This window comes from Dyella sp. NPDC103356 (genome assembly GCF_055584465.1).
The window spans coordinates 126,824-184,494 of the sequence record NZ_JBVJLZ010000001.1 but is presented as its reverse complement, the minus strand read 5'-3'; the positions used below and the strand labels follow the sequence as shown (position 1 = coordinate 184,494).

40 protein-coding genes and 1 pseudogene are annotated in these 57,671 nt (G+C 61.8%); 26 read left to right on the top strand and 15 right to left on the bottom strand.

The genetic code is table 11. The features are described from left to right. The first annotated feature begins 35 nt into the window (after positions 1-35). The 4 genes from ACZ6WW_RS00730 to ACZ6WW_RS00715 all read left to right on the top strand — a co-directional run bounded on the left by ACZ6WW_RS00730 (position 36) and on the right by ACZ6WW_RS00715 (position 10,314). Entirely contained in the window at positions 36-3,032 is a 2,997-nt protein-coding gene (locus ACZ6WW_RS00730) for a TonB-dependent receptor plug domain-containing protein (protein WP_465272556.1), read from the top strand. Positions 3,033-3,178: 146 nt separating this feature from the next. Next, positions 3,179-6,169 (top strand): TonB-dependent receptor, encoded by a 2,991-nt coding sequence (locus ACZ6WW_RS00725; protein WP_465272555.1) that lies wholly within the window; start codon positions 3,179-3,181, stop codon positions 6,167-6,169. Positions 6,170-6,228: 59 nt separating this feature from the next. Then, positions 6,229-8,250: an alpha-galactosidase gene (locus tag ACZ6WW_RS00720; RefSeq protein ID WP_465272554.1), complete on the top strand. Its 2,022-nt coding sequence runs from the start codon at positions 6,229-6,231 to the stop codon at positions 8,248-8,250. Positions 8,251-8,466: 216 nt separating this feature from the next. Beyond that, the gene (locus ACZ6WW_RS00715) at positions 8,467-10,314 is read left to right on the top strand and encodes a beta-galactosidase (protein WP_465272553.1); all 1,848 of its coding nucleotides are present in this window, start codon (positions 8,467-8,469) and stop codon (positions 10,312-10,314) included. A 9-nt stretch (positions 10,315-10,323) separates the two neighbouring features. Here the strand turns inward: ACZ6WW_RS00715 and ACZ6WW_RS00710 are convergent, their stop codons facing one another. From ACZ6WW_RS00710 to ACZ6WW_RS00695, 4 genes are all read right to left on the bottom strand, one after another. Then, on the bottom strand, positions 10,324-10,725 hold the full coding sequence (locus ACZ6WW_RS00710; protein WP_465272552.1) for a hypothetical protein: 402 nt from the start codon (positions 10,723-10,725) through the stop codon (positions 10,324-10,326). 100 nt (positions 10,726-10,825) lie between these two features. Further along, positions 10,826-12,655: a translational GTPase TypA gene (typA, locus tag ACZ6WW_RS00705; protein ID WP_465272551.1), complete on the bottom strand. Its 1,830-nt coding sequence runs from the start codon at positions 12,653-12,655 to the stop codon at positions 10,826-10,828. A 224-nt stretch (positions 12,656-12,879) separates the two neighbouring features. Further along, positions 12,880-13,584, bottom strand: coding sequence for an alpha/beta hydrolase family protein (locus tag ACZ6WW_RS00700; RefSeq protein ID WP_281852552.1), 705 nt, complete (start codon positions 13,582-13,584; stop codon positions 12,880-12,882). A gap of 142 nt (positions 13,585-13,726) precedes the next feature. After that, positions 13,727-15,124 (bottom strand): GntP family permease, encoded by a 1,398-nt coding sequence (locus ACZ6WW_RS00695; protein WP_465272550.1) that lies wholly within the window; start codon positions 15,122-15,124, stop codon positions 13,727-13,729. A gap of 157 nt (positions 15,125-15,281) precedes the next feature. On the opposite strand from ACZ6WW_RS00695, the gene ACZ6WW_RS00690 reads away from it, so the two are divergent. The 3 genes from ACZ6WW_RS00690 to ACZ6WW_RS00680 all read left to right on the top strand — a co-directional run bounded on the left by ACZ6WW_RS00690 (position 15,282) and on the right by ACZ6WW_RS00680 (position 22,352). After that, positions 15,282-17,501 carry a TonB-dependent receptor gene (locus ACZ6WW_RS00690; RefSeq protein WP_465272549.1) on the top strand — a complete coding sequence of 740 codons (2,220 nt, stop codon included), beginning with the start codon at positions 15,282-15,284 and terminating at the stop codon, positions 17,499-17,501. Between the two features lie 68 nt (positions 17,502-17,569). Beyond that, a complete protein-coding gene (locus ACZ6WW_RS00685) occupies positions 17,570-18,580 on the top strand; it encodes an extracellular catalytic domain type 2 short-chain-length polyhydroxyalkanoate depolymerase (RefSeq protein ID WP_465272548.1) in 1,011 nt (336 codons plus the stop codon). A 469-nt stretch (positions 18,581-19,049) separates the two neighbouring features. Beyond that, positions 19,050-22,352, top strand: a complete 3,303-nt coding sequence (locus ACZ6WW_RS00680) for a PAS-domain containing protein (protein ID WP_465272547.1) — start codon at positions 19,050-19,052, stop codon at positions 22,350-22,352. A gap of 156 nt (positions 22,353-22,508) precedes the next feature. Here the strand turns inward: ACZ6WW_RS00680 and ACZ6WW_RS00675 are convergent, their stop codons facing one another. Then, a complete protein-coding gene (locus ACZ6WW_RS00675) occupies positions 22,509-23,165 on the bottom strand; it encodes a response regulator transcription factor (protein WP_465272546.1) in 657 nt (218 codons plus the stop codon). Positions 23,166-23,357: 192 nt separating this feature from the next. Between ACZ6WW_RS00675 and ACZ6WW_RS00670 the strand changes: the two genes are divergently transcribed. The 3 genes from ACZ6WW_RS00670 to ACZ6WW_RS00660 all read left to right on the top strand — a co-directional run bounded on the left by ACZ6WW_RS00670 (position 23,358) and on the right by ACZ6WW_RS00660 (position 26,279). Next, on the top strand, positions 23,358-25,112 hold the full coding sequence (locus tag ACZ6WW_RS00670) for a 3-hydroxybutyrate oligomer hydrolase family protein (RefSeq protein WP_465272545.1): 1,755 nt from the start codon (positions 23,358-23,360) through the stop codon (positions 25,110-25,112). Positions 25,113-25,201: 89 nt separating this feature from the next. Continuing rightward, positions 25,202-25,711 (top strand): peptidylprolyl isomerase, encoded by a 510-nt coding sequence (locus ACZ6WW_RS00665; protein ID WP_465272544.1) that lies wholly within the window; start codon positions 25,202-25,204, stop codon positions 25,709-25,711. A gap of 136 nt (positions 25,712-25,847) precedes the next feature. After that, entirely contained in the window at positions 25,848-26,279 is a 432-nt protein-coding gene (locus tag ACZ6WW_RS00660) for a YidB family protein (protein ID WP_281852559.1), read from the top strand. A 69-nt stretch (positions 26,280-26,348) separates the two neighbouring features. On the opposite strand, the gene ACZ6WW_RS00655 is transcribed toward ACZ6WW_RS00660, so the two are convergent. Further along, on the bottom strand, positions 26,349-26,603 hold the full coding sequence (locus ACZ6WW_RS00655) for a GlsB/YeaQ/YmgE family stress response membrane protein (RefSeq protein ID WP_281852560.1): 255 nt from the start codon (positions 26,601-26,603) through the stop codon (positions 26,349-26,351). 156 nt (positions 26,604-26,759) lie between these two features. Beyond that, complete coding sequence (locus tag ACZ6WW_RS00650; RefSeq protein WP_465272543.1) at positions 26,760-27,020, bottom strand: GlsB/YeaQ/YmgE family stress response membrane protein; 261 nt, start codon at positions 27,018-27,020, stop codon at positions 26,760-26,762. Positions 27,021-27,182: 162 nt separating this feature from the next. Between ACZ6WW_RS00650 and ACZ6WW_RS00645 the strand changes: the two genes are divergently transcribed. The 3 genes from ACZ6WW_RS00645 (at position 27,183) to ACZ6WW_RS00635 (ending at position 30,329) form a co-directional block, all read left to right on the top strand. Then, the gene (locus ACZ6WW_RS00645) at positions 27,183-28,382 is read left to right on the top strand and encodes a pyridoxal phosphate-dependent aminotransferase (RefSeq protein WP_465272542.1); all 1,200 of its coding nucleotides are present in this window, start codon (positions 27,183-27,185) and stop codon (positions 28,380-28,382) included. A 71-nt stretch (positions 28,383-28,453) separates the two neighbouring features. Next, a complete protein-coding gene (locus tag ACZ6WW_RS00640) occupies positions 28,454-29,440 on the top strand; it encodes a malate dehydrogenase (protein WP_465272541.1) in 987 nt (328 codons plus the stop codon). A 244-nt stretch (positions 29,441-29,684) separates the two neighbouring features. Beyond that, complete coding sequence (locus ACZ6WW_RS00635) at positions 29,685-30,329, top strand: response regulator (protein WP_465272540.1); 645 nt, start codon at positions 29,685-29,687, stop codon at positions 30,327-30,329. A 170-nt stretch (positions 30,330-30,499) separates the two neighbouring features. Here ACZ6WW_RS00635 and ACZ6WW_RS00630 read toward each other — a convergent pair whose 3' ends face one another. Continuing rightward, on the bottom strand, positions 30,500-33,139 hold the full coding sequence (locus ACZ6WW_RS00630) for a hybrid sensor histidine kinase/response regulator (protein WP_465272539.1): 2,640 nt from the start codon (positions 33,137-33,139) through the stop codon (positions 30,500-30,502). 177 nt (positions 33,140-33,316) lie between these two features. On the opposite strand from ACZ6WW_RS00630, the gene ACZ6WW_RS00625 reads away from it, so the two are divergent. Genes ACZ6WW_RS00625 through ACZ6WW_RS00615 form a run of 3 tightly spaced genes read left to right on the top strand, consistent with a single transcriptional unit; the run spans position 33,317 to position 37,208 of the window. Next, a complete protein-coding gene (locus ACZ6WW_RS00625) occupies positions 33,317-34,663 on the top strand; it encodes a dicarboxylate/amino acid:cation symporter (RefSeq protein ID WP_465272538.1) in 1,347 nt (448 codons plus the stop codon). Beyond that, positions 34,660-35,673, top strand: a complete 1,014-nt coding sequence (locus ACZ6WW_RS00620; RefSeq protein WP_465272537.1) for an alpha/beta hydrolase — start codon at positions 34,660-34,662, stop codon at positions 35,671-35,673. Before ACZ6WW_RS00625 ends, ACZ6WW_RS00620 begins: the two co-directional genes overlap by 4 nt. Before the next feature lie 47 nt (positions 35,674-35,720). After that, entirely contained in the window at positions 35,721-37,208 is a 1,488-nt protein-coding gene (locus tag ACZ6WW_RS00615) for an OprO/OprP family phosphate-selective porin (RefSeq protein ID WP_465272536.1), read from the top strand. A gap of 45 nt (positions 37,209-37,253) precedes the next feature. Here the strand turns inward: ACZ6WW_RS00615 and ACZ6WW_RS00610 are convergent, their stop codons facing one another. The 3 genes from ACZ6WW_RS00610 to ACZ6WW_RS00600 all read right to left on the bottom strand — a co-directional run bounded on the left by ACZ6WW_RS00610 (position 37,254) and on the right by ACZ6WW_RS00600 (position 41,793). Next, on the bottom strand, positions 37,254-38,279 hold the full coding sequence (locus ACZ6WW_RS00610; RefSeq protein WP_465272535.1) for a MerR family transcriptional regulator: 1,026 nt from the start codon (positions 38,277-38,279) through the stop codon (positions 37,254-37,256). Between the two features lie 88 nt (positions 38,280-38,367). Beyond that, positions 38,368-40,038, bottom strand: a complete 1,671-nt coding sequence (locus tag ACZ6WW_RS00605; protein WP_465272534.1) for a ShlB/FhaC/HecB family hemolysin secretion/activation protein — start codon at positions 40,036-40,038, stop codon at positions 38,368-38,370. 111 nt (positions 40,039-40,149) lie between these two features. Then, the gene (locus ACZ6WW_RS00600; RefSeq protein ID WP_465272533.1) at positions 40,150-41,793 is read right to left on the bottom strand and encodes a collagen-like triple helix repeat-containing protein; all 1,644 of its coding nucleotides are present in this window, start codon (positions 41,791-41,793) and stop codon (positions 40,150-40,152) included. 476 nt (positions 41,794-42,269) lie between these two features. On the opposite strand from ACZ6WW_RS00600, the gene prpE reads away from it, so the two are divergent. After that, the gene (gene prpE, locus ACZ6WW_RS00595; protein WP_465272532.1) at positions 42,270-44,195 is read left to right on the top strand and encodes a propionate--CoA ligase; all 1,926 of its coding nucleotides are present in this window, start codon (positions 42,270-42,272) and stop codon (positions 44,193-44,195) included. Between the two features lie 82 nt (positions 44,196-44,277). Here the strand turns inward: prpE and ahpF are convergent, their stop codons facing one another. From ahpF to ACZ6WW_RS00580, 3 genes are all read right to left on the bottom strand, one after another. Further along, positions 44,278-45,858: an alkyl hydroperoxide reductase subunit F gene (gene ahpF / locus ACZ6WW_RS00590; protein WP_465272531.1), complete on the bottom strand. Its 1,581-nt coding sequence runs from the start codon at positions 45,856-45,858 to the stop codon at positions 44,278-44,280. Between the two features lie 186 nt (positions 45,859-46,044). Next, positions 46,045-46,608, bottom strand: coding sequence for an alkyl hydroperoxide reductase subunit C (ahpC, locus tag ACZ6WW_RS00585; protein WP_281852573.1), 564 nt, complete (start codon positions 46,606-46,608; stop codon positions 46,045-46,047). 124 nt (positions 46,609-46,732) lie between these two features. Next, complete coding sequence (locus ACZ6WW_RS00580; protein WP_465272530.1) at positions 46,733-48,052, bottom strand: dicarboxylate/amino acid:cation symporter; 1,320 nt, start codon at positions 48,050-48,052, stop codon at positions 46,733-46,735. A 152-nt stretch (positions 48,053-48,204) separates the two neighbouring features. Here ACZ6WW_RS00580 and prpB point away from each other — a divergent pair, with 152 nt between their 5' ends. From prpB to ACZ6WW_RS00545, 7 genes are all read left to right on the top strand, one after another. Further along, complete coding sequence (gene prpB / locus ACZ6WW_RS00575; protein ID WP_465272529.1) at positions 48,205-49,092, top strand: methylisocitrate lyase; 888 nt, start codon at positions 48,205-48,207, stop codon at positions 49,090-49,092. Positions 49,093-49,160: 68 nt separating this feature from the next. After that, positions 49,161-50,306 (top strand): bifunctional 2-methylcitrate synthase/citrate synthase, encoded by a 1,146-nt coding sequence (gene prpC, locus ACZ6WW_RS00570; RefSeq protein ID WP_281852576.1) that lies wholly within the window; start codon positions 49,161-49,163, stop codon positions 50,304-50,306. A 631-nt stretch (positions 50,307-50,937) separates the two neighbouring features. Then, positions 50,938-51,831 (top strand): hypothetical protein, encoded by an 894-nt coding sequence (locus ACZ6WW_RS00565; RefSeq protein WP_465272528.1) that lies wholly within the window; start codon positions 50,938-50,940, stop codon positions 51,829-51,831. 69 nt (positions 51,832-51,900) lie between these two features. Beyond that, complete coding sequence (locus ACZ6WW_RS00560) at positions 51,901-52,248, top strand: hypothetical protein (RefSeq protein ID WP_465272527.1); 348 nt, start codon at positions 51,901-51,903, stop codon at positions 52,246-52,248. Further along, entirely contained in the window at positions 52,248-52,928 is a 681-nt protein-coding gene (locus ACZ6WW_RS00555) for a C39 family peptidase (RefSeq protein ID WP_465272993.1), read from the top strand. Before ACZ6WW_RS00560 ends, ACZ6WW_RS00555 begins: the two co-directional genes overlap by 1 nt. Before the next feature lie 11 nt (positions 52,929-52,939). Then, complete coding sequence (locus ACZ6WW_RS00550; protein ID WP_465272526.1) at positions 52,940-53,434, top strand: hypothetical protein; 495 nt, start codon at positions 52,940-52,942, stop codon at positions 53,432-53,434. Positions 53,435-53,458: 24 nt separating this feature from the next. Continuing rightward, positions 53,459-54,832, top strand: a complete 1,374-nt coding sequence (locus tag ACZ6WW_RS00545; protein ID WP_465272525.1) for an acetate kinase — start codon at positions 53,459-53,461, stop codon at positions 54,830-54,832. 20 nt (positions 54,833-54,852) lie between these two features. Here ACZ6WW_RS00545 and ACZ6WW_RS00540 read toward each other — a convergent pair whose 3' ends face one another. Then, positions 54,853-55,533: a TerC family protein gene (locus ACZ6WW_RS00540; RefSeq protein ID WP_465272524.1), complete on the bottom strand. Its 681-nt coding sequence runs from the start codon at positions 55,531-55,533 to the stop codon at positions 54,853-54,855. 310 nt (positions 55,534-55,843) lie between these two features. On the opposite strand from ACZ6WW_RS00540, the gene ACZ6WW_RS00535 reads away from it, so the two are divergent. Both ACZ6WW_RS00535 and ACZ6WW_RS00530 read left to right on the top strand, forming a co-directional pair. Further along, positions 55,844-57,295: a bifunctional 2-methylcitrate dehydratase/aconitate hydratase gene (locus ACZ6WW_RS00535; RefSeq protein ID WP_465272523.1), complete on the top strand. Its 1,452-nt coding sequence runs from the start codon at positions 55,844-55,846 to the stop codon at positions 57,293-57,295. A 181-nt stretch (positions 57,296-57,476) separates the two neighbouring features. Then, a pseudogene (locus ACZ6WW_RS00530) lies at positions 57,477-57,671 on the top strand (OmpA family protein); the annotation flags it as partial.

Sequence of the window (57,671 nt, the reverse complement as noted above, 5' to 3'; positions counted from 1 at the left end):
TCAGGACATCGGGCAACACCGGGAGGAGAGTTGTAATGCGTTTTAACCAACAGAAGTGCGCTCGCGCAGGCGTGCGCTTGTCCCCATTCGCAGCTTGTCTGGCGCTGGCCCTGGGCGGCCTTGCGTTTGCCCATGATGCCGTTGCGCAGGACGCGAATGCGCCAGCCTCGACGGCGCCGGACAAGGCGAAGAACCTGCAGCAGATCACGGTGACCGGCTCGAACATCCGCAGCGTGGATGTCGCCGACGCACAGCCGCTGATCACCATCAGTGCCGCCGATATTCAACGCCAGGGTTTTGCCACCGTCGGCCAGATTCTGCAGAACGTTTCCGCGGCGGCAACGCCCGATCTCAGTACCTCCGCGCCGGGCGATCTGGGCCCCAACCAGGGTGGCCAGTTCATCAACTTGCGTGGGCTCGGCGCGCCGCGCACGCTGGTCTTGCTCAATGGGCAACGTATCGGCGCAGCGCACGGTGGCTACACCAATATCAATGTGATTCCCGCGTCGGTGATCGACCGCATCGAAGTGTTGGCTACCGGCGCATCGGCGGTCTATGGTTCGGACGCGATCGCCGGGGTGGTGAACATCATCACGCGCAAGGATTTCAACGGCGTCGAAATCGACACCTATAACGGCATGTATGCCCCGCACAGCGACGGCAAGCAGAACCAGTACAGCGTGACGGCCGGCAAGAGCGGGGAGCGCGGCGGCATCGTGATCAGTGCGTCGTATCAGAAGCAGGACCCGGTCTGGGCGGGCGATCGCAGTTTTTCGAGCTATCCGTGGACCGACCGGCATCCGTATTACGGCTTGAGCTATACCAAGCCGAATGGCTTGATCACCAATGCACCAGGCGGGCGCGTGGTGCTCAATCCCGGTGCCGATTCACGGAATATCGCCGACTACAGCCCATTCATTCCGCAGAAATTCAATGGTGCCGGCGATATCGGCAGCCTCGCCGATGCCGGCTCGTATACGTATAACAACAACAGCGGCAAGCAGTCGATGCTGCGTACCGCCGACACCACCAAGAACCTGTACATCGATGCGCATCTGAACCTCACGTCCAACCTGACGGCGAAGTTCAACTACGGATACAACATCGACCGTGAGTATGCGCAGTCGGGCTATTCCACGCTTTACAGCGGCATGGGCAGCAACCTGGCCTATCCGTCGACGCTCGACCCCAACAGTTACTACAACCCACTGCCGGGGCAGGCGACCAAGTTCTATCGCCGCATGGCGGATCTGCAGTACGCCAACCAGAGCTACAACAACCCGACCAACTATCGCTACAGCCTGGGGCTGGAAGGCAACTTCACTATCGGTGACGATCACACCTTCAATTGGGATGTCTATCACTACGACAGCAAGATCAAGGGCATCAACACCCGCCCCGGGTACTTCGATCTGGTCAAGGTGCAGCAGGGCCTGGGTCCCTCGTTCATGGGTGGCGATGGTGTCGTGCATTGCGGCACGCCCGGCAATGTGATCGCCGGCTGCGTACCGATCAATCCGCTGGCCGGGCCGGGTGGCTTCACCAAGCAGATGCTCGACTACCTAGCGATCAGCAGCGTCGAGCGTTACGGCAGTCGCGAGCAGGCTACAGCGGCCGATATCACCGGCAACCTGTTTCCGTTGCCGGGTGGCGATCTGACCTTCGCGACCGGCATCCAGCATCGCCGTGTTTCCGGTTACGACGATCCGGACGCCTATGCGCAGCAAGGACTATCCAGCGATGGTGGCGTGCTGTCCAACAGCGGCGAGTACAGCCTCAACGAAGCCTATGTGGAGTTGAACGCGCCGCTGCTTAAAGACTTGCCGGGCGCACAGAGCCTGAGCCTGGACGTGGCGCGCCGTCATTCCGACTACAGCAACTTCGGCATCACCAACAACAATGCGTTCAAGCTGACGTGGCAGCCGATCGAGGATTTGCTGGTACGTGCAAGTTACGGCACCGGTTTTCGCGCGCCCACGGTCAACGATCTCTATCAAGGCCGTTATCCGGCCGGTACGTTCACCGACCCCTGCGATGCGGTGTATGGCCCTGGCGCTTACGGCAACAACGCCACGGTTGCTCAGCGATGTCTGAGCGGCTACGGCGGTATCGCTGGCGTGCCGGCCGATTTCCGCCAGGTCGACGTGAGCGGCCAGCCGATCACGACCGCCAGCGGCAGTGGCGCGGTGCCCACCACCAATTTCACCGGTGGCAACGTCAATCTGAAGCCGGAGACTTCGTACAACTCGCAATTCGGGTTCGTCTACAGCCCAGGCTGGCTGCAAGGCTTCAACCTGAGCGTCGACTACTGGCGCTACAACATCCGCAACCTGATCACCGGCATCGGCAACGATCAGGTGCTGGCCAATTGCTATCAGTACGGCATGGTCGACGCGTGCAACCAGTTCCAGCGTCAGCCGGGCACCGGTCAGATCTACAACCTGCTGAACCTGGAAACCAACGCGGGCTGGCAGAAGACCAGCGGCTACGATTTCTCGGTGGCCTATGCGCTGCCTGAGTACGCGTTCGGCCGCATCAAAGCGAACCTGAGCGGTACCTATGTCAGCCGCTTCGATACGTTGCCGACGATCGGTTCCGCCGTGGTCAACGGCGCCGGTATCTCGTCGAATATCACGGCGACTTCGGTGTGGCGCCTGCGCGGCAACCTGACCTTGAACTGGGAATGGCGCGACTTCGGAGCGAGCTGGACCATGCGCTATTTCTCGCCGCTAAAGGCGCCATGCGCATTCACCGACGGACGCAGCGCCTTCCCATGCAGCCTGCCTGATTACTACGCCGCGGGTGTCGGCACGCAGCCGATGACGCAGATCGGCTCGGTCACGTTTCACGATCTGCAGCTGTACTGGAACGCACCGTGGAAGGGCACGATCTCGGTCGGTGCCAACAACCTCTTCAATCGCGTCGGGCCGTACGTGTACGGCGGTTATGCCGGCAGCGACACGCCCTACAACTACAACGCCTCGTACGACATCGGTCGCTACGTCTACGTGCGTTACCAACAGCGCTTCTGATGCATCAGTTCGCGGCGACGACCTGGGGAGGTCCGCCGCGAACGCATTGAACGTCTCAGGCCGCGGGGAGGAACTCGTGGCGTATTCGCAGAGGGATGTCGCAGGGGATCTGGCGACGCTTTCTAAATCCACCAACGAGGCATGGCATGAACAACGTAAGGGGAAGGCGCGGGTGTTGTAGCAAGACCGTGTTGGCGATGGGGTTGTTGATGGCCTTGGGTGCCGGGGTGACGCAGGCACAATCGATTACCGGTGGCCTTTATGGCAAGGAGCCCGGCGGTGCCGATGTCACCGTCGCGGTCGACAGTGCGGCCACGGGCTATCACAAGGAGCTGCATCCGGATGCGGATGGGCGTTATACGCTGGCTGGATTGAACCCGGGACGTTATACGGTAACGATCTCGCAAGGCGGCCAGGAGGTCGGTAAGCGGGATGTGGTGGTGACACCGAACGTCCAGACGCCGGTGGCAGCGCTGTCGACAGCGGCTGTGACAGCGGGCTCGCCCAAGGCTTCGACGCTGTCAGGCATCAATGTGAGTGCGAACACGATCAATTCGGACATTGTTCCCATTGATGTGAGCACGCCACAGCTTGCAAGCAACTACAACATGGCGTTGGTCAACCAGCTGCCGACCGGTCGTAGCTTCGAAAGCATCGCTCTGCTCAAGTCCAATGTACGCTACGACAACCAGACCACGCAGCTGGTGCAGATCGGCGGTGCGAGTCCGGCAGAAAACCGTTATTACTACAACGAATTCGATACCACCTATGACTATAACGGTCTGGGTACGACCAAGCTGCCGGACGAAGCGGTGAGCTCGGTTCAGGTCATTTCGAGTAACGGCACGACCACCTGGACAAGTTCTACCGGCGGTATTCTTGCCGGTACGGTGCGCCAGGGAACGAATCATTTCCAGGCCGGCTACTCGCTGTACTTCACGCCGCCGACCTCGCGCCTGCTCAATCCGCGCCAACGCGATTCGTTCGATTCCCAGGGAAACTACTACAACTACGACAGTGCCAATACGCACGCGGCGAATGTGGCCAGTCAGTACCTGTGGGCATCGGGTGCGTTGATCAAAGACCGACTGTTCTTCTTCGCGTTATTGGGTAACTCGCCGAACAATCAAAGCACCACCAATAGCCAGACGTTCCATACGAATGCGACAAGTCGGAACAAGAACGGTCTGCTGAATCTGACCTGGAACATCAACAACGATCAAAGCCTGAATATTGTTGGCAATCGTAGCTGGAAGGACACCTTCAACAACCAGTACTCCCTGAGCCGTGATTACGATCCGAGTTCGGCAGGCAAGTATTTCGGTTGGAATGCCACCCATGTCAAAGATCAGTTCCTGATCGGGAACTACAACTGGCAGATCAACGACACGATGAGCCTGCGTCTGATGGGCGGCTATTTGAGCGAGTCATCGCTCAGTCCAACGTCGACCAGCGGTAGCGGTCTGCCCTATGTGACCGAAGTGGATCCGGTTACCCAGAAGTCGCGCAACATCGGCCTGACCACCGAAGCCAATCAGCTATTCCCGTTCGAGTACTGGCGCCGCGGCTTCAAGGGGGACTTCACCTGGAACCTGGGCGATCACAAGGTCACTATCGGTGCCGAGCATTACAAGCACTACATCAATAACACCATCGCAACCAGTCAAGGTGGTGATTGGACCTACCATACACAGCCCGGCGCGGTACTGCCCAATGGCTCGGTCGTGCCTGGCGACGGGCGCTATGTGGATCAGTTCTTCGAAAGCACGGGCGGTGCCTTCTATACCGTCAACAAGGCGTTCTACGCGGACGATTATTGGCAGGTCGCCGATCGCTGGGTCATTTACGGCGGTATGCGCTTCGATACCTTCATCAACAAGAACGTCAATGGCCAGAACATCTGGCATATGCCCATTACTTCGCCACGTTTGGGTGTTTCCTGGGACGTCCACGGCGACAGCAGCATGAAGCTGGGCGCCAATCTTGGAAAGTACGCGCTATCGATACCTTCGAGCGTCAATAACGGTGCGGCGGGTGCCGTGTACGAGTGGCATCGTTACTTTACGTATACCGGTCGCGATCCTTCGACTCAGGCGCCGACGGGTCTGACTCAGATAGGGCCGCAGTCAACCCTGATCGACGGTCTTGCGCCCAGCGCGAATAACGTGGCCACCTCAAATATCAAGGCGCCGTACCAGTACGAGTTCCAGGTCTATATGCAGAACACGATCGGGGCGAGCTGGACCACCCTGACGGAACTGGGCTTCAGTTCGCTCAAGCGGATCATCGACGACACCTGTTACAACCAGGGTATTACCGACTATGCACGGGCCCACGGCTATCCCGATTACACCGACGCCAGCGGCTGTCCGATGTTCAACCCGGGCATTGCACAGGTATTTACACGCGACTACCGTGGTGACGGGAAGCTGGAGTCGCTGACGATTCCTGGAAACGTGTTTGGCCCCGCACCCGCGCGAAAGTATGCACACGTGACGTTGGAAGCGACCCACGTGCGCAACTCCGAGGAGCCCTGGTTCCTCGACGTGAGCTATACCTGGGCGCACCTCTACGGTAACGACGATGGTCTGCTTAATCTGGGCACGCGCACCGGCGGTGGTCCCGGCGAGCAGATCTATTGGGATTTCCCTGGCCTGATGGAGCACGACAACGGTCCGTTGGCCGGCGACATCCGCCATGCGCTTAATATCAACGGCGTCTACTACTTCAATACCGGCTTGCGCATCGGCAGCACGTTGACGATGCATACGGGTACTCCGCTGAGTTGCCTGGGAACCTATCCGGATGTAAACAACCCCGCGTCGCTCTACGGTGCAGCCAGCCACTATTGCAACAACGTGCCGTCGCCACTGGGTAGTGCGGGTCGCCTACCATTCTTTTGGCAATGGAATCTTGGCGTGGGCTACGATTGGGATATCGATCCGATCAATCACCTGAGTCTCGATGTGCAGGTACAGAACGTGACGAATCGTCAGGGGCGCATCGATTCGAATCAGCTCTACGACATCGGCACCTTCCAGCCAAATGGTTCACCCAATCTCAATCCGAGCTACGGCGCTGCCACCTGGCAAGTGCCGCGCACCACGCAGCTGGTGCTGCGCTATACCTTTCAGTAAGTCACCTGAGGCGGTGATCATGTGATCGCCGCCTCAACATGCAAATGAGGTTTGAAAGCATGCATCATTCCAAAGCAAAGCGCTTCGTGGGGCATCGTCGTCTGCTGGCGGCAATGCTCGCGGCTAGCCTGGTCAGCGTCATCAGTGCCAGGACTGACGATCAGACGGTAGCATTCACGAGGCAGGGCGATCAGCAGCAATTCGGCAACGCGAGCGTCAATGCGCGCTGGACGTTGAAAGACCATGTATTGACTGACATGACAGTGACCGATGCCATCAATCAGCAGGTCTTGAAGGTCGCGACGCCGTTTGCGCTGGAGCTGGGCGATGGCAGCAAGCTCGCCACAGCCGATTTCCGTTTGCTGTCCGAGCCCAAGGTGATAAAGCTCAAGGCGGAGCCGAAAGCGCCGCGCCTGGCCGAGCGTATTCCAGGCAAGGCCATTGCCGCGAGCTTTGGCGATGCCGACGGGCGTTTTCGCATCGACTGGCAATGGGTACAGCGCGAAGGCTCGGACTATCTGCGCGAGCAGGTGACGATTACCGCGCTCAAGGCCGATGAGAACATCAAGAAGGTCGATCTGCTGCAGACCCAGGCGACAGGAGCGGAGGTGATCGGCACGGTCAATGGCTCGCCGATCGTTACGGGACAGGATTACCTGGGCTTCGAGCATCCGCTGTCCGAAAGCGCGGTGCGCGGCAAGAATCTCAATCTCTGGATCGAGCGCGGCCTGCCGCTGGTCAAGGGGCAGTCGATCACGTATTCAGCGGTGATCGGTGCGACCCACAAGGGACAGCTTCGGCGCGACTTCCTGACCTACGTCGAACGCGAACGCGCCCACCCCTATCGTCCGTTTCTGCATTACAACTCCTGGTACGACATCGGCTACTTCACGCCGTATACGCAGCAGCAGGCGGTCGATCGGATCAACACCTTTGGGGAGGAGCTGAGCGTCAAGCGTGGTGTGAAACTCGATTCCTTTCTGTTCGATGACGGCTGGGACGATCGCAGCGGCAGCTGGAATTTCAGCAAGGATTTCCCGCAGGGCTTTGTGCCGGTCAAGCAGGCGGCGGCCAAATACGGCGCAGCGCCGGGCATCTGGCTGTCGCCTTGGGGCGGTTACTCCAAGCCCAAGGATATCCGTGTCGAGAACGGCAAGGCGCAGGGTTACGAGATCATCGATGGTGGCTTTGCGCTGTCCGGGCCAAAGTATTACCAGCGCTTCCACGATGTGGTGATGAAGCTGCTGAAGGACGACGGCATCAATCAGTTCAAGTTCGACGGTACCGGTAACGCCGACAAGGTCTTTCCGGGCAGCCGTTTCCCGAGTGACTTCGATGCGGCGGTGGCGTTGATCGACGATATCCGCGAGGCGAAGCCGGGGACTTTCATCAATCTCACCACTGGCACGTTGCCATCGCCGTTTTGGCTGCGCTATGCCGATTCGATCTGGCGCGATGGCGAAGACGATGACCTTACCGGTGTCGGTACGAATCGTGAGAAGTGGATCACCTATCGGGATACGCAGACTTATCGCAACATCGTGCTGAAAGGGCCGCTGTATCCGCTCAATTCGCTGATGCTCCACGGCATCATCTATGCGCAGGAAAACCATCGTCTCAACACCGATCCCGGGCATGATTTTGCCAACGAAGTGCATTCGTACTTCGGCACCGGTACGCAGTTGCAGGAGATGTACATCACGCCGTCGCTGCTGAGTGCGTCGGACTGGGATACCTTGGCCGAATCGGCTCGTTGGTCGCGTGAGAACGCCGATGTATTGCGCGATACGCATTGGATCGGTGGCGATCCGGGGCGGCTGGATGTTTACGGATGGGCATCATGGACGCCGAAGAAGGCGATCGTTACGCTGCGCAATCCGGACGCGCAGGCGCAGAGCATGGTGATCGATTTGCGGCGTCAGTTGGAGCTGCCTGAGGGGGCGGCTACGCATTTCAGTGGGCATAGTCCGTGGAAGGCCGATAGCGGCAAGCTGTCGGTGACGTTCGATGCGGACAAGCCCACGACGATTGAGTTGCAGCCGTTTGAGGTGGTGACGTTGGAGTTGGTACCTTCGGCGTAACGTTTGGCTTTTCTAAAAATCCTTCCTACTCGTCATCCCGGCGCAGGCCGGGATCTACTCCTCAGCGTGGATGCTTGCCAAACGTTGTCTGACAAGCGGAAATAGAGGAATGGATCCCGGCCTGCGCCGGGATGACGATTGCTGTGAGGTTGTCGAGGTACCTCTCAGTCGTGATCAAAGTCGCTCCTGCAACGAAGTTGAAGACTGGGAAACGAGATGCAACGACGGGAATTCCTGAAGATTTCGCTGCTGGCACCACTCGCCGGGCTTGCGCTGCCTGAGCTGGCGTCTGGCAAGGAGGCGAGCGGCGCCGAACCCATCGCCGACGGGCACCCTCATCGCTTCACCTTATCCAGGCAAAGCTTCCTGCTCGACGGCAAACCCTTCCAGATCCGCAGCGGCGAGATGCACCCGATCCGCATCCCCGCCGAATACTGGCTGCACCGCATCCGCATGGCCAAAGCGATGGGGCTCAACACCATCGCGGTCTACATCATGTGGAATGCATTCGAGCAGGAACCGGGCGTATTCGATCTGAAGACCGGCAGTCGGGACTTCGCGCATTTCATCCGGTTGTGCCAGCAGGAAGGCATGTGGGTCTACCTGCGTCCAGGGCCGTACGTCTGCGCCGAATGGGACTTCGGCGGCTTGCCGCCTTATCTGCTGCGCGATCCAAATAGCCATGTGCGCCACAAGGACGATGCGGGCTACATGGCCGGCGTGCGTCGCTACCTCGATGCGGTCGCCCCGGTGATCAAGCCGTTGATGGCCAGCGCGGGTGGGCCGATCCTGATGGTGCAGGTGGAGAACGAATACGCCTCGTTCGGCAACGATCTCGACTACCTCAAACTGCTGCACGCGATGTGGAAGGAACGTGGCATCGACGGCCCGTTCTCGATTTCCGACGGACTTGGGCCGCTTCAGAAACAGCGTACGTACCTACCGGGTACGGCACTCGGACTCGACGGCGATACGGATTTCGCCTCAGCGCAGGCCGTCGCCGGCGACGCGCCGGTATGGGTAGGGGAGGGCTATCCCGGTTGGCTGACGCATTGGGGCGATCCCAAGCTGCAAAGCGCCGACTATGCCAATACCTTGAACGAGCTGCTGCAGCAGAAGCGCTCCTTCAATCTCTATGTCGTGCACGGTGGCAGCAACTTCGGCTTTGGTGCCGGTGCCAACGCCAACAAGGACTACTCCAATTTCGAGCCGGTGATCACCAGCTACGACTACGGTGCGCCGATCAACGAGCGCGGCGAAGCGACCGCGGACTTTCATCGCTTTCGCGAACTGATCGCCAGGCATGTAGCGCACAAGATTCCCGATATCCCCGCGCCGCCGCCGGCGATCACCTTCGATGCGGCAACACCGGTGCCGCATGCATCGATCTGGGACAACCTTGGCACACCGCGCCAGGTATCGCATCCACAACCGAACGAGATTCTGTTGGCTCAAGACCATGGGATGGTGCTCTATCGCAAGCGCCTGTCAACCGGCGGTACGCTGCATATCGATGATGTGCGCGACTACGCAACGATATTCAGCGATGGACGCTATCTCGACGCGATATCGCGCGTGCGCAAGTCGGGTGTGCGCGATGTATCGCAGATAGATGTGCCCGCTGGCGAGCTCGACGTCCTGATCGACAGCTTCGGTCACATCGGTTACGGCCAGGCGATGGCCGATCGCAAGGGCATTGTCGGCGAGGTCAGGCTCGGCGAGCTTCCGCTCGTGGATTGGTCCGTCTACGGCTTGCCGTTGAACGATGCCTTTATCGCCTCATTGAAGCCGCTGGCAGGGCCGTCACGTCGTCCGGGGCTGTTCTTCAAGTTGAATGTGTCGCTCAAGACACCTGGCGATACCTATATCGACATGAGCGGCTGGGACAAGGGGTATGTCTGGGTGAACGGGCAACTGCTGGGGCGCTACTGGCACATCGGTCCGCAGCAGCGCCTGTATTGTCCGGCGCCGTGGTTGAAGGCAGGGGCGAACGAGATCCTGGTGTTCGACATGCATCGCGTGGATGCCGCGCCAGTGCGCGGGGTAACGCGCCTGGCGGGCTGAGCGTGGGCTTTACTTGAAGGTACAACCGGTCAACAGCACCTGACCCTTCATCAACTCCTCGAGTTTGGTGCAGTGTGCCGTCACCGTCTGGCCCTTGGTCAATCCGGCCGGTACTACGCTGTCGTCGTTGTTGCGGGGATTGAACTGCACCTTCGAGCCGATGATCACATCTTCGCCCGCCATGCCTTGCATCAGCACGGCCTTGTGCGCCTGGCCGACCATGGCGCCGTAGCTGTCGTAATCGAGGAAGCTGCCGACCACGGTGATGTCGTGCTTGCCGGCGTACTTCTTGTCGATGGTGCCCGGATGGGTGGCCGCGTCGCGCGCCACATCGGCGGCCTTGAGCGTGATCGGCGACGCAGCGAAGGCAGGGGTCGCGGCCAGCAGCAGGATAAGTACAGCGTATTTCATTGCATCAGCTCCATGTCGATGAGAAACAACCGCGCCATGGTAGCGCGCCACAAAAAAAGCCGCCCGGAGGCGGCTTTTTGTTTTGCATCTTGCTGACCGATCAGGACGAGCGCGAAGCCTTCTTGCGATCGTTTTCGGTCAGGTGCTTCTTGCGCAGGCGGATTTCCTTCGGCGTGATCTCGACCAGCTCGTCGTCGTCGATGAAGTCCAGCGCCTGCTCCAGCGAGAACTTGATCGCCGGGCTGAGCTGGATCGCGTCGTCCTTGCCCGAGGCGCGCATATTGGTCAGCGGCTTGGGCTTGATCGCGTTGACGGTGAGGTCGTTGTCCTTGGAGTGAATGCCGACCAGCTGGCCTTCATACACCGAGTCGCCTTCGGCGGCGAACAGCTTGCCGCGGTCCTGCAACGGCCCCAGCGAGTAGGCGGGGGTGGTGCCGGCAGCGTTGGCGATCATCACGCCGTTGAGGCGCTTGGCGATCTGGCCTTCTTCCTTCGCACCGTAGTGATCGAACACGTGGAACAGCAGGCCCGAACCCTGGGTGAGGGTCTTGAACTGGTTCTGGAAGCCGATCAGGCCGCGCGCCGGGATCATGTACTCCAGACGCACGCGACCCTTGCCGTCCGGCTCCATGTTCTTGAGCTGGCCCTTGCGGGTGCCCAGGCGCTCCATGACCGGACCCTGGTGAATTTCTTCGACGTCGACCACCAACTGCTCGATCGGCTCCATCTTCTGGCCGTCGATTTCCTTGATGATCACTTCCGGACGCGACACGGCCAGCTCGTAGCCTTCGCGACGCATGTTTTCGATCAGCACCGACAGATGCAGTTCGCCACGGCCCGAGACCAGGAACTTGTCGGCGTCGGAGCCTTGCTCGACCTTCAGTGCCACGTTGTGCACCTGCTCGCGGTCCAGGCGGTCCTTCAACTGACGGCTGGTCAGGAACTTGCCGCCGGAAAGGTCCTTGTTACCGGCGAACGGCGAGTTGTTGACCTGGAAGGTCATGCTGATGGTCGGCTCGTCGACGGTCAGTGCCGGCAGCGCTTCGGGGGTGTCGAGCGCGCAGATGGTGTCGGAGATGGTCAGTTCCGCGATGCCCGAGATGGCGATGATGTCGCCGGCTTCGGCAGTGTCCTGCTCGATGCGCTCCAGGCCGAGGAAGCCGAGCACCTGCAGCACCTTGCCCTGGCGCTTCTTGCCTTCGCGGTTGATCACGGCGACCGGCATGTTCTTCTTCAGCGTGCCGCGCTGGATGCGACCAATGCCGATGACGCCGACGAAGTTGTTGTAGTCCAGCTGGCTGATGCGCATCTGGAACGGACCTTCCGGGTCGACCTCCGGCTTGGGCGTGTGATCCATGATCGCCTGATACAGCGGGGTCATGTCGCCTTCGCGCACGGAGTCGTCGAGGCTGGCGTAGCCGTTCAGCGCCGAGGCGTAGACGATCGGGAAATCCATCTGCTCGGCGGTGGCGCCCAGGCGATCGAACAGGTCCCACACCTGGTCCACGACCCACTGCGGGCGGGCGCCGGGGCGGTCGATCTTGTTGATCACCACGATCGGCTTGAAGCCCATCGCGAACGCCTTCTGGGTCACGAAGCGCGTCTGCGGCATCGGGCCGTCCATCGCGTCGACCAGGATCAGCACCGTATCGACCATCGACAGCACGCGCTCCACTTCGCCGCCGAAGTCGGCGTGTCCGGGGGTGTCGACGATGTTGATGCGGTTGCCCTGCCAGGTGATGGCAGTGTTCTTGGCCAGGATGGTGATGCCACGTTCCTTTTCCTGGTCGTTGGAGTCCATCACGCGCTCGGCCAGCACGGTACGCTCCGAGAGCGTGCCCGACTGCTTCAAGAGCTGATCGACCAGCGTGGTTTTGCCGTGATCGACGTGAGCGACGATGGCGATATTGCGCAGATTTTCGATGGACATGAGTGGACTCGGGCGGCTTTGGACCGTCGCGGCAGGTTTCAAGAAGGCGAATCGGACGATTATACGCGGTTATGTGACAACTTGCCTGGGGGGCGGGGAGTTGTTCAGGATTTGGGCGTTCAGGCAGGTTTCGCCGGCCTTCGGCAATAAAAAAGAGCCGGTTCCCCGGCTCTTTCGGCCCTCGCAGAGGGCAACCTCACTGCTGACCCCTCACTCCTGCCCCACTACTGCTGGATCAAACTCAACTGATCCGCCGCCGTCGCATACAACAACTGATAGTGCTCATACGGATAGGCATAGCTGGCCGTTTCCCCGTCAATGGTCGAGGTGTGAACGCCATAGACCAGACACGTGCCGGTGGCGCAGTTGATCTCGTCGACCCAGGAAATGAAGGTGTACTCCTTCTGCCCGAAATGCTTGCCGTCCAGGCCGTTGAGCAGGGGGCTGCTGATCGACAGGCCGTACTGGCCGCAGGTCAGCGTGGCGACGTTGAACGGATAGATGCCGCAGGTGTACAGGCCATGGAACGCACCGGCGATGCCCAGGAATACGTCGACCTTCGACGAAACATTGAGCTTGGTGATTTCCAGCGCCGCCAGGGTGGCGCCCATCGAATGGCCGATCACATCGATATGGCCGGTGCAGGAGCTGGCGATCGCGCTGGTGATCGCATTGCGCACCGGTGTTTCTTCGGTGCCGTTGTGGTCGTTGCAGGCGGCGCACAGCGAGTTGCCCCAGGAGGGCGCGAAAATTTGCGAACTGGTGTAGCCGTTTTGCAGCAGCAGGTCGACGGTGTTCTGGAAATCGACCGGGCTGCCGGTGTTGCCATGCACGAGCACGACGTTGTCGACACAGGTGGCATGCAGAGCCAATACGGGACTTAACAACAACAGGGCCAATAGCCCCAGCACGCGTTGCTTGATGGACATCGCTTGTTGCTCCCTACGCTTTCACTGGAATGCCCCGGATGGGGCGGGAAGTGCGGAGGTGCTCGGTTGTTGTCGAAGTACGAAAAGCCCCCCTCACCCTAACCCTCTCCCCCGGCAGAGCCAGGGGAGAGGGGACAAAGCGCTAAACCAGGCCGGTCAGGTAGAACGTGGCGATCACCACGAAGACGGCGAGCGTCTTGATCACGGTGATCGCGAAGATGTCGCGATACGACTGCCGATGCGTCAGCCCGGTCACGGCCAGCAAGGTGATCACCGCGCCGTTGTGCGGCAGCGTGTCCATGCCCCCGGAAGCCATCGCTGCGACGCGGTGCAGGACTTCCATCGGAATGCCGGCCGCCTGTGCGTTGTGGATGAACGTCTGCGCCATTGCCGCCAGCGCGATGCTCATGCCGCCGGAGGCCGAGCCGGTGATGCCGGCCAGTGCGGTCACAGTGACCGCTTCGTTGACCAGCGGATTGGGAATGGCGTGCAGACCATCGGCCACCAGTTTGAAACCGGGCAAGGCGGCGATCACTGCGCCAAAGCCATACTCGGAAGCGGTGTTCATCGATGCCAGCAACGCGCCTGCGACCGCCGCCTTGCTGCCTTCGGCAAAACGCCGCGTTACCGGTCGCCACGCAAAGGCCAGCACGCAGACGACGCCCAACAGCAGCGCGCCTTCCACCGCCCAGATCGCGGCAATCTTGGCCACGTCCTGCACCACCGGTTCAGCCTTGCCGACCACGGCCGGCACGAACGATTGCGTCGGGCCATAGAGTTTCGGAATCGCATCGGTCAGCAGCTTGTTGGCAACGCCGACCAAGACGAGCGGCAGCAATGCGACCAACGGATGCGCCAACTTGCTGTCTTCGAACGGCGCGGGTTCGTTGACGAGGTTGTCGCCATAGCCTTCGCCCGCTGCCGCCGCGCGGCGCCGGCGCGATTCCAGATAAAGCAGGCCAACCACCAGGATGAATACCGATCCCAGCGTACCCAGCCATGGTGCGGCCCAGCCATTGGTGCCGAAGAAGGCGGACGGAATGATGTTCTGGATCTGTGGCGTACCGGGCAGCGAATCCATGGTGAAGGTGAACGCGCCCAGCGCGATGGTGCCGGGAATCAGGCGCTTGGGGATCTGCGACTGGCGAAACAGCTCCGCAGCGAACGGATACACCGCGAACACCACCACGAACAGCGACACGCCGCCGTAGGTAAGCAGGGCACAGACCAGCACGATCGACAGCATCGCGCGGCTGCGTCCGACCAGGCCGATGGTGCCAGCGACGATGGATTTGGAAAAACCCGATAGCTCGATCAGCTTGCCGAACACCGCCCCGAGCATGAACACCGGAAAGTACAGCTTCAAGAAGCCGACCATCTTGTCCATGAACAGGCCGGTGAAGATCGGCGCGACCAGCGCCGGGTCGGTCAGCAGGACCGCGCCTAACGCGGCGATCGGCGCGAACAGGATCACGCTGTAGCCGCGGTATGCCGCATACATCAGAAAACACAGTGCGGCCAGCACGATCAGAAAGGCCATGCCCGAAGTTCCTCCATGGACGTTGGGCGGCGAGTATCCGCAAGCCATGGCGCGGGCGGCACTGTACCAAGGTACAAGTGTGGCCCCGTTCGCACCTGCCTAATCTGCCGGGCATCGGCATCCGGGGGAGTGGATGCGTTCATTGACGAGGGGTGACATGAAACGCACGCATTTGAGTCTTGCGGTTGGGCTGGTGTTTGGCCTGCTCGGTAGCACATCGCTTTACGCGCAACAGGCCGGCGATACCGGCACGGCTGCCAAGACCAGCGACGCCAAGCAATTGGGCGAGATCAAAGTCACCGCGCGCAAACGCGAAGAAACGCTGCAGGACGTGCCGATCGCCGTCAGCGCCTTCACCGCCGATTCGCTCTACAAGCAGAACGTGCAGAACATCGGCGATCTGCAGGGCAAGGTGCCGTCGCTGCAGGTCTATGCAGCGCGCGGCTCCAACACCACCTTGACCGCCTATATCCGCGGCGTCGGCCAGGCCGATCCGACCTGGGGCTTCGATCCGGGCGTCGGTATCTATCTGGACGACGTGTATCTGGCACGCCCCCAGGGCACCTTGCTGGACGTGTTCGACGTCAACCGCATCGAAGTGCTGCGCGGCCCGCAAGGCAGCCTGTACGGCAAGAACACCATCGGTGGCGCGATCAAATACGTATCCAACCCATTGCCGACGAAGACCACGGGTTCCGTGGAAGCCACCGTAGGCACCTATGGCGAGAAGGACATCAAGGCCAATGTCGGCGGTGCCACCTCCGATGGCGTGTGGCGCGGGCGTATTGCGGTAGCCAGCGAGCACAACGACGGCTACGGCACGGACCTGCTCACCAATAGCCGTAACGGCAACAAGAACACCAATGCGGCGCGTGCCAGCATCGGCTTTTTCCCGTCCAGCGAATTCAATGCGCAGCTGTCGGTGGATGGCATGCGTGACAATTCCAATCCGCGCGGCGCCAAGCTGCTGACGGTCAACGCGTTGGATCCGACCTACCAGCCGTTGAACAGCAACTACAACACGCGCAGCGGCATGGCCCAGCTCAACAACACCGAGATGAGCGGCGCCGCGCTGACCCTGAACTGGATCGCCAGCCAGGACTGGTCGTTCAAATCGATCACGGCATACCGCGAATCGTCGACCGACACCAATATCGACTTCGATACGCTGCCGGAAAAGATCGCCGACGTCGGCGCCGTCTACACCGATCATCAGTTCACCCAGGAGTTACAGGCGAACTACGATTCGGGCGGCTCGCTGCATGGCGTGTTCGGCCTGTTCTACTTCAAAGGTTCGGCGGCCGGGCAGATCGACAACATCTTCCTGGGTTCGCCGCCCTATAGCCTGCTGGGGCTGGCGCAATACGGCAGTACCGGTGGACGCGTAGGTACCAAGAGCTATGCGGGCTATGGCGACTTCACCTGGGATATCAGCCCGCAGTGGAGCCTGGATGTGGGCGTACGCCTGAGTCGCGAAACCAAGAGCGCGGTCATCCAGAACTATGGCTATGCCGATGCGAGCTTCAGCAACCCTATAGCTACGCTGGCCGATTTCAGCGGCTCGCACACCACCAACAACGCCTCGCCCAAGGTGTCGCTGAACTGGGCGGCCAGCGATCACATCAATCTTTACGCCAGCTATAGCGAAGGCTTCCATTCGGGCGGCTACAACATTCGCGCCAACTGCGTGGCGATTCCCAGCTCGTGCCGTCCAATCCAGGACGAGAAGGTGCAGTCGTACGAGTTGGGCAGCAAGATGACGTTCTTCGACGATCGCCTGATGGCCAACACGGCGGTCTTCCACAACGTGTACTCGAACATCCAGCTGTCGGTGTTTACCTCGTACACCTTGCCCAACGGCAGCCAGGGTTTCTTCGGCGACTTCACCAATGCCGGCAAGGGCCATATCGACGGCCTGGAAGAAGAATTCGCCTGGAAGCCAACGGAAAACTGGACCTTCAGCGGCAACGTGGCGTACCTGCATACCAAGTACACGCAGTTCCTGAGCGGCGGCGTGAATATCGCCGACACGCAGCGCTTTACCAATGCGCCGAAATGGTCGGGCGGCTTGTCGCTGGAGAACACCTATCCGCTGGCCAATGGCGGCAGCATTACCGGTCGCATCAACTACACCTACCAGACGTCGGTCTATCCCGAGACGACCTTGTCGCCGCTGATCCTGCAGCCGTCCTATGGTCTGTGGAATGCGGGTGTGATCTGGCAGATCAACGATCCATGGACGCTGAGCCTGCAGGGCAGCAACCTGGCCAACAAGGCGTATCGCACCACCGGCTACAACATTGCCGCGCTGGGCATCGTGACGGGCTATTACGGGGCGCCGCGTGTGGTTACGCTCAGCGCGCGCTATAAGTTCTAAAGTGTAACTCCCCGCCCTCTCCCGACGGCTGGAGCCTGAGGGGGAGGGTACTTTTTTTGGAGAATGCCATGCGTTGGATCGGTGCTTTATGCCTTGGCCTGCTCGCTGTGGGCGCGCACGCGGACCCGTTGCCGAAACTCAAGCTCGATCCGCACCGCGTAGCGGTGGCCGGGTTGTCTTCCGGTGCTTATATGGCGACGCAGATGCAGCTCGCCTATCCGGATGTGTTTCCTTACGCGGCGATCGTGGCGGGTGGGCCGTATGCCTGTGCGGGCGGCAAGCTGGATGTGGCGCTGAGCAGTTGCATGAAGGGTACGCCGGCGGCGGATGTTTCTGCGCTGGTGACCAAGGCCACTCAGCGTGCGCAGTCCGGCGATAACGGCGCGCTGAAAAATCTTGCGCATGGCAAGGCGTATCTGTTGCATGGCAAGGATGATGCGTTGGTTGCGCCGTCGGTGGCCGAGGCTGGCGCGCAGTTCTATCAGCGCCTGCGCGACACGGTGCCGGGCTTGAAGGGTTTGCAGGTGGTCGATGACGGCAACCGTGCCTTTGCGCACAACCTGCCGATTGCGGCGACCGGCGATGATTGCGACAAGTCGGTTTCGCCGTATCTGGGGCATTGCGGCTTTGATGCTGCGGGCGAGATCTTTGCGCAGCTCTATGGCAAGCCGTTGCATGCGGTGGGTGATGCCAAGGGGCAGTTGCAGACGTTCAGCCAGAACGCCTATCGGGTCGACAATGTCGATCCCTTGTTGGCCGACGATGGCTATCTTTACGTGCCGCCGTCGTGTGCGGCTGGAAAGCCCTGTGGTCTGCTGGTGGCGTTTCATGGGTGCAAGCAGAATGCGGCGGCGGTGGGCGAGGCCTTTGTGAAGGACGCCGGGTTCAATCGTTGGGCGGACGCCTATGATGTGGCGGTGCTGTATCCTCAGACGCGCGCGAGCATGGCGCCGTTGAATCCGCAGGCGTGTTGGGATTGGTGGGGGTATTCGGGTGGGGATTACGATACTCGGCGTGGGGTGCAGCCGCGGTGGGTGATTCATGTGGTGGAGCAGTTGGGGATTGCTGCGCCGCGTTGATGTTGCGCGCGTCTTCTCGCCTCAGCCCTACATCCTCGTCATCCCGGCGCAGGCCGGGATCCAGTGACTTCGGTGTTGATTTGTCGCTTTGGTTTTGCTCTCAGGCTAGAAAGTCGCCTGCGGCGTGTTTCGCCGACCTGCCGGTCGCCGAGTTACTTTCTTTGCTTGTCCAAAGAAAGATAACCAAAGAAAGGACACCCCTAGTACGCCGTCGCTGCGCGACCGGGAGGTCTGGCCGGGCTTTTCGACAGGACGTCCCTGTCCTGTCGAAAAGGACTCGGCATCCCTGCCGAGTCCCCCTTCGGGGCCTTATCGTCCAAACCTCCCTCGGCTCCCGAGGGGCCCCAGAGAGCTGTAGGCTCGCTTCGCCTCGCCTCCAGTTTTCAAGCTCGCGACAATCTGCCCCCTCTCCCCTGGCTCCGCCGGGGGAGAGGGTTGGGGTGAGGGGGCGCTTTGGCGTTGGTGGCGCATGCTGAACTCCACCGTCATCGCCGCCGCCGCACTCGTCTGGCTCGGCCTGCTTTTCGGCGTAGCGCTCATCGGCGAGCGCCGCCCGCATCTTTTCGAAAAACGCTGGGCGATCGTTTACGCACTGTCGCTGGCCATCCACTGCACGTCGTGGACGTTCTACGGCACGGTAACGCAGGCGAGCCGTTCGGGGTGGTGGTTGCCGCCGACGTTTATCGGCGCGATCTTGATGTATCTGCTTGCCGTTACCGTGCTGCGCCGATTGGTGCAGCTGGCGCGCGATTACAACGCGGGCTCATTGGCTGATTTGATCGCGGTGCGCCTCGGCCGTCATTCCGGCCTGGCGGCGATGGTTACCGCGGTGGTGGTGATCGGTATCGTTCCGTATATCGCGCTGCAGCTCAAGGCGGTGGCGATGAGCTACGCGATGCTCAGCCATGGGCAGATCACCGAGTCCGAACCATGGCAGGACAGTGCGCTGTATGTCGCCTTGCTGATGGCGCTGTTCGCGATGCTGTTCGGCACGCGGCGCGCCTCGGCGATGGCGCATAACCGTGGACTCGTGCTGGCGATGGCGTTCGAATCGCTGTTCAAGCTGAGCGCGATGTTGGCCTTGGGTTCGCTGTTGTTTGCGCCGTTGCCTGCCAATCTCGTGCATGCCGCACCACCGCCGCACGACAGTTCGGGCTTTCCTGCGCTGATCCTGCTCGGTGCACTGGCGATGTTTACCTTGCCGCACCAGTTTCATGCTGGCGTGGTGGAGTGTCGCGATGCGTCGCATCTGCGTACGGCACGCTGGCTCTTTCCGCTGTACATGTTGCTTATCTCGTTGCCGATTCTTCCGTTGGCGCGCCTGGGCGATGCGTGGCTGGGCCCAAGCGGCGTGCCTTCGGATCTGTATGTGCTTGCCTTGCCGATGGCGCGCGAACAGCACGGCCTCGCGCTGGTGGCATTTCTTGGCGGCTTGAGTGCGGCGACCAGCATGGTAGTGGTGGCGACGCTTGCGTTGAGTCTGATGATCGTCAATCACTTCATCGCCCCCTTGCGCGTGCGCGCGGGTTGGGGGCGCGACGAGCGCGGCGATCTGCGTGGCGAGGTGATCAACCAGCGTCGCGTGGCGATCCTGGTGGTGATCCTGCTCGCCTGGGGGTATAGCCGCGCACTGGCGCGCAACGATGCCTTAGCCGATATCGGCGCGATCTCGTTTTCCGCCCTGGCAGGTCTCGCGCCTGCGCTATTGGCTGCCGTGTATCGCCCGCAATGGGGGCCGCGTGCTGTCGCTATGGGCTTGGCAGCGGGAACGTTGGCCTGGTTGTATATCCTGCTGCCGGCGATCATGACCGACGCGGTCTGGATGCACACTGGCCCGTTTGGCATCCGTTGGTTGTCGCCGGATGGTTTGCTCGGACTGGACGACTGGAGTCGCCTGGGCCGTGCGGTGGTGTTGAGTCTGGCGGTGAATATCGCCGTGACGATGGTGTTGGCCGGCTCGCGGTTCGGGCAGGTGGTGCGGCCGGTCAGTGTCGGCGATATCGATGTCTCCCAATTGCACGCGCTGGCGGTGCGTTTCCTGCCGACCGAACGGGTCGAGCATCTATTCGATAACGCGCCGGCACATGGTCTGGCCGGTGGCCATCGTGTGGCCTTGGTCGAACACGAACTGGCGGCGGTGATCGGTGCGGCATCCGCGCGACTCTTGTTGGAAGTGGTGCGTCAGCAGCGCGGCGGCGAAATCGACACCGTGGCGGCCATCGTTGGCGAGGCGGCGCAGGATCTGCGTTTCAATCAGCGGGTACTTGAGGCCGCGCTGGAAAACATGAGTCAGGGCATCTGCGTGGTCGATGCCGAGCTGCGCCTGGTGGCGTGGAACCGTCGCTACGCCAGCCTGTTCGATTACCCATCCGAACTGCTACAGGTCGGACGTCCGGTGGCCGAGCTGACGCGCTATAACATCGATCGCGGCATGATCGGCGAGGGCGAGCTTGAAGACCGCGTACAGCGTCGGTTGACGCATATGCGCGCGGGCACGCGGCATCTATCCGAGCGTCGCTTCCCCGACGGCACGGTGGTGGAGATCCGCGGCAACCCGATGCCCGGTGGTGGGTTCGTCGCGACGTTTACCGACGTCACCGCGTTTCGGCAGGCGGAAGATGCCTTGCTGCGTTCGAACGAGACGCTCGAATGGCGTGTGGGCGAGCGCACGCGCGAATTGGCTGCGGCGAGTGCCGAGGCGCAGCGTGCGAACGAAGCGAAGAGCCGTTTTCTTGCGGCGGTCAGCCATGACCTGATGCAACCCTTGCATGCGGCGCAGCTGTTCGCGCACGCCTTGGCAGAGCGTGGCGGTGAAGTCACTACGGTGCGTCATCTCAACGGCGCGTTGGCAGCAACGGAGGGTTTGCTGGCGGGTCTGCTCGATATCGCACGCCTGGAAGCAGGACGGCTGCATCCACAACCACGCGGTTTTGCGTTGGCCGAAGTGCTCGATCCGCTGGCGGCTGAATTTCGGGTGCTTGCCGAAGAACGCGGCATTCGCCTGGATGTCGTCGGTAGCCGGGCCTGGGTGCATACCGATCCGCAATTGCTGCGTCGTGTACTGCAGAATTTTCTGTCCAACGCATTGCGCTATGCCGAACGCGGTCGCGTGCTGCTTGGCGTGCGGCGTCGTGGCGATCGTTTGCGCCTGGAGGTGTGGGATACCGGGCCGGGTATCGCACCGGAAGAGCAGCGCGTGATCTTCGACGAATTCCGTCGCGGCAGTACGGCAGGTGGGCAGGGGCTTGGATTGGGGTTGTCGATTGCGCAGCGCATGGCGGGCTTGTTGGGAACGCCGTTGCATCTGCGCTCGTGGCCGGGACGCGGTAGCGTGTTCGATCTGGAAGTGTTGCGCGTGGCGCCGTCGCTGCAACCTGCAGCCACAACGGTCGTCACGCAGCCTTTGCCCAACGGACGTGCGCTAGTCGTGGATAACGAACCGGCGGCGCTTTCCGCGCTGTCGGCCTTGCTGTCCAGTTGGGGCTGGCAGGTGCATGCGGCGCGTACGATCGAACAGGCGCGCGCCGCGCCGTGGCCTGCCGACCTGCATATCTTCGATTACCACCTCGATGGTGGTTGCACGGGGATCGATGTGTGGCATGCAATGGGCGAGGCGGCGAGCGGTACGCCGACGATCATTCTTACCGCCGATCGTGATGGCGAACTGCGGCAGCGTCTGTTGGAGCGTGGCGTGGGCGTGTTGTACAAGCCGCTCAAGCCGTTGGCGTTGCGGCAGGTGTTGCAGCGGGTGGCAACCGCGCAGCAGGCCTGAAAGTATTCTCGAAAACCAACCCTATCCGTCATTCCGGCGAAGGCCGGAATCCAACCCTCAGCATTGCCGCTTGCCGGAAGTTATCTAACAAGCGACGACTGAGGAATGGATTCCGGCCTTCGCCGGAATGACGATGAGGAGAGTATTTCGCCAGCCCTAAATACGCGCCGGATCATTCAACGTCAGCGACTGCAACAACACCCCCGCCTGCGTGCGATTACGCACGCCGAGCTTCTCGAAGATCGCAGTGACATGCGCCTTGACGGTGCGCTCCTGGATCGACAGCCGATCGGCGATCTGCTTGTTGAGCAAGCCCTCGCCAAGCAGGACCAGTACGCGATATTGCTGTTCGGTCAATCGGGCCAGGCGCGCGGCCAGATCGGTATCGGCCGGGTCCGATGGCAGCGATTCGATCGTCTGCGCCCATGCCGGTGGCAGCCAGCTGCCGCAGTCGAGCACGGTGCGAATGGCCTCGCCGATCTCGGCGGGGCTCGCGCTCTTGGGAATAAAACCCGCCGCGCCATGATTGAGCACACGACGCACGATGCGTGGATCGTCGTGGCCGGACACCACCAACACCGCGACGCCGGGATATTGCCCGCGCAACGCTGCGAGTCCGGAAAGTCCCTGGCTGCCGGGCATATGCAGGTCGAGCAGCACAAGGTCGATGTCGGGCTCCGCACCCAGCACGCTTAGCGCACTATCGAGATCGAATGCTTCGAGCACCTTGCAATCGGGCACGCTTTCGCTCGCTGCCTGGCGCAGCGCAGCACGAAACAACGGATGGTCGTCGGCAATCAGCAAGCGTGTCATGGGCGCCGACGGTAGCCGGATGCGGCGTCGCCGTCGAGTTCGAAACGTCATGCTGGACTTTAGTACGATGGCGCATGCGGATTGGCTTGCTATCGTGCCGGGATGAAAAAACGATCCCGCGCCTGGCTGGTCCTTCTGATCGCAGCGGCCGTGTCCGGCTGCGCGTCATCTCCCCGAACGACGGAGCGTTCCATGAAAGCGGCCGACTTTGTGCGTGGCGATATCAGTGCGACCGATCACCGCAACGGCGACGATCTGCTTAGTGCGGGCCTGGGCCTCAAGGGGCTTGCCGGCGCGCCTGCGCCATTCGCCGATCCGCAACATCCCACGCCGGTCGAACTTCGCCGTCGCGCGATTCAAGCCAGTTGGAAAGGCATTGCCGATCTCGGTCCGTTGGGGGGTTATGGAAGCGTCTATGGCGGCGTGCCCGATGTGCCGGGTCATGAGTACCAGGCCTTCGCATGGATTCCCGGTGCCAGGCAACCGCATCGCGTGTTGCTGCAGGTGCCGGACAACTTCGATACGCAGCGACGCTGCCTCATCGTCACCGCATCGTCCGGGTCGCGTGGCATTTATGGCGCGATCTCGCTGGCCGGCGCCTGGGGACTGCCGCACGGTTGCGCTGTTGCCTATACCGACAAAGGCACCGGCGCAGGTTATTTCGACTATGCCGACGATAGCGGTGTCGCACTCGACGGCACGCGTGCGCAGCGTGGCAGCAAACCGCTGGAATTCGAGCCGCCCGCCATAGCCGGTTCGTCGGCGATCGCCATCAAGCATTTGCACTCCGGCGATAACCCCGAAGCGGATTGGGGACGTCATGTCCTGCAGGCGGCGAAGTTCGGTCTGGCCATGCTCGATCGCGCCTATCCGAACCAGGCGCCGTTCACTGCGCAGAACACGCGCATCATCGCTACGGGCCTCTCCAATGGTGGCGGTGCGGTATTGCAGGCGGCCGGCTTGGACGACGAGCACCTGTTGTCCGGTGTGGTTTCGCTCGAACCGAATATCCACGCCGAAGGGCAGGGCCGGGCGTTGTACGACTACGCGACGGAGGCATCGATCTGGTTGCCTTGCGCGCTGAGCGACGAGCGTTTTGCGCATGTGCCTTTCGCGCGTACGCCGCACGGCGACGTGCCGCCGGCATGGACGGCGCGCTGTGCGAGTCTGCACGCGCAAGGCAAGCTCGCCGGCGACACGCCCGCGAAACAGGCGGCGCAAGCGTACGAGCATTTGCGCGCGGCCGGTTGGGCCGATGGTGCGATGGAAGTTTCCGCCAGCGTGACCGCGTTCGATCTGTGGCGTGCCATTACGGCCGGTTATGCGTCGTCGTATATGCGTAGCGGCGCCGCATCGATGCCATGCGGTTTCAGCTACGCCGCGCTGGGCGCGGATGGAAAGCCGGCAACGGCAAGCGCGGCGGTGCGTGCCGCGTGGTGGTCCGACGGCGCGGGTATTCCGCCTGGCAACGGCATCGGCCTTTTCGGCGGCATGGACGCGCCGAGCGACCCGAGTCTGGCCGGTGCCGATTGCCTGCGTGCGCTTTGGGAGGGTCAAAGCGCCGATGCGAAAACCTTGCACGCTTCCGTGGCTGCGACGGCAGGGCGTTTGCCACGTGCCGATTTGCCGATATGGATCGTGCATGGTGCGGACGACGGCCTGCTGCCGACCGCTTTCAGCTCCGAGCCCTATGTCGACTGGTTGCGTGCGCAAGGGCGCCGACCCTTGTATTGGAAGGTGCCGCACGCGCAGCACTTCGACGCCTTTCTTGCGCTGCCGGGCTTCGGCGAACGGCATTTGCCCCTGATGCCCTACGGCTACTGGGCGCTGGATCGCCTTTGGTCGCACCTGTTCGAGGCGGCCGCCTGGCCGACGGACGCGCCCACGCCGCAGGGCAAGCCGCGCGGCAAGGCTGCGCTGGAGCGCGAGGCATTGGGGTTGCCTTGAGGTGATAGGGCACGAGCCCCTGGCTGGGGTATCCTTGTCGGTCTAAAGCCGTCCCCAGAAGACGGCCCCACCCACATCAGGAAGCCTCGATGACCATTAACGTTACCCTCGATACCAACCGCGGCCCGATCCATCTGCGTCTGCATGACGACAAGACCCCCGTCACCGTTGCCAGCTTCGTCAATCTGGCGCGCCGTGGCTATTACGACGGCCTGTCGTTTCATCGCGTGATCGCCGATTTCATGATCCAGGGCGGCTGCCCGGAAGGTAGCGGCCGTGGCGGCCCGGGGTATCGTTTCGAGGACGAATTCGACGCCTCGCTGCGTCACGACAAGCCGGGCATCCTGTCAATGGCCAATGCCGGCCCGCGTACCAATGGCAGCCAGTTCTTCATCACCCATGGCGCCACCCCGTGGCTGGACGGCAAGCACAGCGTGTTCGGCGAAATCCTCGGCGCCGACGACCAGAAGGTGATCGATGCCATCCGCCAGGGCGACACGATCGAGAAAGTGACCGTGGAAGGCGACGTCGACGCATTGCTCGCCGCGCAGGCCGATCGCGTGAAGGAATGGAACGCGGTGCTCGACGAGCGCGCCTGATCGCATCGTCAGTAATACCCAAAGCCGCCTGGGTAACCCGGCGGCTTTTTCACGCCTTCGTCACCACAGTGAAGGACACGTGGGTTTACTATCGCCAAGCTACAACGGACCCTCTTTCTGCGTCAGGAGAACGGCTATGTCATTGCTCAACGATTTGCTCGGTGGCGGTCAAGGAAACGAGGCAGGGGGCGGCTCGCTGGTCTCCATGGCCGGCGAACTGATCAACAAGGCCGGTGGCCTGCAGGGTCTGATCGGCATGCTTCAACAGCATGGCCTGGGCGATGCGGTGCAGTCCTGGGTCGGCACCGGCAGCAATCAGCAGGTATCAGGCGCCGAGCTCGGTCAGGCGCTGAACAACGGTGGCCTCGGTGCCACGGTCGAAGGGATGGCAGCCAAGCTGGGCGTGGATCCGGGCCAACTGCTGGGCCAGCTTTCGCAGGTGTTGCCGCATGCTGTCGACCACCTGACGCCCGATGGCCAGGTGCCGCAGGGCCAGCCGGCGGGTGGTGGTTTCGATCTGGGCGCCTTGGCCGGCCTGGCCGGCAAGCTGATGGGCAACCGCGCCTGATACAGGCTTTTGCCGACGACACTGGCGGGGCGAGCGCCTCGCCAGTGCCGAACGGTTGGAGATCGATCTTCAGGTAGCGCTGCGGCGCTTGAACATGCCGTAGATCACCAGCAGGATCACCGCGCCGACGATCGAGCCGATAAAATGCACCAGGCCGGTTTCTCCCCAAAGTCCTAATTTTTCGCCCACGAACGTGGAAATGATCGAACCGGCGATACCGAGCAGGACGGTGATGATGAAGCCGCCAGGATCCTTGCCCGGCGTAAACGCCTTGGCCAGCAGGCCAACGACCAAGCCGACGATGATTACCCAAAGCCAATGCATATCCGTGTCCTTCTAAGCGGGTTGATTGGGATCCCCTTGAGACTGCTCTGCGCCACGCATCCCGCGGGCGGGCCGCCAGTGCCCTGAACAGGCCGGTTGGCGGCGACGCCATGATGTCATGGCCGCAGGCGCTCTGCAGCTTCCCAATGTCCTGCGTTACAGCCGCCGTGGCCGCGCGAAGATGGCGTTGTAGATCAGCAGCAATATGACGGCGCCGCCGACCGAACCGGCGAAGTGCTTCCAGCCGGTCAGGGGCAGCAGGCCCCAGCGTTCGCTCACATAGGTGGCGATCAGCGACCCGGCGATGCCGAGCAGGGCGGTGACGATGATGCCGCCGCTATCGGGGCCTGGTACCAGCAGCTTGGCCAGGACACCGATGATCAAGCCGATAATGAAAACGATGATCCAATGCATCATGGTTCATTTCCTTACGGGTTGGGGGACCTTGCCCGGATTGGCGGGCGCATGGTGTCACGGCCAACCTTAATTCCAGCCGATGGCCAGGTGGCAGGGGCGATGCGGCAGCGCCGCATGCTAAAATCATCGAGTTTGCTGCTCCCCATTTCCCCAGAGGAAGCCATGCCCCAGCTTGCCCAGCGTGTCGGCCGTGCCCAGCCCAGTGCGATCATGGTGATCGCCGAAAAGGCGAAACAGCTGAAGATGGCCGGTCGCGACATCATCAGCTTTTCGATCGGCGTTCCGAACTTTCTGCCCGGCGAGCACGTTTATGCCGCCGCCCGCGAGGCGCTTGCGCATGACAGCGGGCAGTACGGCAGCAACCGCGGTGCCGAAAGCCTGCTCGACGCGTTCCTGAAACACATCGAAGCGCTGGGTTTTCACGGCTATGGCCGGCAAAATCTTTCGATCGGCATCGGTGCCAAGCAGGTGCTGTACAACCTGGCCGAAGCACTGATGAACGAAGGCGACGAAATCTGCTTCGCCGCGCCTTACTGGACGACGTATCACGATATCGCGCAGATCGTCGGCGCGAAGATCAACGTGCTGCATTGCGGCCCGGAGCAGAACTACAAGCTCACCGTCGAACAGCTCGACGCGGCGCTGGCACGCAAGCCGAAAGTGTTCCTGTTCAACAACCCGTCCAATCCCACCGGCATGGTCTATATGCGCGAGGAAATCGCTGCGCTGGCCGAGGTGTTGGCGAAGTATCCCGATACCTGGATCGTCACCGACGATATCTACAACTCGATGGTGTTCGACGGCATCGGCTATCACAACTTCGTGTTCGCCAAGCCGGAATTGCGCGAACGCCTGATCTTCGTCGATTCGATCTCCAAGACCTATGGCATGCCCGGTTGGCGCGTCGGCATGATCGCGGCGCCCGAATCGGTGGCGCGCGCGGTGACGACGCTCAATTCGAATCACATCACCAGCGTGCCGGAAGTGATCACCGCTGCCGCGGTGGCTGCGTTCTCCGGTCCGCAGGATATCCCGCAGCAGAAGTGCGCCGAGTTCGCGCTCAAGCGTGACATCGTCGTCAATGCGCTGCGCGCGATTCCCGGTGTGGTGTGTCCGCGTCCGCAAGGTGCGTTCTACGCGTTCCCGGATATCTCGGTAGCGTTCGGCAAGCGCCACAATGGCACGCTGATCGAAAACGACGTGCAGTTCTGCGCCGCATTGCTCGAAGCCAAGGGCGTGGCCTGCGTGCCGGGATCCGCGTTCGGCGAGCCGCGCGCGCTGCGTATTTCCTACACCTGTCCCACCGCTCAGCTTGAGCCCGGCCTTGTGCGTATCGCCGAGTTTTTTGCCGAGTTGATCTGATCCACGACCAGGCCCGCGTCGCGAAGAATGCGGGCTTTGTTTTAAGCAAAGTACCCTTAGGAGTTGCCACGATGAAAGCCCCCGTCCGAGTTGCCGTCACCGGTGCCGCTGGCCAGATCGGTTACGCCCTGTTGTTCCGCATCGCCGCCGGCGACATGCTCGGTAAAGACCAGCCGGTGATCCTGCACCTGCTGGAAATCACGCCGGCGCTGCCCGCCCTGCAGGGCGTGGTGATGGAACTCAACGACTGCGCGTTCCCGACGTTGGCTGGCATCGTCGCCACCGACGACGTCAACGTCGCTTTCAAGGACGTCGACTACGCCCTGCTGGTCGGCGCGCGTCCGCGCGGCCCGGGCATGGAGCGCAAGGATCTGCTCGAAGCCAACGGCGCCATCTTCGGCCCGCAGGGCAAGGCGCTGAACGATCACGCCAAGCGCGACGTGCGCGTGCTGGTCGTGGGCAACCCGGCCAACACAAATGCGCTGATCGCCCAGCAGAACGCTCCGGACCTGGATCCGAAGTGCTTCACGGCGATGGTCCGCCTCGACCACAACCGCGCACTGTCGCAACTGGCCGAGAAGACCGGTGCGCACACCACCGACCTCAAGAAGGTCACCATCTGGGGCAACCACAGCTCCACCCAGTACCCGGACCTGCACCAGACCACGGTCAAGGGCAAGGCTGCGCTCGAGCTGGTCGACCAGGCCTGGTACGAAAGCGACTTCATCCCGACCGTGCAGCAGCGCGGTGCAGCGATCATCAAGGCACGTGGCCAGTCGTCGGCCGCCTCGGCTGCGTCGGCGGCGATCGACCATATGCACGATTGGGCACACGGCACGCAGGATGGTGACTGGGTCTCGATGGGTATCCCGTCGGATGGTTCGTACGGCATCGAGCCGGGCGTGATCTACGGCTACCCGGTGACGATCAAGAACGGCAAGTACGAAATCGTGCAGGGCCTGTCGGTGAACGACTTCTCGCGCGCCCGCATGGACGCCACCAACAAGGAACTGCGCGAAGAGCGCGCCGCTGTCGAGCATCTGTTTGCCAAGAAGTAATCGGGTTTGCGGTTAGCGTGATATCTCATGGCCGCCGCGAGGCGGCCATGATGTTTTTGGGATACAGCGAGACGCCAACCAACTCGTCATTCCGGCGAAGGCCGGAATCCAGTGGCGGTCACATAGGGTTTTCGCGACGCACTGAGGCGACAACCCTGCGCAATGCCACTGGATTCCGGCCTGCGCCGGAATGACGAGTGGGGGGTGCGTAGATTCCACAGTGTCCTTCTGCTCTGATACGCACATGACCGAATCGATCACCCTCGTCGTTGCCGACGATCATCCGATGTTCCGCGCTGCGGTGTCGCAGGCGTTGCGCAGCGTGGTCGAGGGTGCGCGCGTGGTCGAAGCGGCCAGTCAGAGTTCGCTGGAAACTGTTTTGGCGGCCGAAACCACGGTCGATCTGGTGCTGCTCGATCTGACCATGCCTGGCGCGATGGGCTTTTCTTCGCTGATTTGGTTGCGTGGTGAATATCCCGATTTGCCGGTGATCGTGATTTCGTCCAACGATCATCCGCGTACGGTACGACGCGCACAGCAATTCGGTGCCGCAGGTTTTGTCTCCAAGGCGGCGCCCGCTGATGTGCTGGGGCAGGCGGTCGCCGAAGTGCTGGCGGGCGGCCACTGGTTTGACGCGGCGCGGGCCGAGCGCAGCGAACAGGATGCGGCACTGGCCGCGCGGTTGGCGCAGCTGACGCCGCAGCAGTTTCGTGTGCTGATGCTGATTGCCGATGGGTTGCTCAACAAGCAGATCGCGGCGTCCATGGGGTTGGCGGAGAACACGGTGAAGATTCATGTCACCGCCGTGTTGTCGAAGCTCGAGTGTCGGTCGCGTACGCAGGCGGCGGTGTTGGTGAAGTCGCTTGATGTGGATGATGCTGGGGAATGACTAAAGCTCCCCCTCACCCCAGCCCTCTCCCCCGGCAAAGCCAGGGGAGAGGGAGCTGACTGAGGCAAGTATCAACTTCACGTGCTCTTGCTCCCTCTCCCCTGGCTTTGCCGGGGGAGAGGGTTGGGGTGAGGGGGCACAAGAGGCGATGCGAAGCGAGCCTGCAGCTCTCAGGAATTCAGCGAAGCCGCCAACAACAATCGACTCATCAACGCACGCAAGCGCGATGGCGCCACGGGCTTGGCCATGAAATGCAGGCCAGCCTCGGCGATGCGCACACGCGTATCGTCATCACGCAGCGCAGTTACAACAATAACGGGCGGTTCGCACTGCCATAGCTGGCGCAGCTCCGGCAGCAATGCCGGACCGATCTGATCGCCCAGCTGATAATCGAGAAGCACCAGGTCGGGGGCATCGCCACGCTCGGCCAATGCACGCGCTTCGATCGCATCGCCTGCCAGCGAAACAACACAGCCCCAACTACGCAATAGCATCGCGGTAGCTTCGCGCGCTTGCCGATCATCGTCGATACACCAGATATGCCTGCCGACGAGGGGCGAATCATCGTTTTCCTGGAGGATCACGATCGGCTCGGCCTTCTGCGCTGCCAGCGGCACCGTCACTGAAAACACACTGCCATGCCCCGGCCAGGAGCGCAGCTGCACGGGATGCTCCAGCAGGCTGGCGATGCGTTCGACAATCGACAGGCCCAGCCCCGCGCTACGCTCATCGCCGTCCATGCCGCTATCGAGCCGACGAAACTCTTCAAAAATAGTCTGCCGCTTGTTTTCAGCGATACCGATGCCGGTATCCCAGACTTCGATACGTATGGCATCGCCTTGCCGCCGGCAGCCCAGCAGGATGCGCCCTTGCGGCGTGTAGTGCACCGCATTGGAGAGAAAATTCTGCAGGACGCGGCGCAATAGCAGGGCGTCCGTGCGGACCCATGCCTTGGTATCGATCAGACGCAACGACAACGAGCGTGCCTGCGCCACGATACCGAATTGACGTGCCAGGCTCTGCAGCAGCGGCGACAAGGCAAACGCGGCGATCGTCGGCTTGAGTGCGCCCGCTTCCAGGCGCGAGATATCCAGCATGCTGGTGAGCAGGCCGTCCTGCGCATGCAACGCCTGCTCGACGCGATCGAGCAGGTCACGTTCGGCCGCATCTTGTAGGCGTTGATGCAAGGCACCGGCAAAGAGCCTGGCCGCATTCAAGGGTTGCAGCAGGTCATGTACCGCCGCCGCGACGAAGCGTGTCTTGTAGCGATTGGCACGTTCGGCCTCGGCCTTGGCCGCGCGCAGATCATGCGTGCTTTCTTCGATGCGTTTTTCCAGCGTCGCTGTGAGCGTGCGCAGATCGCGTGCGGCACTCTTGTAGGCAGTGATATCCGCATAGCTGGTAACAAAGCCGCCATCGGGCAGGGGATTGCCGCGAATTTCCAGCACGCTGCCATCGGGATATTCACGCTCGTACATATGCGGGCCGCCGCTGCGCAGGTAATCGAGGCGTCGTTGAATCGCGTCTTCGATATTGCCCGGTCCCAGCAAACCGCGCCGTGCGTTGTAGCGGAACAGGTCCTCGATCGGACGACCGGCCTGCAGCAGCTCCGGCGGAAAGCCGAAGATCTGCGCATAGCGTTTGTTCCAGGCCAGCAGGCGCAGATCGGCGTCGACGACACTCACGCCCTGCGGCAGATGCTCCAGGCTGCTGTGCTGGCCCTGGGCGGCCTGGTGCGCGGCATCGACCAGGCTGTCTTCGGCCGAGCGCAACGCGGTGGTGTAGTGCGTGACCATGCGCTCCAGCTCGTCGCGGCTCTGCTGGCGAAGGCGGGCAAGCCGCAGACGCTGTTGCAGAAACAGCCCAAGCAGGACCAACGGCAGCCAACCGCCTAGGGTCACCAGCATGGCGTTGCGGCGCGCCGTCAGCACCGGCTGCATGCTGCTCAACGAATGCAGGGTCCAGTTTTGCGCGGGCAACGGCAAGGAGCGCCAGAGCAGGGGATGCGTTATGGGCGGATCGTCGAGTGTCACTTCCTCGCTGCCGTCGGCCAGAGTTTGCGCAACGCGGAAACGTACGGGAGAGAGATCCTGATTACCGTATTGCCGTGTCGACGCGAGTCGCGCGATCGTCGCCTGATCGAGCGGATGCAGCGCGCGATAGGCCAGCCTGGGTCGATTGGTGAGGAACACCACGCCATGGGCGTCGCTCAGAAGCAGGGCATCGTCGCTGCGCGCCCACTCGCTTTCCAGCGCGTCGAGCGTGATTTTCACGACGATCACGCCGATTCTTGCGCCATGTTCGTCGTGCAGGGCGCGAGCAATGAAATAGCCGGCGACATTGGTCGACACGCCGACGGCGTAGAACGTGCCCTGGTCCTGCGCCATGGCGAGCTGGAAATAAGGCCGAAAAGCGTAATCGAGCCCCACGTTACTGGAGGGCTCGCGCCAGTTGTTGGCGGCGACCGCCACGCCATGGCGGTCAATCAGGGTCAGGGTCGAGGTATGCGTTGCGCCGTTGGCCTGCTCCAGCTTGCGGTCCAGCGCCTCGGAATCGATATTGGCGGAAGGGCCGGAAAGCGCCTGGCGCAGCTCCGGGTCCAAGGCCAATACGTCCGGCAGCACACGGTAGCGGTCCACCAGCCGTTGCAGGGCCTGTGCGCGTAGCTGCAGTTGTTCGTCCGCTTGCAGAGACAGCTCGTCCAGCGCCCGATGGTAGGCCCACCAGTCGGCAAGGCCCACGCTGGCGACGACCGCGATCAGCAGCAGGCTCAGCTGAACCAGACGCAGGCGGCGGCGATCGCGGATCATCGTAAAAACCTGGGCTCCATGGGCATCCGGCGGCCGGCCGGGCAGGGCTATGCTCGCACAACGCCCTGCCGACTAACCCTAATGTGTTATTCGGAATGACGCCCCGCTGAGCTACAAAGCCTGCCAGCATCCAGGCCCGTCGCATGTCGCGCGGGTCGCGGCCATGCGAGGGTAGTCATGCAGATTCCGACCAGCGCGCCCAGTCTTACGGAGCGCCGTCCGTTCTATCGCCACCTCTACGTGCAGGTACTGGCCGCGATCGCGCTCGGTGCCTTGCTCGGTCATTTCATGCCCGACCTGGGCAAGAACCTCAAGCCGCTGGGCGATGCGTTCATTCGTCTGGTCAGCATGGTGATCGCCCCGGTGATCTTTCTCACCGTGGTCAACGGCATCGCGGGGATGACCCATGTCGGTGCGGTCGGCCGCGTGGTGCTGAAGGCGATGGTGTATTTCCTGTTCTTCTCCACCCTAGCGCTGATTCTCGGCTTGGTGGTGGCGCATCTGGTGCATCCGGGCGCGGGTCTGAAGGTCGATCCGGCCAGCCTCAATACGGCCGAAGTGAAGAACTACGCCAGCCATGTCGGCGACATGTCGGTGACGGGTTTCCTGATGGAGATCATTCCGCACACGGTGATGGGTGCTTTCGTTTCAGGCAACGTCCTGCAGGTGCTGTTCTTCGCCGTGTTGTTCGGCATCGCGCTGGCCACCTGCGGTGAGCGTGCGCGTCCGGTGACGGCGTTCTTCGAAGCGCTGACGGCGCCGGTATTCAAGCTGGTGCATATCGTGATGAAGGCCGCGCCGATCGGCGCGTTCGGCGCGATTGCCTTCACCATCGGCCGTTATGGCATTGGCTCCCTGGTCGACTTGGCGTGGCTGGTGCTTACCTTCTATGGCACCTCGCTGTTCTTCGTGCTGGTGGTGCTGGGCGCGGTGGCGCGAATGGCCGGCTTCTCGATTTTCGCGCTGATCCGTTACCTGAAAGACGAACTGCTGTTGGTGCTCGGCACATCGTCTTCCGAGGCGGCGATGCCTTCGTTGATGGAGAAGCTGGAACGTGCCGGTTGCGGCAAGTCGGTGGTGGGCCTGGTGGTGCCGACGGGTTATTCGTTCAACCTCGACGGTACCAATATCTACATGACGCTGGCGGTGATGTTTATCGCGCAGGCCACCCATATCGAGCTTTCGCTCAGCGAGCAGCTCACGGTGCTCGCCGTGGCGATGCTCAGCTCCAAGGGCGCGGCCGGTGTCACCGGCGCGGGCTTTATTACCCTGGCCGCGACGCTGGCGATGGTGCCATCGGTACCGGTGGCCGGCATGGCGCTGATTCTGGGTGTCGACCGCTTTATGAGCGAGTGCCGTTCGCTCACCAATTTTATCGGCAATGCGGTAGCGACCGTGGTGGTCGCGCGCTGGGAAGGCGCGTTCGACAACACGCGCTGGCAGCAAACTTTGAGTGGCGATGTCAGGGCCGACATCGATGACCGCGACACGGCTGTCCTCGTCCATACCGGAGATCGTTCATGAAGTTCCTACGCGCAGTAGCGGTCGTGCTTGCGACCGGACTGGCTTGCAGCACCACGGCATTCGCACAGCAGGCTGCGGCCGGCGTGTCGATGCAGTCGCTGGATCTATGGCCGGGGCAGCCACCCGGCGACAGTCGCGCACACGGTCCCGAACGCGTCGGCCAGACCGGCACGGGCGTTGGCGCGGTGTCCAATGTGTCGCGGCCACGCATCGAGATTTATCGTCCGCAGCATCCGAACGGAACGGCGATACTGCTTATCGGCGGCGGTGGCTATTTCCGCATCGGCATCGGTCACGAGGTGATGCCGACCGCACAGTGGCTGGCCGCGATCGGCGTGACGCCGGTGGTGCTCTACTACCGGTTGCCGGCCGATGGCTGGAAGCCGGTGGCGCCGTTTCAGGACGCGCAGCGTGCGATGCGCGTGCTGCGTGCACATGCAGGCGAATATGGGGTCGATCCGAAACATATCGGCGTTGTCGGTTTCTCCGCCGGCGGCAATCTCGCGGGTATTACGGCGACGCGGTTTGCCGATACGTTTTATACCCCGGTCGATGCTGCCGACCAGCAGTCGTCGCGGCCCGATTTCGCCGGCCTGATCTATCCGGTGATTTCGCTCAAGAGCCCTTACGACACGACACGCTCGTTCCGTGAGCTCTCAGTGCAGCCTGACGCCGTACAGGCTTACTCGGTCGAACTGCATGTGATGCATGACACGCCGCCGACCTTCCTGGCGCAGGCCCAGGATGATCCGATCGCCAACATCGGCAACAGTCTGGTGATGTTCGATGCCTTGCGCACGCAGAACGTGCCGTCGGAACTGCATGTGTTCGAGAACGGTGGACATGGCTGGGGCCTGGGTACGCCCGGCACGCTGGTAGCGGCATGGCCGCGGCTGTTTGCCGACTGGATCCGCTCGCACGGTTGGTTGCCATCCAACGGCGAGCCCGCGGTGGTCGCACCCAACAAGCCGAAACCGGCCAAGCGGGCCTTGCCCGAAGGCGACGACTGAGTCCCACGCATTGCGCACTTTTCTTTAGGGGTTGGGGGTATTTCCATATGAAACACGTCTCTCGCCGCCTGCTGATGGCAGGCTCCGCGTCGGTTCTGCTGGGCGCCTTGGCGCCGCTGCATGCCGAGCAGGTAAGCAATAACGATCTGCTGAAGCTGGTCAAGCAGCAGGCCGCCGAAATCAACGATCTGAAGAAGCGCCTGGCCGCCGTCGAAGCGCACGAGCATGACGCGCCGCAGGTGGTCACGACACCGCCCGCAAATGCTGCAACGCAGCCGGTGGCTACGCAGGCACAGGTGCAGGCGGCAATTGCCGAATCCCGCGCCAGCGAGCTGGCGCTGGTGCAGGCGCAGGGCGGCAATGGCGGCGGTTCCGGTGGCGGCAATGCCAGTTGGGGCAAGGGCGGCGAAGCCGGGCCGGTGTTCAGCAGCGACGATGGCTTCTTTACTTTCAAACCCGATGGTCGCCTGTTGGTGGACTTCACCAGCACGCGTGGTTCGTCGTACGACACGCGCAATATCAACGGCTCGCAGATCAGTCAGACGCGCTTGGGTGGCGAAGGCACGATCGGTCCGTTGGGTTATCACGTCGAAGCCGATTTCGCCGGCAACAAGGTCTCGTTGCGCCAGGCCTACATGAGCTATGAAACACAGCTTTGGAGTCTGCGCAGCAAATTCTACGTCGGTAACTTCCTCAAGGATCTGGGCACAGAAGGTTCGAGCGAACAGGCGCGTACGCCGTTCATGCTGCGTAATGCCGCGGTGACGGTAGGCGAGCCGGTCAATAGCTTCTTTGGCCTGGGCGCGCAGATGAAAGTGTATGGCGACAATTGGCACTACAGCTTGTCGGTCACCGGCAACTCGCCGTCGAGTTCGACCACCGGCACCAGTTCCGATTCGGTGGCGTATCTGACGCGCGCGCACTGGAATCCGATCAAGGGCAGCGATGGCTTTGTGCATGTCGGCGCGTGGTACTGGTACGAGAGCATCAGCAGTGGTGTCGCCAGTATCAACAACACGCCGGCGATCGCGCTCGACTACAACGCCAACCTCGCCGTATCGGCCAGCTCGATCGCCAACCCGTCGCAGGACCACGGTTCGGGTTACGAACTGGGTGGTGTCTATCGCGGCTTCTGGGCGATCGGCGAATACGGCAAGCGCACCATCGATTCGCATACCGCCGATTCGGTGTCGCGCCACGGCTCATCGTTTGCCGCCGGCTGGATGATCACTGGCGAGAAACCCGGGTTCACCAGCCGCTCGGGAAGCTGGGGTGCGGTGAAGGTCAACGATCCGGTGACATCCGGCGGTTGGGGTGCATGGGAGCTTGCTGCACGCGTCGATCACTACGACTACACCGATGCACCGCGCGGTGGCCTGGGCCAGGGTTACACCCTTGGCGTCAACTGGTATCTCAACGACTGGTCGCGCCTGATGTTCAATTACATCCGCTGGCACACCGACAACAAGGTGGGCAGCTTCCAGGGGCCGGACTGGGGCAATTCGTTCGGCATTCGTACGCAGGTGGTGTTCTAGTCGATCGCAAGGCGGCCCGTATGACGGGCCGCCTTATCGAATCGGTCAAGCCTTGGCATGAAGCGTCGCGAACGCCTTGTGCAGGTACTGGAGCAGCTCGGCATCGACAAACGAGCCGGCCATCAGTTCGGGTTCGTTGTCATGCGCCTTGCGAAAACGCAGATGTGTCTGCGGATCATCGCCTGCATAACTACGAAAAAGTTCCATCCAGCGTTTGGCGAGCGCCTGCACCGTGGGGGACTCCGGCGCGGTGCCCATGGCGATCTCCTTGCGCAGGGCGGCGACCAGTGCCGGCCAATCGTCCATATACGTGGGATAGTGTTCGCGCATGAAGGCCAGCTCATGCGGCTCCAGATACCGTGCGTAGATCGCCATGCGGCCCTCCATCACGGCCAGGCGAACAAAATGTTGAACCTCGGGCGTGATGCGGCTCGCTGCCTGCAACGCGGGTTCGCTTGCATGCATCTTGTCCAGGCGATCGAGGAAATCGGCGTTGTTGCCGGTATCGCGTTGCAGCGTTCGCATCCAGCGCAGGCCAAGGATCTGCGCCTCATGCGCGTCCGGCGGGATACGCCGATCGATCATGCCTTGCACCATGTCGACCATCGCCGACCATTCGGCCTGGGCGTCGGCATCGTTCAGCATGGGAAAGCGTTCCAGTTCTTCGGGTGAGAAGTAGTTTTCGTACATCGTCATCAGCTCCAGCGTGTCCAGCCATTGGGCCAGGTCGGGGGCCTGTCCTGCCGCCAGTTGCGTGCGCAACTCGATGAGCTGCCGCTTGAGCCGAAGTGCCTGCGCCAGTTCACGCTCGATCTGCGCGAGCTGGCGGTCGATCACCTCGGTCAATGGCACCTGCGGCCCGGACAGGGCGTTGCCGATGTCGGTCAAGCTAAGACCCAACCGACGCAACGCCTGGATACGGTGCAGGCGTTCGATGTTCGCGCGGTCGTAAAGCCGGTAGCCGGCATCGGAGCGCGACGAAGGAACCAGCAGGCCGATGCTGTCGTAATGATGAAGCGTGCGGACCGTCAGCCCGCTCCGCTTGGCAAGTTCACCGACGCTCAACAACATGCCGCTTCCTCCGTCGTGGCTGGAGCGGCAACTTAAGCCCTCACGTTGCGTGAGGGTCAAGCGTTATTTGCGGGGTGTGGCTGGTTGGTCACTCCAGCTGATAGGAAAAACTCAGCCCATAGCGCGGATAGCTTTCGCCGGGCACATGATCGCCGATGGCCTGCGCGGCGGAGACATCGACGTTGTAGTGCTTGCCGTCGCTCAGGCGCAGGCCGATGGCGAACGTCCTGAGCGTATCGAGCGGCAACTCGGTACCGTGCAGATAAACACGCGCGACCTGGGCCACCGCATAGGGCGTCAACGACTTGAACCATTTGTACGACGACACAAAGGGGCGGTTGAGCTCGAACGCCGCGCCCCAGCCGCTGTCGCCCGACACGCTGCCCGGGTCGTAGGCAAGCCCGAAGCGCGGGCCGCCGAAACTGATCTGCTCACCCGAGGGCAGGTGGTTGTGGCTGTACTGGCCGGCGAAGCTCACAACCGTACCCCAGTGTTTGCCCCAGCTGTCGCTCTGCGATGCGTTCACGTCGTAACGGGTGAATTTGGTGTCGGTCAATTCACCCGGAATGATCGCGACATTGCTGAGGATGTCGCTCTGCGCACCCAGCGCGTTCAAACCCTGGCCGATGCTCACGCTCACCTTGCGCACGCGTTTGTTGCTCGCCTGGACGAAGTCGAGATCCAGATGCAGGACCCGCACACGCGTACGCAACTGCAGCGACACGCCGGTCAGCTGGTTGAAATACATGTCGTCCTGGTTCGAACCGTACAGGCCTGCTCCGGCGATCAGACTGCGTGTCGGTCCAAGCAGCAGGGGATAGGTGAAGGCCAGCCCCAGATGGTCCTGGCGCAGGCGATGGCGCAGATAGGGCGGCAGCGCGTTGTCGTCGATATCCGGGTCGCCGAAGAAATACGAGCCGTCCAGCTTGCTCATGAAGCCATCGGAGCCGAGCATCTGCGAATAACCGGCGGCATAGAATTCCTGTTGCCCGCGGCCATGGGGAAACATTACCGATGCACTGACTTGCTCGGCCATCGGTGTCAGGCCATTTACAAGGCCGTTGACCAGCCCTTGTACGCCGGGATGGTTGAAGTCGATGCCACTGGTGGCGTTGTAGCGTTTGCGCTGAACTTGCAGTTGTAAACGTGTCGCGCCATCGGTCGTCGTGGGAGCGGGAACGTTGGCGGCAATCTTGGCGCCCGGCAACATGCCCAGGATCTGGATGTAACGCTCGAACGTCGCCCGTTTCAACGGGCGGTCGGCCGTAATGTGACGTGCGATCGCACGAATCTTGTGCTCCATATTGCCTGCGTCGCCGGTGATATCCACCGCTGCGACATAACCTTCGACAGCAACGACTTTGACTACGCCCTGCTCGAAGGTCTGTCCCGGCACGTAGCAGAACGACAAGGCATAGCCGTGTTGTTGATAAAGCTTGGTGCACGCGTCGGCAGCGGCAAGCAGATCGGACACACGGACGTTCTTTCCGGTCAGTGGCTTGAACAAGGCCGCAACATCGTCGAAGGGAATCGAGTGCACGCCGGCAATATCGACGCGCGAGGGCGTCAGCGTGCTGGCGAGCAGTGCCGCCAGTTGCGGATTCTGCTGTTGCTGCACATTGAGCGTGACGCTTGGTTGCGCGGCGGGCGTATCGACGCGCGGTAATGTCTGCAACGGATTGGCAACCGGTGGTCTGGCTTGCCCCCAGGCGCCGGTCGCCATGGTGGCGGCCAGCGTCGCACCCAGCCATTTCCTCATTTGACGCGCTCCTTGAATCCCACGGGGTATGACCGCGCATGCTCAATGCGCATAGCGAGGGTCGACGGGCATAAGAAGAGGCGGCCATCCGGCCGCCTCTTCGAGTCGCGGTTACTTCTTGTGGCCGCCTAAACCGCCCAGGATCCCGCCAAGGCCAAGTAGACCGCCCTGGTTCTTGTCGCCTGTATCGCCGGCCACGCCACCGAGGCCGCTGGTTAGTCCGCCGGTCAATCCACTCAAGCCCGTCGGTCCCGTCGTGGCATTGGCCAGGCCGTTGACGACAGTGTTGAGCGTTTGCGTCACCGGCTGTAACGGGCCACTGTTGACCGCGGTCGTTACGCCTGTGCCGACGTTCGACACCGTGCCGCCGACCGTGCCTACGACATTGCCGACCACCGAGGTGACCGGGTTGAGTGGCGCCAACTGGCCGCTTCCGATGCTGGCCACCGTGGCGCCAATACCGGTTACAGCCTGACCGGCTCCGGTGACGCCATTACCCGTACCTGCCAAGGTCACGCCGACCGGATTGGCGATGCTGCCCGACTGCCCGAGGCCTGCGGTGACACCGCCGCCGATCGTGCTGACTGCGCCGCCCAACGTCTGCACGCTGCCACCGAGCAATTGCCCGGTCTGACCGGTGCCGCCGGGTAACGGTGCCGATGCGATCCCTGCACCGATGCCGCTGACCAGGCCGCCAACGCCGCTGGTTGCACCACCGCCGGCCTGAGATACCGCCGCGACCAGGTTGGTCGGGCCCGTACTGCCGCTGCCGTTGGTCTGGCCCAGCGTCAGCACAGGCGTGACGACATTGCTGAGGCCTTGGGTCAACTGACTGGCCGGACCTGAGCCAAGCAGATGGTCGAGCGCCCCACCGCCTTGATTCACGCCCACGCCCAGCGTGGATACGGTCGTACCGACCAGCGAGGTAATCGGTGCGATCGGCGATCCCTGGAAATCGCCCACGGCCTTGACGGTCTGGCCGAGATCGTTGACCGCCGTTCCCGTGGAGCCGACGACACCGCCCAGGCTACCGACGGTCACACCAACGGGATTGGCGATATTGCCGGTCTGGCCCAGGCCATCGACGACGCCATTGCCGAGCGTGGTGACCGCGCCGCCGACATTGCCAACAACGCCACCAAGTCCTTGTGTGACGCCATTGCTACCGCCGAGCAAGGTCTGTTGGGGAATCTGCGCACCGATACCGGAAATGGTGCCGCCCGCGTTGCCCACGATCGTGCCGACGCCGGTCACGATGGTGCTGATGACGCCATCCGGAGGAGGCGTGCCGCCACCACCCGTGCCGCCACCTGTTCCACCGCCGCCGGTGCCACCACCTCCACCTGTGCCTCCACCACCCGTACCGCCACCACCCGTACCGCCACCACCCGTACCGCCACCACCCGTACCGCCACCACCTGTTCCGCCACCGCCTGTACCACCACCGCCACCTGTGCCACCACCACCGGTGCCGCCTCCATTTCCGCCGCCGGAGCCGCCACCACCAGAACCGCCACCATTATCTCCACCACCGCCGCCACCGCCGGAACCACCGCCGCCGGAGCCGCCACCACCATTATCTCCACCACCGCCTGAGCCACCGCCACCCGCGCCGCCGGGGTTTATCACGCCGCCGCCGCTGGAAGATTTATAAGAGCCGGATCCGGAGCAAGCGGACATCGAGACGGCGGCCGCAATAATGCAGCTCGCTAGCAGGGTCTGCTTTAGCACCGTACTGATACGCGTTTTGTCCATGACCATTCTCCACAAGTGTCCACCGTGTGGCTCAGGCGCGCCTTCAGCTAGTGGGCGAATGGCTCATTAGTTAGAGGTCCCCTGAAGATTAGCCACCCCTTAATCCGAACTAATGGTGGGAGGGCGATAACCGATTAACTGATATTGGCAGTTCAGTTATCCTCAGCATCTCATCCGGATGGAGTGATTATTTAGACTTGGCGTGTGAATAAGCAAAACAAAATCCGTTTAAATTTCGTTAAAAGTTATTTATATCGTCGTTTATTTTGTGAAGGAGGTTTTGATTTGAAAACATTTATATCCGAAACGTGACTTGGTTTTATTGCTTGCGCTTGGATGGCAGGATTCTTGAATGGTGTATAGGCTAATTCGATTAATTGTATGCAATCGTTTTTTAAAGTCCGACAAATAGACTGTTAATGCCGGATATTTTTCGACCAACGTCTAGTGCGCGCCGCCCGGCCGGTGGTTCAGTCTTGCATGCAAGATCATCCGCACAGGTCGTGGCCATGGGTTATGAGGAGTTCTACCGCCGATCGGTCGAGGAGCCCGAGGCGTTCTGGGCCGAACAGGCGCAATCGATCCACTGGCAGACCCCACCCCGGCAGATTCTGGACGCCTCGCAGCTGCCTTTTCGCCGCTGGTTCGTCGGTGGCATGACCAACCTTTGCTACAACGCGCTCGACCGCCACCTGGCCGAGCGTGGCGACCAGCTTGCGCTGGTCGCGATCTCCGCGGAAACCGATATCACGCGGGAGCTGACCTATCGTGAGCTTCACCGCGAAGTGAATACGTTCGCCGCTGTGCTTGTCTCGCTGGGCGTGGGCAAGGGTGATCGTGTCGTCATCTATATGCCCAATATCGCCGAAGCGGTATTTGCGATGCTTGCCTGCGCAAGGCTGGGCGCGATCCATTCGGTCGTCTTTGGCGGCTTTGCGGCGCATAACCTGGCCCTGCGTATCGACGACGCGAAACCCAGGCTGCTGATTGCCGCCGACGCCGGCATGCGTGGCGGCAAGGTCATTCCGTACAAGCCGCTGATCGACGCCGCACTGGAGGAAGCACAGTTCGCGCCTGCGCATGTGCTTATCGTGGACCGAAAGCTTGATGCGCAGATGACGCGTATCGCCGGTCGCGATCTCGATTACGGTGAGTTGCGGCGCGACTTCGAAAACAGCGACGTACCGGTCACCTGGCTGGAATCCAACGAGCCGAGCTATCTGCTCTATACCTCCGGCACCACCGGCAAGCCAAAAGGGATTCAGCGTGATGTCGGCGGCTACGCGGTAGCCATGGCGATGTCGATCCGTTGGATCTTCGATATCGCCCCTGGGCAGGTGATCTTTTCCACCTCGGACGTCGGCTGGGCGGTAGGCCACTCTTATAATGTGTATGGCCCGTTGATCGGTGGCGCGACCTCGCTGCTTTACGAAGGCCTGCCGATCCGTCCCGATGCAGGTGTGTGGTGGCGGCTGTGCGAGCGCTATCGTGTCCGCACGATGTTCTCGTCGCCCACCGGTATCCGCATACTGAAAAAGCAGGACGCGGCCTGGCTGAAAAAGTACGACCTGTCGCAGCTGAAATGGCTCTTCGTTGCCGGCGAGCCCTTGGACGAGCCTACCGCACACTGGATTACCGAAGGTCTGGGTGTGCCGGTGATCGACAACTACTGGCAGACCGAAACCGGCTGGCCGGCAATTACCTTGATGCCCGGGCTGGAATTGAAGCCGATAAAGTTCGGCTCGCCCGGTTTGCCCGCACCGGGCTATCGCATGAAAGTGATCGACGAAAGCACGGGCCAGGAAGCAGCGGCGGGGCAGAAGGGCGTACTGGTGTTCGAGCCGCCTTTGCCGCCCGGTTGCCTCACCACCGTCTGGGGTGACGACGAGCGTTATTGCCAAAGCTATTTCAGTCACTTCGCCGAGCTGCTTTACAGCTCGCTGGACTGGGCCATTCGCGACGACCAGGGCTACACCACCATTCTTGGGCGCACCGACGATGTGATCAACGTGGCTGGGCATCGCCTGGGGACACGGGAAATCGAAGAGTCGGTATCCACGCACCCAGCGGTCGCCGAAGCTGCCGTGATCGGCATGCACGATGAATTGAAAGGGCAGGTGCCCGTGGTATTCGCCACCTTGAAACAGGACACCGGCACGGCGACGGATATCGCCAAGGGGATGCAGCAGCGTGTGGTCGATCTGCTGGGCAGCATCGCCAGGCCGGCGCGCGTGTATGTGGTCGGCGCCTTGCCCAAGACGCGTTCGGGGAAACTGCTGCGGCGCTCCTTGCTGGCGTTGGCGGAGGATCGCGATCCGGGCGACTTGTCGACGCTGGACGATCCCAACGCGCTGGAGGAAATTCGCAAGGCGCTGGAGCGTGGGCCGGATCAGGGCGGTTGAGCGTTAACAAACCCTGGGCCCTGAAAACAAAACCCCGGCACAAGGCCGGGGCTCTGCCAACACTCGCCCTGCGAGGCGATGCTTAAGCTGCAATCTCTTCTTTTACTTCCACCGGCATGCGGATCAGGTGATCGAACGCGCTGAGCGACGCCTTGGCGCCTTCGCCCATGGCGATGATGATCTGCTTGAACGGCGTCGTCGTGACGTCGCCCGCGGCAAACACACCGGCTACGGAAGTACGACCATGCGCGTCGACTTCGATCTCACCACGCGGCGACAGCTTGACCGAACCCTTCAGCCATTCGGTGTTCGGCAGCAAGCCGATCTGCACGAAGATGCCTTCCAGCTCGACCTTGCGGCTTTCGCCGTTGCTGCGGTTGGTATAGACCAGGCCTTGTACCTTCTGGCCGTCGCCGATCACTTCGGTGGTCTGCGCACTGACGATGATGTCGACGTTGGACAGGCTGCGCAGCTTGCGCTGCAGAACGTCGTCCGCACGCAGCTGGCCGTCGAATTCAAGCAGGGTGACATGGCCCACGATGCCGGCCAGGTCGATCGCCGCTTCGACGCCCGAGTTGCCGCCGCCGATCACCGCCACGCGCTTGCCCTTGAACAGCGGGCCGTCGCAATGCGGGCAATAGGTCACGCCCTTGTTGCGGTATTCCTGCTCGCCCGGCACACCCATGTTGCGCCAGCGGGCGCCGGTGGAAAGGATCACCGACTTGGCCTTCAGTGACGCGCCGTTGGCCAGCTTGATCTCGATCAGACCGTTGGCGTCTTTGGGTGCGATCAGCTGTTCGGCGCGCTGCGAATTCATGACGTCGACGTCGTACTCGTGCACATGCTGTTCGAGGGCGGCGGCCATCTTCGGGCCTTCCGTATACGGCACAGAAATGAAGTTCTCGATCGACATGGTGTCGAGCACCTGGCCGCCGAAGCGTTCGGCTGCGACACCGGTACGGATGCCTTTGCGCGCGGCATAAATCGCCGCCGCGGCGCCGGCCGGGCCACCACCGACGACGAGCACGTCGAACGGCTTCTTGGCCTTCATCTTCTCCGCATCGCGCTTGGCGGCGCCGGCGTCGATACGGGTGACGATCTGCTCGACCGACATGCGACCGGTATCGAACAGTTCGCCGTTCAAGAAGACGGTCGGCACCGACATCACCTGGCGCGCGTCGACCTCGTCCTGGAACAGCGCGCCATCGACCGCGACATGCTTGATATTTGGATTGAGCACGCTGATCAGGTTCAGCGCCTGCACGGTATCGGGGCAGCTATGGCACGAGAGCGACATGAAGGTCTCGAAGACGAACTCGCCTTCGATGTTCTGGATCTGCTCGATCAGTTCGGGTGCGGCCTTGGATGGATGGCCGCCCACCTGCAGCAGGGCCAGCACCAGCGAGGTGAACTCGTGGCCCATCGGGATACCGGCAAAGCTCACGCTGACATCGGTGCCCAGGCGATCGATCGAGAACGAGGGCTTGCGCGCACCGTCGGCGCGGCGCAGCGAGATTCGCGGCGACATCGACTCGATGTCTTGCAGCAGGGCGAGGAGTTCCTGCGACTTTTCGCTGTCATCGACAGAGGCCACCAGTTCGATCGGGTGCACGACCTTTTCGAGGTAAGCCTGCAATTGGGTCTTCAGATCGGCGTCCAACATGAGGTGTACTCCAGCGACTCTAATCAGGGGAAAGGGTGTTTGTTTCGGGCCGAGCACCGCCAAAGCTGTGGCTCAATAGCCCAGCATTTGATGGTCGATACGAAGTTCGTGGTGCGGACCCGGCGAGCGTGCCGGGTCCGCTGCAAGCCCGTAGGGATCGGGCTGCGGGTCACAAGAAGCGCTGGCTTAGATCTTGCCAACCAGGTTGAGCGACGGCTTGAGGGTCTTCTCGCCTTCCTTCCACTTGGCCGGGCACACTTCGCCCGGATGGGCGGCGACGTACTGAGCGGCCTTGACCTTGCGCAGCAGCTCGCTGGCATCACGGCCGATACCGTTGTCGTGGATTTCGCACAGCTTGATCTGGCCTTCCGGATTGATCACGAAGGTGCCGCGCAGGGCCAGGCCTTCTTCTTCGATCATCACGTCGAAGTTGCGGGTGATCGTGCCGGTCGGGTCGGCGAGCATCGTGTAGTTGACCTTGCCGATCGCCTCGGAGGTGTCGTGCCAGGCCTTGTGGGAGAAGTGCGTGTCGGTCGAAACCGAGTAGATCTCAACGCCCAGCTTCTGGAACTCGGCGTAATGGTCTGCGAGGTCTTCCAGTTCGGTCGGGCAGACGAAGGTGAAGTCGGCCGGGTAGAACACCACGACGGACCACTTACCCTTCAGCGAGGCATCCGTGACTTCGACGAACTGGCCGTTCTTGTAAGCCTGTGCCTTGAACGGTTTGATTTCGGTGTTGATCAACGACATCGTTATTTCTCGCGTGGTTGGTTGGAAACCACGTATTTTACGCAAGTGCAGCAATAAATCTAATTGATAGTTGGGATTGGGTTGATTGGCTGTGGCTATCGATATGGTGGAAGTGCTTGATCTGTCAGGGTGGTGCTCCTTCGCTGCGGCGCAATCGCGCATCGACCACCGTGGCGGTGACGATGTCGCTGCCGACATTTACCGTGGTGCGCAGCATGTCCAGGATCCGGTCCACCCCCAGCACGATGCCGATGCCCTCGGCCGGCACCTCGAAGGTGACCAGCAGGCCGGCGATCAGCGGCAGCGAACCGCCAGGTATCCCGGCCACCGCCACCGCGCTCAACACGGCCAGCAACATCAACACGGCCTGCTGAGCCAGCGATAGTTCGACGCCAAAGGCCTGCGCCACGAACAGCACCACGCAGCCCTCGAACAAGGCCGTGCCGCTCATGTTCATGGTCGCGCCCAGTGGCAGTACGAACCCGGCTGTCGTCGGCGACAGTTTCAATTCGTCACGCGCAATGGCGAGCGAGGCGGGCAGGGAGGCGCTGCTGGAACTGGTCGAGAATGCCGTGATCAGCAGTGGGCGAATCTGTTTGAAGTAAGCCAGCGGCCGCCGCCCGGTGAACAGGCGCAACCATAGCGACAGTGTGCCGAACAGATGCAGCAGCAAGGCCGCCGAGCAGCTCACCACGAAGACGGACAGGGTCAGCAGGATATCCACGCCGACTTTCACGATGACGCTGTAGATCATCGCCGGCACGGCATAGGGCGCGAGCTTGAGTGCAAAGCCGACGATACCGGTCATGACTTCACTGATCAGGTCCAGGCCGGCTTGAAAGCGGGCGCGTTTTTCTTCGCCCAGTTGCGTCGCCGCGGCGCCGACCAGAAGGGCGAACAGAATCAATGGGAGCACATCGCCCAACGCACCACGATTCTGGCCGATAAAGGCCCCGAATAGATTGCGTGGCATGAACATGTCCACCAGCACCGCCAGGCTCATCGAAGGTTGCCCGCGCCCGACGTCCACCGCCTTCTGCGCACTGCCGCCGTACTCGCTCATGAGCAACTGCTGTGAACCTATAGCCAGATGATGGCCGGGCTGCAGCAGGTTCATCATGATCAGGCCGATCGTCACCGCGATGGCCATATTGGCGAAGAACAGGACGAAAGTGCGGCCGGCGAGTGGGCCGAGGCGATCAAGCCGGCCCAGCTGCGTGATGCCCGAGGCCAACGAAGCGAAGACCAGTGGGATCACCACGAAGAACAGCAAGCGCAGAAAAATCTGGCCAAATGGGTCAAGCACGGTAATGGCTACGGAGCGTGCGCCTGTCAACACGTCCGGATAAAACTGGCCGATGCCCAGTGTGGTCACGCCAGCGACCACGCCGATCGCCAAGCCCCAAAGAATGCGTGTTGCCAGGGATTTAGGTGTTGTACTCATGAACTTCAATGTACGTGGCTGGGGAGATCGCGTCATGTCGGCGCTTGTCCCTGCTCTCATCCGTGATTGACCTACAATGTTGCTGTGCAATAACGACAGGCGAACGAGGTTTTCGCCAGTGCGCTAAAATAGCATTTTTATCCGGAGGCGATATGGCCCAGCTTGCATCTCCCGGCGCGCGATTCCGCGACGCCCTGGCCGCCGAACAACCCTTGCAGGTGATTGGTGCGATCAATGCCAATCACGCCTTGTTGGCCAAACGTGCAGGCTACCGTGCGATCTATCTTTCGGGCGGCGGTGTTGCGGCCGGCTCGCTGGGTTTGCCTGACCTGGGCATCAACACGCTCGAAGACGTATTGATCGATGTGCGCCGCATCACCGACGTGTGTGACACGCCGCTGATGGTGGACATCGATACGGGGTTCGGCCCGAGCGCGTTCAATATTGCGCGTACGGTCAAGAGCCTGATCAAGGCTGGTGCCGCTGCTTGCCATATCGAGGATCAGGTGGGCGCCAAGCGTTGCGGTCATCGCCCAGGCAAGGAAATTGTCTCCGCCAGCGAAATGGCCGACCGCGTCAAGGCCGCTGCCGATGCCAAGACCGACCCGGGCTTCTTTCTGATTGCCCGCACCGACGCCATCGCGGTCGACGGTGTGGATGCGGCCATCGAACGCGCCATCGCCTGCGTCGAAGCCGGTGCCGACGGCATTTTCGCCGAGGCCGCCTATGACTTGCCGACGTACCGTCGTTTCGTCGATGCGGTGAAGGTGCCGGTGCTTGCCAATATCACCGAGTTCGGCCAGACGCCGCTGTTCAGCGTCGACGAGCTGCGTACAGCCGGAGTGAGCATCGTGCTGTATCCGCTCTCCGCCTTCCGTGCGATGAACAAGGCCGCGGAGAACGTGTACACCACGATTCGCCGTGATGGCCATCAGCGCAACGTGATCGACAGCATGCAGACGCGCGAAGAGCTCTACGACCGTATCGGCTACCACGACTTCGAAAAGCGCCTGGACGCGCTGTTCGCAAAGCAAAGCTGAAACCCCATTCCCAGCAAGGGCGCATGCCGCCCTTGTGTTGCTTTAAGGCATCTCCAGGAGAGTCACTGATGAGTGAGCAAACCCTTCCCAAGGCCAAGAAATCCGTCGCTCTTTCCGGCGTGGCTGCGGGTAACACCGCATTGTGTACCGTCGGCCGCAGCGGCAACGACCTGCACTATCGCGGTTACGACATTCACGATCTGGCGGCCAAGGGCTGCTTCGAGGAAGTCGCTTACCTTCTGGTGCACGGCGTGTTGCCGAACTGGTCCGAGCTCAACGCCTATCGCGCCAAGTTGAAGCGCCTGCGTGGCCTGCCGGCACCGGTCAAGAGTGCGCTGGAACTGTTGCCCGCTGCCACCCATCCGATGGACGTCATGCGTACGGGTTGTTCGGCGCTCGGTACGGTGCTGCCGGAGAAGGACGACCATAACGTCACCGGCGCCCGTGACATTGCCGATCGCCTGATGGCCTGCTTCGGTTCGATCCTGCTGTACTGGTACCACTTCAGCCATAACGGCAAGCGCATCGAGACGGTGACCGAGGACGAGTCGATCGCTGCCCATTTCCTGCACCTGTTACATGGCAAGAAGCCCAGCGAGCTGCATGCGCAGGCCTTGGACAAGTCGCTGGTGCTGTACGCCGAGCATGAGTTCAACGCTTCGACCTTTACCGCACGCGTCATCGCCGGTACCGGCTCGGACATCTATTCTGCAATCACCGGTGCGATCGGTGCGCTGCGCGGCCCCAAGCACGGCGGTGCCAACGAAGTAGCGATGGAAATCATCGCGCGCTATCGCAATGCGGCCGATGCAGAGGCGGATATCCGCGCCCGTGTGGAGCGCAAGGAAATCATCATCGGCTTCGGTCATCCGGTTTACACCGTGTCCGATCCGCGCAATGAAATCATCAAGGAAATCTCGCGCAAGCTGTGCACCGACGGTGGCAACCCCACTCTGTTCGACGTGTCCGAGCGCATCGAGAAGCTGATGTGGGACCTCAAGAAGATGTTCCCGAACCTCGACTGGTACTCGGCCAGCGCGTATCACATGATGGGCGTGCCCACCGCGATGTTCACCCCGCTGTTCGTTATTGCCCGCACGTCCGGTTGGAGTGCGCATGTGATCGAACAGCGCGAGGACGGCAAGATCATTCGTCCGAGCGCGAACTACACGGGCCCGGATGATCTGGCTTACGTGCCGATCGAAAAGCGCTGAGCTTGAGGTGATGTGTTGACAGGGCAGGGGCTTTGCCGCCCCTGCCTTTTCTTTTGTCATGGCTGGCCGCGACTCAAGAAAACTTTAAACAATCCTCCCTATCCGTCATCCCGGCGCAGGCCGGGATCCAGTGACGTTGTGGTCGGTTATCGCAGGAGCATCAAAAATCTGCTCTATCGCGAAAGTCGGAAACCGAAGCCGCTGGATCCCGGCCTGCGCCGGGATGACGATAGGAAAAACCTGGGGTATCCGAGGTACTGGCGATGCCCCAAAACCCAAGCTGAAGAAACGACCGGACAGGTGTAACACGCGCGATACACGCGCCCTGAGTTTGCGCGCTCGTGTCGAGTAGTGCGTTCCAAGTGCATGAAATCCATCGCGACATGACATGCACTGCAACCTGAATACCCCGTCGATCAAGCATACCTATGTAACAGCCGCGTATCACTCGGCCGTCCAAACGGCTGAACGAGATGCCGTTGAATGGCTTGGATATGATTCAATTAATTGATTTATATTGATTATTTGTAGAGTCGCGCCGTCCCTGCGACATGGCACACAAGCTGCAAGACGTGAGCGCTGCAACGAAAGACAAACAGGGGGTTACCGCATCGTTCACGGAGACCCAATCATGCGCAAGACTCTACTTGTAACAGCCGTATGCCTCGGACTGGGATTTGCACTTCCGGCCTTGGCGGATGATACGCAGACCGGCGGAGCCGGACCCAGCGCACAGCGCCATTCAAGCGTGACTGCCGACGCGTATGCCAATGGACTGGGCAGCGCAGCGGCCAATAACGGAGGAACCTCTACCTCGTCGGTCGCCAGCTCGTTCAATACCAGTAACGCCATTGCGACCAGCACGCTCGACGGTACCGTTACCGATATTCGCATTCACGATATCGGCAACGTAGCCCGCAACACGGGTGACGCCAGTGGTGGTAACGGCGGCGCAGGCGGTCGTGGCTACGGCGGCGACGGCACCGGTGGCCGTGGTGGTTCAGGTGGCGATGGCGGTAACGCGCGTTCGCACAGCGGCGCGGTAGGCGATGCCGATAGTGCCAGCGGCGATACCGGCGCACTCAGTGCGGCATCCGGTGGAAACAGCAACGGTGACAGCGGCAACGCACGCAACCATCAGCGTGGTGCCGGCAACGGTACCGCAACGACGGGTGCTGCAACCTGGGCAGGCGGTGCAGGCACAGGTGGCGCGTCGACGGCGAGCAGCGGTGCTTCGACCGCGACTGGCGGTACCAGTGGTTCGTCGGCGAGTACCGGCGGAGCTGGCGGTGCCGGCGGTGCGGGTGCCGAAGGCATGGGCGGTGCGGGTGCTGGTGGTGCCGGTGGTGCCGGCGCGGCTGGCGGCTCGGCCATGGCCGATGCAGGCACGTTCAACATGTCCAACACCATGGACAGTGCGGCAGCGGCGGCGGCAGGCGTAAGCGTCATTGCACAGAACAGCGGCCTTGGCTCGCTGATCCAGCAAAGCGTAAACGTGCAGGCCAATCTGAACGTCGGTCCATAAGATCGCTAACGACATCGGGGGGCGCGCAAGCGCCCCTCGATCGTTGCGGCGAATGAGGGAGTACACGCCATGCGATCCCATCGATATCTACTTGGCCTTCTCTGCGCTTGCGTGAGCGTCGGCGCGTTCGCGTCCGATCCACCGCAATCGACAGACGCCCACGATGTCGCCGGCTTTGGCCGCAGCATCGACAGCAACGCCCTGGCGAAGCTGAGCGGTGGAACCAATGTCACGTCGAACATGACCCTGACCGGCACGGTCAGCAATAACGTCGATACCAATGTGGCAACCGGGTTCAACGATATTTCGTCCGGCTCGTTCAGCGGTGCTACGGGCATACCGATGGTAATCCAGAACACCGGTAACAACGTTCTTATCCAGAACGCCACTATTCTCAATGTGCAGTTCCAGCCGTGATGAAGAGGCGCGCTCTATGCTGCGGATTGGTCCTGCTGCTGGCACCGCTTTGCGTAGGCGCGGTGGATCTGACCGGTGTGCAGGGTGAGGGCTACCGCATGCATATCACCAGCCTGAAAGAAGCGCGCTTCAAGAACACGGTACGGCAGAAGTACGACTTCAGCTGTGGCTCGGCAGCGGTAGCGACGCTGCTGACCTATCAATACGGTTATCCGGTCAACGAAGAAACCGCGTTTGCGCAGATGTATGCACACGGCGATCGCACCAAGATCAACAAGGAAGGTTTCTCGCTACTGGACATCAAGATGTTTCTCGCGGCCAACGGCTTCGACGCCGATGGTTTCCAGGTGCCGCTGGAGAAGCTGGAAGAAGAAAACCTGCCCGCGATCGCGCTGGTCGACGAGCGCGGTTACCACCATTTCGTGGTGATCAAGGGCGTGCGTGACGGACGCGTGCTTATCGGCGATCCGGCGCTTGGCACCCGTTCGGTGCCGATCGCTCAATTCGAGGCGAGCTGGAAGAACGGCTTGGTCTTTGTGATTCATAACCGCCGCAATCAGGCGGTATTCAACAGCGCGAAGGACTGGCGCGTCGTGCCGATGGCACCGCTGGGCCTGAGCATCGATCGCAGCGGGCTTGACCGAATCACCATCCCCAAGCGCGGTCCAGGCGATATCTAGGTGATGACGTCATGACCTTCCAGCGCACATTCATTTTTGGGCTCGTTCTCAGCCTGGCAAGCCAGGCGGTGTTCGCAGCCGATGGCATCGGATATTGGCAGCCGGTCAGCGACCAGCGCCTTGGGCAAATGCGTGGCGGCTTCGATCTGGGCAGCGGCATCGTGGCATCGCTGGGCATCGACCGCGCGGTCTATATCAACGGAAACCTGGTCACCAGTACCAGCATCAATATTCCCGACATCAGTCACATCAGCAGCGCTCAGGCGACAGCGCTGGCAGCGGTGATGAATACGGCCAACCTGGTGCAGAACGGTCCCGGCAATAGCGTCGATCCCTCGACGCTGAGCCAGGCGCGTGGCGCAACGATCATCCAGAACACCTTGAACAATCAGCAGATCCAGGCACTGACCACGCTCAACGTGAGCACCAATAGCCTGAATCTGTTTCGCGCCATGGGACTGCAAGACAGCCTGCAATCGGCATTGATCGGTTCGCAGGGACATTGAGGCTCGGACTTTGGGGGAACGTCGATGGCACAGGGATCATGGAAAAAGCAGTGTGCAGTCGGATGTCTGGCTAGCCTGGGCATACTGAGCGGCGCCGTCGTCGCGCAACAGACGCCCGATGACGTCCAGCCGGCGCCCGACGTGCGCCAGCGCATCTCCGAACAGGGTCAGCATATCGACGAGATGCGCGACAAGATCGATGCGCAGCTCGAGCAGCTGGCTGCGATGCAACGCGAGCTGGCCAAGCAGGAGGCGGACTATCGCGCATTGCGCCACGCCGTCGGCATGGATGTGCTCGACAAGCAACGCGCCGGCAATATCGCCGCTGGCGGCAGTCGCGCCTCGGCTCTGCCGATGCCTGCTGCCGACGCGATCGCCGCCGCCGATGCCGCTACCGACGACACCAGGCAGCCCGTCGGTCAGGCGCCGCAGCACGACGACCGTCCGCCGGAGGTGGCGCCCATTTTCGATCAGCCGGGCGTGCTGACGCCGCGTGGCAAGCTGGTGGTCGAGCCGTCTTACCAGTTCGGCTATTCCTCCGCCGACCGCGTTGCCCTAGTGGGCTATACGGTGATACCGGCGATTCTTATCGGCTTGATCGATGCCCGCCAAGTCAAGACCACGACGCAGACCGGCGCTATTGCAGCGCGCTACGGCATCACCAATCGGTTGGAAGTGGAGGTGCGCGTGCCGTATGTCTACGCGCACACCGATACGATCAGCCGCGAGATATTTACCGGCACGTCGCAGGACAACGTATTCACCACCAGCGGGCACGGCATCGGCGACGTCGAAGCCACGGCGCGCTACCAGGTCAACGACGGCGGCGCGGACAAGGCTTATTACATCGCGTGGTTGCGTTTCAAATCGCGCACCGGTACCGACCCCTTCGAAGTCACGACCGATTGTGTGACGCGCTGCGTGCAGAACGCGACCGGCACCGGGCTGCCGCTGCAATCGCCGACCGGATCGGGTTTCTATTCCCTGCAGCCGGGCGTGACCTGGCTTTATCCGTCAGACCCAGTGGTGTTCTTTGGCAACCTGAGTTACCTGCACAATTTCCCGCGCGACAACGTCACACGCAACCTGGTGCTTGCCGGCAAGGAAAATCTGGGCAAGGTCAAGCTGGGCGATATCGTCGATGTCAGCATCGGCATGGGTCTGGCCTTGAACGAGAAGGCCTCTTTCAGCATCGGCTACGATCAGAGTTTTATCGGCACCACCAAGCAGAACAATCAGACGGTGCCTGGCTCGGCCAAGTCGGTACTGGGCACGCTGTTGATCGGTGGTTCGTATCGATTCAACCCCAAGCGCACCGTCAACTTCACCCTGGGTGTCGGCGTGACGCGCGACACCCCGGATGCGACGGTGACGGTACGTGTACCTATGATGTACTGATGCTCAACGTACCGCTGCCCTCAGGCCGAGGGTAGCGACTTGCGCTTTTGTACCCACCAGCCACCACCGCAGACCAGTCCAACCAGCAGTACGTCCAGCACATACTTCATCCATTCGCGCGCATCGAACCACGCCGATACCAGATGGTCGTGGGCGATCATGCGCGCTGCGGTCCAGGCAATCGCTGCGGCGCCGATATAGATGATGATCGGAAAGCGTTCGATCAGCTTGAGGATCAGGGTCGAGCCCCATACCACCAGCGGCACGCTGATCGCCAGGCCGATGATCACCAGCCCCATATGCCCGCTCGACGCGCCGGCGATCGCCAGCACGTTGTCCAGGCCCATCAAGGCATCGGCAACGATGATCGTGCGTAGCGCTGCCCAGAAATTGCCGGCCGGATTGATGTGATGATCGTTGCCGTCCTCGGTTTTCAACAGCTTCCATGCGATCGGCAGGAGCAGCAGGCCGCCGGCCAGCATCAGGCCCGGCAGCTTGAGCAAATAAACGACGACTGCGGTCAAGGCGACTCGCACCGCAACCGCGCCGAAGGTGCCCCAGAACACGGCCTTCTTTTGCAGCTGCTTGGGAAGATTGCGTGCGGCCAGCGCGATCACGATGGCGTTGTCGCCCGCAAGCACGAGGTCGAGCAGGATGATCGCCAGGAGGCTGGAGAGAAAATCGGTACCGGTCAGTTCCATGCGGGTTTCCTTGCGCGCTTGACTCATGCGACGACGGCAGGCGCGCGCGGCCTGCGGTCATCGCAAAAGTCTCGTTCGCAGCCAATGCCGCCGTGGCGCCCGGAGCGGAGTGTCCGCTCGTGATGACGATCGCCACACAGGTGCTTGCCCAAGATGAGCCAGCTACCCGGAACTACTCCCCTTTGGGATGTAAGTACGGCGGCGATTGTACAGGTGGGCGGGGAAGGGCGGTAGCGTGCTGCGTCACGACGTGCCCTGGCCAGGCCCGTCCGGCTAGAATGGGCGTTTTCCTCTCGACGAGACTCGCCCCATGAGTGCGCACGACATCCGTTCCGCCAAGCGTCCCGATCCCGACCAGCCGATGGTCGACATCGCCAACTACGTGGTCGATTACAAGATCGACTCGAAGGAAGCGTACGACACGGCGCGCTACATGCTGCTCGACTCGCTGGGCACGTCGATGTTGGCGATGAAGTTTCCCGAATGCGTGAAGCATCTGGGGCCGGTCGTCCCGGGCGCGAACATGGTCGGCGGCGCACGCGTGCCCGGTACCAGCCACGAGCTCGACCCGATGCAGGCCGCGTTCGCCATCGGTACGCAGATCCGCTGGCTCGATTTCAACGACACCTGGCTGGCGGCCGAGTGGGGCCATCCGTCGGATAACCTCGGCAGCATCCTGGCCGTGGCCGATTACTTGAGCCGCAAGGCCGAGCGTGAAGGCGGCAAGGCGCTGACCGTGCGCGACGTGCTGACCTATGCAATCAAGGCCCACGAGATCCAGGGCTGCTACGCGCTCAAGAACAGCTTCAACCGCGTCGGTCAGGATCACGTCATCCTGGTGCGCCTGGCCTCGACGGCCGTCGCCACCGCGATGCTTGGCGGCGACAAGGAGCAGATCACCACCGCTGTGTCGCATAGCTGGATCGACAACGGTGCGCTGCGTACTTACCGCCACGCGCCCAACACCGGTCCGCGCAAGAGCTGGGCTGCCGGTGATGCCTGCCGTCGTGCCGTCACGCACGCCATCAATGCCGTGTATCGCGGTGTGGTGGGTTACCCGTCCGCGTTGTCGGCCAAGACCTGGGGCTATTACGACGTCGCCTTCAAAGGCAACGCGTTCGAGTTCGAGCGCCCGTTCGGCAGCTACGTGATGGAGAACGTGCTGTTCAAGATCAGCTTCCCGGCGGAATTCCACGCCCAGACGGCGGTGGAATGCGCGATGCAGTTGCACGGCCAGGTCGCCGGCAAGCTCGATCAGATCGAAAAGATCGTCCTGGAGACCCAGGAAGCGGGTTGCCGCATCATCGACAAGACCGGTCCGCTGGCCAACTACGCCGATCGCGATCACTGCATCCAGTACATGGTGGCCGTGCCGCTGATCTTTGGTCGCCTGACCGCGGACGACTACAACGACGACGTGGCCGCCGACCCGCGTATCGATGCGTTGCGCGACAAGATGGAAGTGCGCGAGAACCCGCAGTTCACCAAGGACTACTTCGATCCCGACAAGCGCTACATCGGCAACTCGGTGCAGGTGTTCTTCAAGGACGGCACCAGCACGGACAAGGTCTCGATCGACTTCCCGATCGGCCATCGCAACCGTCGCGCCGAAGGCATTCCGGTGCTGCTGAAGAAGTTCGAGGCGGCTATGCGTGGTCACCTGCCGGCCCATAAGGTCAAGGCGATCCTCGAGGCCACCCAGGATCCGGCCAAGCTCGACGCCATGCCCATTCACGATTTCATGACGCTTTTTGCGGTTTAAATCGATGTGAGCCGAAACTGAACGGGCGCGTCTGGTAAATCCCTAAATGTTTAGTTTTTGCTAAACTGCCGGCGCCCGTACTGGATCCAAGTAATCCCCGCTCTGCGTGCCGCGTTAAATCGATGCGAGCGCCAGGTGCCCCGAAGCGCATACGAAGAAAAACCAAGAAAGGAGATATCCAATGAATCGTAAGGGCCTGTATTTTCTGATCGCCCTGGCTCTGGGTGGCGTTGGCGCCGCTCATGCACAGGATCAGGCGGCTTCGAGCACGCCGAGCTACGACGGCCGCTGGTACATCGCGCCGACCGTTGGCGGCTACTACAACGATACCGATCGCAACACCAACAGCCGTCAGGTTTACTACGGTCTGGGCGTC

Coding starts and splice junctions, on each gene's coding strand:
- ACZ6WW_RS00660 (WP_281852559.1), top strand. CDS start 25,848: ATGTCATTGCTCAACGATTTGCTCGGTGGCGGTCAAGGAAACGAGGCA.
- ACZ6WW_RS00555 (WP_465272993.1), top strand. CDS start 52,248: ATGAAGAGGCGCGCTCTATGCTGCGGATTGGTCCTGCTGCTGGCACCG.
- ACZ6WW_RS00605 (WP_465272534.1), bottom strand. CDS start 40,038: ATGAGGAAATGGCTGGGTGCGACGCTGGCCGCCACCATGGCGACCGGC.
- ACZ6WW_RS00655 (WP_281852560.1), bottom strand. CDS start 26,603: ATGCATTGGCTTTGGGTAATCATCGTCGGCTTGGTCGTTGGCCTGCTG.
- ACZ6WW_RS00710 (WP_465272552.1), bottom strand. CDS start 10,725: ATGAAATACGCTGTACTTATCCTGCTGCTGGCCGCGACCCCTGCCTTC.
- ACZ6WW_RS00675 (WP_465272546.1), bottom strand. CDS start 23,165: ATGACACGCTTGCTGATTGCCGACGACCATCCGTTGTTTCGTGCTGCG.
- ACZ6WW_RS00600 (WP_465272533.1), bottom strand. CDS start 41,793: ATGGACAAAACGCGTATCAGTACGGTGCTAAAGCAGACCCTGCTAGCG.
- ACZ6WW_RS00625 (WP_465272538.1), top strand. CDS start 33,317: ATGCAGATTCCGACCAGCGCGCCCAGTCTTACGGAGCGCCGTCCGTTC.
- ACZ6WW_RS00635 (WP_465272540.1), top strand. CDS start 29,685: ATGACCGAATCGATCACCCTCGTCGTTGCCGACGATCATCCGATGTTC.
- ACZ6WW_RS00615 (WP_465272536.1), top strand. CDS start 35,721: ATGAAACACGTCTCTCGCCGCCTGCTGATGGCAGGCTCCGCGTCGGTT.
- typA (WP_465272551.1), bottom strand. CDS start 12,655: ATGTCCATCGAAAATCTGCGCAATATCGCCATCGTCGCTCACGTCGAT.
- ACZ6WW_RS00650 (WP_465272543.1), bottom strand. CDS start 27,020: ATGATGCATTGGATCATCGTTTTCATTATCGGCTTGATCATCGGTGTC.
- ACZ6WW_RS00730 (WP_465272556.1), top strand. CDS start 36: ATGCGTTTTAACCAACAGAAGTGCGCTCGCGCAGGCGTGCGCTTGTCC.
- ACZ6WW_RS00725 (WP_465272555.1), top strand. CDS start 3,179: ATGAACAACGTAAGGGGAAGGCGCGGGTGTTGTAGCAAGACCGTGTTG.
- ACZ6WW_RS00565 (WP_465272528.1), top strand. CDS start 50,938: ATGCGCAAGACTCTACTTGTAACAGCCGTATGCCTCGGACTGGGATTT.
- ahpC (WP_281852573.1), bottom strand. CDS start 46,608: ATGTCGTTGATCAACACCGAAATCAAACCGTTCAAGGCACAGGCTTAC.
- ACZ6WW_RS00670 (WP_465272545.1), top strand. CDS start 23,358: ATGAAAGCGGCCGACTTTGTGCGTGGCGATATCAGTGCGACCGATCAC.
- ahpF (WP_465272531.1), bottom strand. CDS start 45,858: ATGTTGGACGCCGATCTGAAGACCCAATTGCAGGCTTACCTCGAAAAG.
- ACZ6WW_RS00690 (WP_465272549.1), top strand. CDS start 15,282: ATGAAACGCACGCATTTGAGTCTTGCGGTTGGGCTGGTGTTTGGCCTG.
- ACZ6WW_RS00535 (WP_465272523.1), top strand. CDS start 55,844: ATGAGTGCGCACGACATCCGTTCCGCCAAGCGTCCCGATCCCGACCAG.
- ACZ6WW_RS00610 (WP_465272535.1), bottom strand. CDS start 38,279: ATGTTGTTGAGCGTCGGTGAACTTGCCAAGCGGAGCGGGCTGACGGTC.
- ACZ6WW_RS00685 (WP_465272548.1), top strand. CDS start 17,570: ATGCGTTGGATCGGTGCTTTATGCCTTGGCCTGCTCGCTGTGGGCGCG.
- ACZ6WW_RS00620 (WP_465272537.1), top strand. CDS start 34,660: ATGAAGTTCCTACGCGCAGTAGCGGTCGTGCTTGCGACCGGACTGGCT.
- ACZ6WW_RS00665 (WP_465272544.1), top strand. CDS start 25,202: ATGACCATTAACGTTACCCTCGATACCAACCGCGGCCCGATCCATCTG.
- ACZ6WW_RS00560 (WP_465272527.1), top strand. CDS start 51,901: ATGCGATCCCATCGATATCTACTTGGCCTTCTCTGCGCTTGCGTGAGC.
- prpC (WP_281852576.1), top strand. CDS start 49,161: ATGAGTGAGCAAACCCTTCCCAAGGCCAAGAAATCCGTCGCTCTTTCC.
- ACZ6WW_RS00645 (WP_465272542.1), top strand. CDS start 27,183: ATGCCCCAGCTTGCCCAGCGTGTCGGCCGTGCCCAGCCCAGTGCGATC.
- ACZ6WW_RS00630 (WP_465272539.1), bottom strand. CDS start 33,139: ATGATCCGCGATCGCCGCCGCCTGCGTCTGGTTCAGCTGAGCCTGCTG.
- ACZ6WW_RS00720 (WP_465272554.1), top strand. CDS start 6,229: ATGCATCATTCCAAAGCAAAGCGCTTCGTGGGGCATCGTCGTCTGCTG.
- ACZ6WW_RS00580 (WP_465272530.1), bottom strand. CDS start 48,052: ATGAGTACAACACCTAAATCCCTGGCAACACGCATTCTTTGGGGCTTG.
- ACZ6WW_RS00700 (WP_281852552.1), bottom strand. CDS start 13,584: ATGTCCATCAAGCAACGCGTGCTGGGGCTATTGGCCCTGTTGTTGTTA.
- ACZ6WW_RS00680 (WP_465272547.1), top strand. CDS start 19,050: ATGCTGAACTCCACCGTCATCGCCGCCGCCGCACTCGTCTGGCTCGGC.
- ACZ6WW_RS00640 (WP_465272541.1), top strand. CDS start 28,454: ATGAAAGCCCCCGTCCGAGTTGCCGTCACCGGTGCCGCTGGCCAGATC.
- ACZ6WW_RS00540 (WP_465272524.1), bottom strand. CDS start 55,533: ATGGAACTGACCGGTACCGATTTTCTCTCCAGCCTCCTGGCGATCATC.
- prpB (WP_465272529.1), top strand. CDS start 48,205: ATGGCCCAGCTTGCATCTCCCGGCGCGCGATTCCGCGACGCCCTGGCC.
- ACZ6WW_RS00695 (WP_465272550.1), bottom strand. CDS start 15,124: ATGGCCTTTCTGATCGTGCTGGCCGCACTGTGTTTTCTGATGTATGCG.
- ACZ6WW_RS00545 (WP_465272525.1), top strand. CDS start 53,459: ATGGCACAGGGATCATGGAAAAAGCAGTGTGCAGTCGGATGTCTGGCT.
- ACZ6WW_RS00550 (WP_465272526.1), top strand. CDS start 52,940: ATGACCTTCCAGCGCACATTCATTTTTGGGCTCGTTCTCAGCCTGGCA.
- ACZ6WW_RS00715 (WP_465272553.1), top strand. CDS start 8,467: ATGCAACGACGGGAATTCCTGAAGATTTCGCTGCTGGCACCACTCGCC.